This is a genomic window from Lacrimispora sp. (assembly GCF_046972725.1).
Taxonomy (GTDB): domain Bacteria; phylum Bacillota; class Clostridia; order Lachnospirales; family Lachnospiraceae; genus Lacrimispora.
Genome location: NZ_JBKVXF010000003.1, coordinates 183,630 through 234,536, shown reverse-complemented (window position 1 = coordinate 234,536; position 50,907 = coordinate 183,630). Strand labels below are relative to the sequence as shown.

The 50,907-nt window shown below is 45.1% G+C and carries 48 protein-coding genes; 13 read left to right on the top strand and 35 right to left on the bottom strand.

Translation table 11 applies throughout. The features are described 5' to 3' along the window. The 6 genes from ACLTWA_RS13565 to srtB form a co-directional block, all read right to left on the bottom strand. Positions 1–829, bottom strand: an 829-nt coding sequence (locus ACLTWA_RS13565; protein WP_412328433.1) for a MarR family winged helix-turn-helix transcriptional regulator, incomplete at its 3' end; no start/stop codon positions are given. Between the two features lie 183 nt (positions 830–1,012). Then, positions 1,013–2,680 carry a 2-isopropylmalate synthase gene (gene leuA / locus ACLTWA_RS13560; RefSeq protein WP_412328432.1) on the bottom strand — a complete coding sequence of 556 codons (1,668 nt, stop codon included), beginning with the start codon at positions 2,678–2,680 and terminating at the stop codon, positions 1,013–1,015. A gap of 315 nt (positions 2,681–2,995) precedes the next feature. Further along, positions 2,996–4,150 (bottom strand): toxic anion resistance protein, encoded by a 1,155-nt coding sequence (locus ACLTWA_RS13555; RefSeq protein WP_412328431.1) that lies wholly within the window; start codon positions 4,148–4,150, stop codon positions 2,996–2,998. Between the two features lies 1 nt (position 4,151). Further along, complete coding sequence (locus ACLTWA_RS13550; RefSeq protein WP_412328430.1) at positions 4,152–5,456, bottom strand: 5-bromo-4-chloroindolyl phosphate hydrolysis family protein; 1,305 nt, start codon at positions 5,454–5,456, stop codon at positions 4,152–4,154. A gap of 153 nt (positions 5,457–5,609) precedes the next feature. Then, positions 5,610–6,965 (bottom strand): phosphoglucosamine mutase, encoded by a 1,356-nt coding sequence (gene glmM, locus ACLTWA_RS13545; RefSeq protein WP_412328429.1) that lies wholly within the window; start codon positions 6,963–6,965, stop codon positions 5,610–5,612. 77 nt (positions 6,966–7,042) lie between these two features. Beyond that, complete coding sequence (gene srtB / locus ACLTWA_RS13540; protein WP_412328428.1) at positions 7,043–7,816, bottom strand: class B sortase; 774 nt, start codon at positions 7,814–7,816, stop codon at positions 7,043–7,045. A 146-nt stretch (positions 7,817–7,962) separates the two neighbouring features. Between srtB and ACLTWA_RS13535 the strand changes: the two genes are divergently transcribed. Together ACLTWA_RS13535 and ACLTWA_RS13530 are read left to right on the top strand one after the other, a co-directional pair. Then, entirely contained in the window at positions 7,963–9,162 is a 1,200-nt protein-coding gene (locus tag ACLTWA_RS13535; protein WP_412328427.1) for a BTAD domain-containing putative transcriptional regulator, read from the top strand. Between the two features lie 46 nt (positions 9,163–9,208). Then, positions 9,209–9,682, top strand: a complete 474-nt coding sequence (locus tag ACLTWA_RS13530; protein WP_412328426.1) for a methylglyoxal synthase — start codon at positions 9,209–9,211, stop codon at positions 9,680–9,682. Positions 9,683–9,762: 80 nt separating this feature from the next. Here ACLTWA_RS13530 and ACLTWA_RS13525 read toward each other — a convergent pair whose 3' ends face one another. Continuing rightward, the gene (locus ACLTWA_RS13525; protein ID WP_412328425.1) at positions 9,763–10,293 is read right to left on the bottom strand and encodes an HD domain-containing protein; all 531 of its coding nucleotides are present in this window, start codon (positions 10,291–10,293) and stop codon (positions 9,763–9,765) included. Positions 10,294–10,517: 224 nt separating this feature from the next. On the opposite strand from ACLTWA_RS13525, the gene ACLTWA_RS13520 reads away from it, so the two are divergent. Next, positions 10,518–10,766: a GlsB/YeaQ/YmgE family stress response membrane protein gene (locus ACLTWA_RS13520; RefSeq protein WP_412328424.1), complete on the top strand. Its 249-nt coding sequence runs from the start codon at positions 10,518–10,520 to the stop codon at positions 10,764–10,766. Between the two features lie 68 nt (positions 10,767–10,834). Here ACLTWA_RS13520 and ACLTWA_RS13515 read toward each other — a convergent pair whose 3' ends face one another. Further along, a complete protein-coding gene (locus ACLTWA_RS13515) occupies positions 10,835–11,101 on the bottom strand; it encodes a hypothetical protein (protein WP_412328423.1) in 267 nt (88 codons plus the stop codon). 127 nt (positions 11,102–11,228) lie between these two features. Further along, complete coding sequence (locus ACLTWA_RS13510) at positions 11,229–11,456, bottom strand: hypothetical protein (RefSeq protein ID WP_412328422.1); 228 nt, start codon at positions 11,454–11,456, stop codon at positions 11,229–11,231. Between the two features lie 186 nt (positions 11,457–11,642). Here ACLTWA_RS13510 and ACLTWA_RS13505 point away from each other — a divergent pair, with 186 nt between their 5' ends. Continuing rightward, positions 11,643–12,389 (top strand): hypothetical protein, encoded by a 747-nt coding sequence (locus ACLTWA_RS13505; RefSeq protein ID WP_412328421.1) that lies wholly within the window; start codon positions 11,643–11,645, stop codon positions 12,387–12,389. A gap of 56 nt (positions 12,390–12,445) precedes the next feature. Here ACLTWA_RS13505 and malQ read toward each other — a convergent pair whose 3' ends face one another. Beyond that, positions 12,446–13,933 carry a 4-alpha-glucanotransferase gene (gene malQ, locus ACLTWA_RS13500; RefSeq protein ID WP_412328420.1) on the bottom strand — a complete coding sequence of 496 codons (1,488 nt, stop codon included), beginning with the start codon at positions 13,931–13,933 and terminating at the stop codon, positions 12,446–12,448. A gap of 211 nt (positions 13,934–14,144) precedes the next feature. Here malQ and ACLTWA_RS13495 point away from each other — a divergent pair, with 211 nt between their 5' ends. Continuing rightward, the gene (locus ACLTWA_RS13495; RefSeq protein WP_412328419.1) at positions 14,145–14,894 is read left to right on the top strand and encodes an SIMPL domain-containing protein; all 750 of its coding nucleotides are present in this window, start codon (positions 14,145–14,147) and stop codon (positions 14,892–14,894) included. A 9-nt stretch (positions 14,895–14,903) separates the two neighbouring features. On the opposite strand, the gene ACLTWA_RS13490 is transcribed toward ACLTWA_RS13495, so the two are convergent. The 16 genes from ACLTWA_RS13490 to ACLTWA_RS13415 all read right to left on the bottom strand — a co-directional run bounded on the left by ACLTWA_RS13490 (position 14,904) and on the right by ACLTWA_RS13415 (position 35,045). Beyond that, positions 14,904–15,311 carry a YbaN family protein gene (locus ACLTWA_RS13490; protein ID WP_412328418.1) on the bottom strand — a complete coding sequence of 136 codons (408 nt, stop codon included), beginning with the start codon at positions 15,309–15,311 and terminating at the stop codon, positions 14,904–14,906. A gap of 1 nt (position 15,312) precedes the next feature. Next, positions 15,313–15,648, bottom strand: coding sequence for a nitrous oxide-stimulated promoter family protein (locus ACLTWA_RS13485; RefSeq protein WP_412328417.1), 336 nt, complete (start codon positions 15,646–15,648; stop codon positions 15,313–15,315). A gap of 53 nt (positions 15,649–15,701) precedes the next feature. Beyond that, positions 15,702–16,079, bottom strand: coding sequence for a metal-dependent transcriptional regulator (locus ACLTWA_RS13480; RefSeq protein WP_412328416.1), 378 nt, complete (start codon positions 16,077–16,079; stop codon positions 15,702–15,704). Positions 16,080–16,092: 13 nt separating this feature from the next. Further along, complete coding sequence (locus ACLTWA_RS13475) at positions 16,093–16,221, bottom strand: hypothetical protein (protein ID WP_412328415.1); 129 nt, start codon at positions 16,219–16,221, stop codon at positions 16,093–16,095. Beyond that, entirely contained in the window at positions 16,202–17,875 is a 1,674-nt protein-coding gene (locus ACLTWA_RS13470; RefSeq protein WP_412328414.1) for an amino acid ABC transporter ATP-binding/permease protein, read from the bottom strand. The genes ACLTWA_RS13475 and ACLTWA_RS13470 overlap by 20 nt, the downstream gene beginning before the upstream one ends. After that, the gene (locus ACLTWA_RS13465) at positions 17,868–19,652 is read right to left on the bottom strand and encodes an ABC transporter ATP-binding protein/permease (RefSeq protein ID WP_412328413.1); all 1,785 of its coding nucleotides are present in this window, start codon (positions 19,650–19,652) and stop codon (positions 17,868–17,870) included. The genes ACLTWA_RS13470 and ACLTWA_RS13465 overlap by 8 nt, the downstream gene beginning before the upstream one ends. Before the next feature lie 132 nt (positions 19,653–19,784). Beyond that, positions 19,785–26,387: a hypothetical protein gene (locus ACLTWA_RS13460; RefSeq protein ID WP_412328412.1), complete on the bottom strand. Its 6,603-nt coding sequence runs from the start codon at positions 26,385–26,387 to the stop codon at positions 19,785–19,787. Positions 26,388–26,490: 103 nt separating this feature from the next. Beyond that, complete coding sequence (locus ACLTWA_RS13455; protein WP_412328411.1) at positions 26,491–26,937, bottom strand: hypothetical protein; 447 nt, start codon at positions 26,935–26,937, stop codon at positions 26,491–26,493. Positions 26,938–27,071: 134 nt separating this feature from the next. Next, a complete protein-coding gene (locus tag ACLTWA_RS13450) occupies positions 27,072–27,860 on the bottom strand; it encodes an ABC transporter ATP-binding protein (protein WP_412328410.1) in 789 nt (262 codons plus the stop codon). Continuing rightward, the gene (locus ACLTWA_RS13445; protein ID WP_412328409.1) at positions 27,847–28,875 is read right to left on the bottom strand and encodes a FecCD family ABC transporter permease; all 1,029 of its coding nucleotides are present in this window, start codon (positions 28,873–28,875) and stop codon (positions 27,847–27,849) included. Before ACLTWA_RS13445 ends, ACLTWA_RS13450 begins: the two co-directional genes overlap by 14 nt. A gap of 2 nt (positions 28,876–28,877) precedes the next feature. After that, entirely contained in the window at positions 28,878–29,771 is an 894-nt protein-coding gene (isdE, locus tag ACLTWA_RS13440) for a heme ABC transporter substrate-binding protein IsdE (RefSeq protein WP_412328408.1), read from the bottom strand. After that, positions 29,768–30,850: a heme-binding Shp domain-containing protein gene (locus ACLTWA_RS13435; RefSeq protein ID WP_412328407.1), complete on the bottom strand. Its 1,083-nt coding sequence runs from the start codon at positions 30,848–30,850 to the stop codon at positions 29,768–29,770. The genes isdE and ACLTWA_RS13435 overlap by 4 nt, the downstream gene beginning before the upstream one ends. 1 nt (position 30,851) lies before the next feature. Continuing rightward, positions 30,852–31,643, bottom strand: coding sequence for a class B sortase (locus ACLTWA_RS13430; RefSeq protein WP_412328406.1), 792 nt, complete (start codon positions 31,641–31,643; stop codon positions 30,852–30,854). 257 nt (positions 31,644–31,900) lie between these two features. Continuing rightward, positions 31,901–32,764, bottom strand: a complete 864-nt coding sequence (locus tag ACLTWA_RS13425) for a hypothetical protein (RefSeq protein WP_412328405.1) — start codon at positions 32,762–32,764, stop codon at positions 31,901–31,903. 244 nt (positions 32,765–33,008) lie between these two features. Next, a complete protein-coding gene (locus ACLTWA_RS13420) occupies positions 33,009–33,908 on the bottom strand; it encodes a mechanosensitive ion channel family protein (protein WP_412328404.1) in 900 nt (299 codons plus the stop codon). Positions 33,909–33,974: 66 nt separating this feature from the next. Then, positions 33,975–35,045, bottom strand: coding sequence for a DUF3810 domain-containing protein (locus ACLTWA_RS13415; RefSeq protein WP_412328403.1), 1,071 nt, complete (start codon positions 35,043–35,045; stop codon positions 33,975–33,977). Between the two features lie 175 nt (positions 35,046–35,220). Here ACLTWA_RS13415 and lepB point away from each other — a divergent pair, with 175 nt between their 5' ends. Next, complete coding sequence (lepB, locus tag ACLTWA_RS13410; RefSeq protein WP_412328402.1) at positions 35,221–35,787, top strand: signal peptidase I; 567 nt, start codon at positions 35,221–35,223, stop codon at positions 35,785–35,787. Positions 35,788–35,856: 69 nt separating this feature from the next. On the opposite strand, the gene ACLTWA_RS13405 is transcribed toward lepB, so the two are convergent. After that, positions 35,857–36,720 (bottom strand): NAD(P)-dependent oxidoreductase, encoded by an 864-nt coding sequence (locus ACLTWA_RS13405; RefSeq protein ID WP_412328401.1) that lies wholly within the window; start codon positions 36,718–36,720, stop codon positions 35,857–35,859. Positions 36,721–37,079: 359 nt separating this feature from the next. Between ACLTWA_RS13405 and ACLTWA_RS13400 the strand changes: the two genes are divergently transcribed. Together ACLTWA_RS13400 and ACLTWA_RS13395 are read left to right on the top strand one after the other, a co-directional pair. Continuing rightward, positions 37,080–38,180, top strand: coding sequence for an FIST signal transduction protein (locus ACLTWA_RS13400; protein WP_412328400.1), 1,101 nt, complete (start codon positions 37,080–37,082; stop codon positions 38,178–38,180). A 12-nt stretch (positions 38,181–38,192) separates the two neighbouring features. Next, positions 38,193–39,161: a methyl-accepting chemotaxis protein gene (locus ACLTWA_RS13395; RefSeq protein WP_412328399.1), complete on the top strand. Its 969-nt coding sequence runs from the start codon at positions 38,193–38,195 to the stop codon at positions 39,159–39,161. Positions 39,162–39,237: 76 nt separating this feature from the next. Here ACLTWA_RS13395 and rpiB read toward each other — a convergent pair whose 3' ends face one another. The 3 genes from rpiB to ACLTWA_RS13380 all read right to left on the bottom strand — a co-directional run bounded on the left by rpiB (position 39,238) and on the right by ACLTWA_RS13380 (position 41,969). After that, positions 39,238–39,678 (bottom strand): ribose 5-phosphate isomerase B, encoded by a 441-nt coding sequence (rpiB, locus tag ACLTWA_RS13390; RefSeq protein ID WP_412328398.1) that lies wholly within the window; start codon positions 39,676–39,678, stop codon positions 39,238–39,240. 64 nt (positions 39,679–39,742) lie between these two features. Beyond that, complete coding sequence (gene aroC / locus ACLTWA_RS13385; protein WP_412328397.1) at positions 39,743–40,879, bottom strand: chorismate synthase; 1,137 nt, start codon at positions 40,877–40,879, stop codon at positions 39,743–39,745. 31 nt (positions 40,880–40,910) lie between these two features. Further along, entirely contained in the window at positions 40,911–41,969 is a 1,059-nt protein-coding gene (locus ACLTWA_RS13380) for a lactonase family protein (protein WP_412328539.1), read from the bottom strand. Positions 41,970–42,193: 224 nt separating this feature from the next. On the opposite strand from ACLTWA_RS13380, the gene ACLTWA_RS13375 reads away from it, so the two are divergent. Genes ACLTWA_RS13375 through ACLTWA_RS13355 form a run of 5 tightly spaced genes read left to right on the top strand, consistent with a single transcriptional unit; the run spans position 42,194 to position 46,527 of the window. Further along, positions 42,194–42,727: a helix-turn-helix domain-containing protein gene (locus ACLTWA_RS13375; protein WP_412328396.1), complete on the top strand. Its 534-nt coding sequence runs from the start codon at positions 42,194–42,196 to the stop codon at positions 42,725–42,727. A 17-nt stretch (positions 42,728–42,744) separates the two neighbouring features. After that, entirely contained in the window at positions 42,745–43,821 is a 1,077-nt protein-coding gene (locus tag ACLTWA_RS13370) for an ABC transporter ATP-binding protein (protein ID WP_412328395.1), read from the top strand. Then, entirely contained in the window at positions 43,814–44,626 is an 813-nt protein-coding gene (locus ACLTWA_RS13365) for an ABC transporter permease (RefSeq protein WP_412328394.1), read from the top strand. The genes ACLTWA_RS13370 and ACLTWA_RS13365 overlap by 8 nt, the downstream gene beginning before the upstream one ends. 17 nt (positions 44,627–44,643) lie before the next feature. Continuing rightward, complete coding sequence (locus tag ACLTWA_RS13360; RefSeq protein WP_412328538.1) at positions 44,644–45,414, top strand: ABC transporter permease; 771 nt, start codon at positions 44,644–44,646, stop codon at positions 45,412–45,414. Positions 45,415–45,429: 15 nt separating this feature from the next. Next, positions 45,430–46,527 carry an ABC transporter substrate-binding protein gene (locus ACLTWA_RS13355; RefSeq protein WP_412328393.1) on the top strand — a complete coding sequence of 366 codons (1,098 nt, stop codon included), beginning with the start codon at positions 45,430–45,432 and terminating at the stop codon, positions 46,525–46,527. A 65-nt stretch (positions 46,528–46,592) separates the two neighbouring features. Here the strand turns inward: ACLTWA_RS13355 and ACLTWA_RS13350 are convergent, their stop codons facing one another. From ACLTWA_RS13350 to ACLTWA_RS13330, 5 genes are all read right to left on the bottom strand, one after another. After that, positions 46,593–47,201 (bottom strand): hypothetical protein, encoded by a 609-nt coding sequence (locus ACLTWA_RS13350; RefSeq protein ID WP_412328392.1) that lies wholly within the window; start codon positions 47,199–47,201, stop codon positions 46,593–46,595. A 226-nt stretch (positions 47,202–47,427) separates the two neighbouring features. Next, positions 47,428–48,276, bottom strand: a complete 849-nt coding sequence (locus tag ACLTWA_RS13345) for a Dam family site-specific DNA-(adenine-N6)-methyltransferase (RefSeq protein ID WP_412328391.1) — start codon at positions 48,274–48,276, stop codon at positions 47,428–47,430. Further along, positions 48,267–49,316, bottom strand: a complete 1,050-nt coding sequence (locus ACLTWA_RS13340) for a DNA adenine methylase (RefSeq protein WP_412328390.1) — start codon at positions 49,314–49,316, stop codon at positions 48,267–48,269. The genes ACLTWA_RS13345 and ACLTWA_RS13340 overlap by 10 nt, the downstream gene beginning before the upstream one ends. Positions 49,317–49,400: 84 nt before the next feature. Further along, on the bottom strand, positions 49,401–50,468 hold the full coding sequence (locus ACLTWA_RS13335) for a GGDEF domain-containing protein (RefSeq protein ID WP_412328389.1): 1,068 nt from the start codon (positions 50,466–50,468) through the stop codon (positions 49,401–49,403). A 66-nt stretch (positions 50,469–50,534) separates the two neighbouring features. Further along, positions 50,535–50,702, bottom strand: coding sequence for a hypothetical protein (locus ACLTWA_RS13330; RefSeq protein WP_412328388.1), 168 nt, complete (start codon positions 50,700–50,702; stop codon positions 50,535–50,537). Positions 50,703–50,907: the final 205 nt, after the last annotated feature.

The following is a 50,907-nucleotide window of genomic DNA, read 5'->3' as shown; positions in this document are numbered from 1 at the left end:
TTCCATGACCTCCATATCCTCCAAAGCCTTCTTGACCGCTCTGATTTCCATGATCTCCATATCTTCCAAAGCCTTCTTGACCGCTCTGATTTCCATGATCCCCATATCTTCCAAAGCCTTCTTGACCGCTCTGATTTCCATGACCTCCATATCCTCCAAAGCCTTCTTGACCGCTCTGATTTCCATGATCCCCATATCCTCCAAAGCCTTCTTGACCGCTCTGATTTCCATATCCTCCATATCCTCCAAAGCCTTCTTGGCTGCTTTGATTTCCATATCCGCCATAAAATCCATAGCCTCCATGACCGCCGTGACCTTTTTTAAAGTGTCCAAAACCATGCCCGTAGGAAGACATAAACTTTTCCATATATTTACGGCGCTGCTCAAAATCCTCATCCGGAAACTGTTTCTCATACTGTTTTATAATTCGTTCCAGATAATCACTGAATGCAGACAGTTCCTCTTCATTGAGACAGTCAAGAACTTTTAAGGCATCCATACCGCTATCTTCCGTATCACCGACAGCCTTTTCACCCTTTTCAGTCAACTGGATTGTCATTACCCGTTTGTCATCCTCTGATTGCTTTCGTATAATATAGCCGCCTTTTTCCAGCTTTGCAAGCAGCTCTGCAACTGATTGCTTGCTCATATTGAGCAAGTGAGTAAGCTCCTTCTGGCTGATTGCAGGCTTCATCTTAAGAATTGCCAGGACCCTGCCCTGCCCTCTGTGGGGATTGTACGCTTTGCCATAATGATAAAACATCGTGCGGTGCATCAGCATTTGAAGCTGCTGCAGCTGTCCATTTACAGTATTCTTTATTTCACTCATTATTATTTCCTCCTGTGATTTTATCTGCTATTATATGTCAGGTACTTGACTATGTGCTTATAATAGCACTTAGGCATTATAATGTCAAGTACCTGACTTATTTTTTTTACTGCTGTTAGTAATACGCCCACTCTGGGCGGACTACACAAAAAAAGAACCGCCTATGAAAGGCGGTTCTCATATTTATGAGTAAAATAACCGGTTTACTGCGCTGAAGATACCCCGAATGGAGGATCTGGTAATGTTGGAGCTGATTCCCACACCATAAGTTGCTTTTCCTGACTTCACGTCAAGCAAGTGGATATAGGAAGCCGCTTTTGCACCAGAACCTGAGGTAAGTGCGTGCTCGTAATAATCAAGTACCCGGATCTCAATGCCAAGTTCTTTTTCAAGCCCTTTCTGTACGGCATCGATAGGACCGTTTCCAACACCCTCGAAGGTCTTTTCCACGCCATGGTCCGTATAACGGACTCTGGCAAAGGTGGAGAATTCCACATCCTCCTCTGCCTCTGTAATCTGTGCTTTGAGGAAGTGAATAGGTTCTTTTTTCTCCGTGTAATTGGCCTTGAATTCATCAAGAATCTGTTCCGGAGCAACCTCACCCTGTTTCTCGGAAATCGCCTGAATCACATCTGCAAACTCCTTGTGCATTCCCTTTGGAAGCTTGAAGCCATAGAAAGTATCCATAACAAATGCCACACCGCCCTTGCCGGATTGGCTGTTGATCCGCACCACAGGCTCATACTGCCTTCCGATATCGGCTGGATCAATCGGCAGGTATGGAACCTCCCAATAAGGATTCTTTTTATCCTTCATGGCCTGAAGCCCTTTATTAATGGCATCCTGATGGGACCCTGAGAAAGCGGTAAATACAAGCTTTCCGGCATACGGATGCCTTGGACCCACTTCCATCTTGGTGCAGCGCTCATAAACATCAATGATCTCCCGGATATTCTCAAGATGAAGTTCCGGATTGATCCCCTGAGAAAACATATTATAGGCAATCGTTAAAATATCCAGATTACCTGTCCGCTCACCATTGCCTAACAACGTACCCTCTACTCTTTGTGCTCCTGCAAGAAGGGCAAGCTCGGCGGCTGCAATACCGGTTCCCCGGTCATTATGAGGATGAACGCTTAAAATAATGCTGTCACGGTCTTTAAAATGAGTATTCATCCACTCGATCTGATCTGCATAAACATTGGGCGTGGTCATCTCCACCGTACTTGGAAGATTAAAAATGATCTTCTTCTCCGGTGTGGCACCCCAGGTCTCCTGAACAGCAGTACAGATATCCAGAGCAAATTCCAGTTCTGTTCCGGTAAAGCTCTCCGGAGAATATTCAAGAACCACTTCTCCGTCGAAATCCTTCATGTACTGTTTCACCCATTCCGCACCCTGGACAGCAATGGCTTTGATCTCCTCCATATCTTTATGAAAGACCACATCCCGCTGTAAGGTCGAGGTAGAATTATAGATGTGCACAATGGCCTTCTTAACTCCCTTTAAGGCTTCAAACGTTCGTTTCACCAGATGCTCTCTGCATTGTACCAATACCTGGATCACAACATCATCAGGAATCAGCTTGCGTTCCACCAGTTGTCTTAAAAAATCAAATTCAATCTGGGATGCTGCCGGAAAACCGACCTCAATCTCTTTAAAGCCCAGCTTGACTAAAAGAGAAAACATCTCAATCTTTTCTTCCACTACCATCGGCTCTGTCAAAGCCTGATTTCCATCTCTTAAGTCCACACTGCACCAGACCGGTGCTTCTTTAATCTCTTTGCCGGGCCATTGTCTCTCCGGATAGTTCAATACCGGTACTCGCTTATATCTTTGATAGTTCAACATGTCTTATCTCCTCCATAATCCTTCAATCTTCTGTCTGTTCCAGTCTCATGCCGATTCATCATGAAACAAGGCATCTGCTTTAAGTTTTCTTTAATAAAACTATTGCAGGCTTTGGAGTCGATAAATCACGCTGTACTTCTTGACAATGAACAACGTGGCTTTTATAGGTCTAACCCCATCTTCATCATTCCTTTTCATTAAAATCACAAGCCGCGCACGCATAATATGTCACGGGAAAGTGTTATGTTATTATAGCACGACTAAAGAAGGCTTACAACAGAAAATTGATTTTTCTGCTGTAAGCCTTTTATCCTGCTATTTGCTGAGCTGCAGGAGCTTATTTTTCAGTTCGCCTTCCATACGGGCAAGCTCTGCCTCCGCTTCCCTGCGCTTTTGCCTTCCTTCTGACTGGATCCGAACCACTTCATCTAAAGTAGAAATCAGAGATTCATTGGTCTTTTTAAGGGTCTCCACATCCACGATTCCCCGCTCTGACTCTTTGGCGGTCTCTATGGTTGCGGTCTTTAATACCTCTGCATTCTTACGGAGAAGCTCATTGGTCATATCCGTCACCTCCCGCTGGGCTCTGGCCGCTTCCTCGGAATGGTTGATGCCGATGGCAAGCACCATCTGGCTCTTCCACAGAGGAATAGTATTCACAAGCGTGGACTGGATCTTTTCTGTCATCAACGTATCATTGTTCTGGACAAGGCGGATCTGCGGTGCCATCTGAATGGAAATCATTCGGGTCAGCTCCAGGTCATGTAGCTTCTTTTCAAAACGGTTCAGCATGGCTGCCAGATCGTTGGCTGCCTGGGCATCCTCAGGAAGTGCGCTTTTTGCCGCCCGCTCCATTAGCATGGGAAGCTCCTGCTTCTGCACCTTTTCAAGCTTTCTTTTTCCAGCCATAATATACATCGTCAGTTCCTTAAAATACGTGGTGTTTAAATCATACATCTTGTCCAGCAAAGCGATATCCTTTAAAAGCTGGATCTGATGACTCTCTAAAACCTTGCAGATTTTGTTTACATTCGCCTCTGCTTTTGCATACTTTACCTTCATGCTTTCCAGGCGGTTAGCGCTTTTTTTAAAGAAGCCGAAAAATCCTTTTTCTTCTTCCTCAACTTCAAAACCTTTTAACTCCACCACCACGTCAGAAAGCATCTGCCCCACTTCTCCCAGGTCCTTGGATTTTACATTCTCCAGGGCAGTCTCGGAAAAATCAGCGATCTTTTTCTGCGCTCCGGCACCATACTGGAGGACCAGATTGGAATTCTTAAGGTCAATCTTTTCTGCAAATTCAGACACGATCTTTTCTTCTTCGGGAGTTAAATCTGCCTCCGGTGCCAATGGGCTTTCCGCCTTAAGCAGTTCCTCCTTTTGTTCCCGGACGGGAATCACAGCGTCTGAAAGCGGTGTCAGAGTCAATTCCGGTGTTTCTTTCAACATCTCTTCAATATCCTTACTCATTCTACTTTCCTCCTGTAAAATCGCTTTCTGCAAAGCCATCCTTTTTTAACATGGTCTGAAGCACCGATGCATCTGTGGTAACATCAAGGACCGCGTCTTCATATAAATCGTCAAGAAGCCGTTCAAACGCTTTCTGTATGGTATCCAGGGTCTTTTCAATCTCTTCTTTGGCAGATTTTACATTTCCTCCCGTTGTCCCTGCACTGTCAAAATCCCGGTATGCGTTGACAAGCTTTACTGTGGTAGGAAGGTAATACTCCATAAAACGTTCCATTTCCTTCACCTGCTCCGGATGCTTTCTCACAGATTCAAAGATCCGCCTGATGACATCTTCCAGCCCTGAGATCTTCTGCGAGATAACTTCACCCAAAATGGCATCGTTTGCTTCCTTTAATATCTGCAAATAATTCTGTCCTGCTGCCATCATCTGCTCAAGCTCTTTTGAGAACATTTTCTTTTCTTCTCCGGAAGCATCCTTTAACGCCTGCTCTGCTTCTTCCTGTTTTCTTGCCTTTAATGCTCTCTGGGTTTCCAGATACTGCCTGTACGTGTCTTCGCTTAAGATAAGACACGTCTTCTGCTCATCGAAGTACGCCCGTGGAAAAACATTCTGTTCAATCATCTTCTGAATGTCCTTTCGGACAAAATCCTTTGATTTTCCCACCAAAGGGGCCAGTTCCTCTATGGTACAGTATAACCGTTTCCCTGCCTGTTTTGCATAAAGTCCGGCTCTTTTTAAACGGCTGCCGATGGAAATTCCGGCCCGCAGCATGAAACCAAATGCAGCGCCCAGTCCTGCAAGGACCAAAGAAGCCCCTCCGATCACCCATGGCTCCGGTCTTGCAATCAAAGCGATGATCCACATGATTAGAAAAATCACGATCATAAGACCCAGGCCCAGACTGCCGAACACCGTCAATAAGACTCCTGCCACCCGTCCGCCGTTATTTATTCGGACCACCTCGTCACGAGGTTTGGCAAAACGGTCAGAGCCTGTCTCCCTTCGGCCTTTATAACTGGTCTGGAATGCCCGGTAGCCCGGTTCTTTTTCTTCCTTTGGCCCCGGATTCCTTTCCATATCTGTATTATCTTCTTTTCTTTCATTGGTACGGCTTCGGTAGGAACGTGTGTAGGAAAACCTTCCCAGATCCGCATGATTTTGTATATGGTTTCTGGCTTCATCAATGGCCTCATTGACAGTATCAGAAATGGTTCTGTTCAATTGTTTAAAATCCATGGAATTAATTGCATTTTCTACCGAATCCAGGATCTTGTCTCCTAAATTTGACGAATCTCTTTTATCCATTTTTCCTGATCTCCCAAAATCTTTCTTTTTGTAGCATTAATCATATCACGAAATATATGAATTTACAACGAAAGGGATAGGTAAAAAATATGGAAAAGCAAGACGTCTCTGCTCTGACTGAGCCGTCTTGCTTTCTTTTAGACCATCGTTATGCTACACAATCAAATGCCCCTTTTTTCCCATCACTTCAATCACCTGATCCACATATTTCTCACAGGTTTCCAAATCCGCTGCTTCCACCATCACACGCACCACCGGTTCTGTACCGGACTGGCGCAGCAGAATTCTTCCGCTGTCCCCAAGGGCTTTGGCAACCTTCTCTACTTCTGCCTTAACGGCTTCATCCCCCTGTGCAGCCGCCTTATCGTAAACGCGGACATTCTTAAGGACCTGGGGGAATATCTCCATCTCGGAAACAAGTTTTGCAAGACTCTCCTTCTTCTCCAGAATGACCTCCATGATCTTTAAGGAGGTGAGGATCCCGTCACCGGTGGTCGCATGCTTGCTGAAAATGATATGGCCGGACTGTTCCCCGCCCAAGCAGTTTCCATATGTTACCATATTTTCATAAACATACTTATCGCCTACTGCTGTCTTATCGTAATCAATGCCTTCCCGTTCCAGAGCTTTATATAGACCAAAATTGGACATGATGGTAGTAACGACTTTGTTGTTCTTTAAAGTCCCCTGCTCTTTCATGTATTTTCCGCAGATATACATAATACCGTCGCCGTCGACCACTTCACCGTTCTCATCCACTGCAAGACAGCGGTCGGCATCTCCATCATAAGCAAACCCTACGTCAGCGCCCACTTCTTTTACAAACTTCTGAAGCTGGCCGATGTGGGTGGACCCACAGCCTGTATTGATGTTTAAGCCGTTCGGCTCGTTGCTGATCACATGGGTTTCCGCTCCCAGAGCGTCAAATACATTCTTAGCAATGGCAGAAGCACTTCCGTTTGCACAGTCCAGTGCCACCTTTTTATTCTTAAAGGATCTGGTTGCGGTGGAAATGAGATAACCGATGTAGCGGTTTCTGCCTGCCGCAAAATCTACGGTGCGGCCGATCTTATCCTGTGTTGCCAGGGGAAGTTCTTCCACCTCTCCATCCAGATATTGTTCAATCTCGGAAATAACGCTTTCTTCCAGCTTCTCTCCCTTTTCATTGATGACCTTGATTCCATTGTCATAATAAGGATTGTGGCTGGCAGAAATCATGATTCCGCAGGAAAATCCTTCGGTTCTTACCACGTAGGAAACGCTTGGTGTTGTAGTGACGTGAAGCAGATAGGCGTCGGCACCGGAAGCCGTCAGACCTGCTACCAGCGAATATTCAAACATATAGCTGCTTCTTCTCGTGTCCTTGCCGATTACAATTCTGCAAACTTCCTCCGGATTTTTCTTCCCATAGTACCAGCCCAGATAGCGGCCTACCTTATAAGCATGTTCTACGGTCAGCGTAACGTTTGCTTCACCACGGAAACCGTCAGTTCCAAAATATTTTCCCATATATTATCTCCTTTTTACGAGTCTGCAGTTGCTACAGAATTATATGTAATATACCACACCGCTGCTTATTTTTCAACCTAGGGTACCTCGCAGGCATAAAGATTGGTTCTGGCATCCGGAAATTCATAGCTGCAGGTCACAAAAGACCAGATTCGCTCCATAGAGCCCTCCGGTTTCTGGTAGAACAGGCCGTTCTCTGTCATCTTTTCTGCATATGCCTTAAAATCTTCTTCCGTATCGAATCTGGTCCTTCTGCGTTCTCCGGAAGCATCCGTATAAAGAACGGTGACTGGACGCAGATCATATTCCCGTTCCGGGGTGTAAACGGTGATTTTCTGATGTTCCTTATAAAATGTCTCATCCTTATATTTTACGATGTCCTTAAACATGGTGCCGTTTTTCATATGGTGCCCGTATATAATATTATGTCTGCCGGAAAAATCAGGTTCACTTTCAAAATCAAGATATATGGCACCGGAAGCATTTTTCTCTCCTTCAAAGTCCGTTTTCAGATAAGTTTCATTATTATCAGTCTGGACAATGGGATAATCGATTTCAGTACCATCGATGCGAATCCAGCCCACAATATCCGGATTTATAGCTCTTAATTTATCGAATTGAATGGGGGAAACGTAAGATGCTTCCGTTTCACTGATTGATTCGGAAGTTCCGGCCTCAGATTCGGATTCACGTTCTTCTTCCGTACTCTGCCTTACGATTTCCGAAAGACTTTCATATTTTTGTTTTTCCCTGTTTTTATTTTGAAAATCTGAAAAAAGCATCGCTGCTCCTGCGCACAGACATACAAATGCCAGTATGAGAATTCCAAGGGCATATTTTCTTTTTTCCATGAATTTTCCTTCTTTCATTTTTTCCTGTTTCTTCCTAGATTATAGTTTATCTGCAAAAAAAACACAATCTTTTGTAAGCTGCGCTAGACTTTTTCCTTATTTTTCTATATACTTTAAGGTAAGAAAATGTCATTTTGGAGATGCTTATGAAAAATCAGGAATCTGTCATCTATGTGAATATGCTGGGAGGATTCTCCATATCCATCGGAAACAAGGCGATTGTGGACCAGAACAACCAGGCAAAAAAACCGTGGAGCCTTTTAGAATATCTTATTACGTTCCGGGGCCGGGACATTCCGGTAGAAGAACTTATTGATTTATTCTGGAAAGACGAAGCCAGCAACAATCCGGCAGGAGCATTGAAAACTCTTATGTTCCGTGTACGCAAACTTTTAGAACCTCTTGGGTATCCTACTCAGGAACTGATTTTCCAGAACCGCAAGGCCTATGGCTGGACAAAAGACTTAACCACCATTTGCGATACCGACCGTTTTGAAGATCTGTGCGTCCAATCAGAAGCGCCGGATCTTCCCCCTGAGAAACGTCTTGCCCTTTGTATGGAAGCCTTTTCTCTCTATAAGGGAAACTTTCTTCCAAAATCCGAATGGGAATCCTGGGTGGTTCCGATCCACACCTATTACCATACCCTTTATCAAAAGCTGGTCAACCGGATCCTTAAAATGCTTGAGGAAGAGAAGGACTACCCTACCATAATCGACGTCTGCCAGCAGACCATCGCCATCGATCCTTATGGGGAAGACGCCCATTATTACCTGATCTGCGCCCTTTACCAGAGCGGAAACCAGCTCATGGCAATGGAACATTACCAGCGGGTCAACGACATGTTTTACAATGAATTTGCCATCACCCCTTCGATCCGCTTTAAAGAGCTTTATAAAATGATCAGCGATAAAAAGCATGGGATCACCATGGATTTAAGCACGATCCGGGAGATACTGCTGGAAGGCGGAACGAACAAAGGCGCATTTTGCTGTGAGCCATCGGTCTTCCGTGATATCTATCAGCTTGAGACCAGAGCCATCGAACGAACCGGCGATTCCATCTTCTTATGCCTTCTGACCATCAGCAATCTAAAGGGAGAGCTTTTAAAGCCGGCAGTACAGACAAGGGCCATGGACGAGCTTGGGGAATCCATCCGCAACTCGCTGCGCCGCGGAGATATTTTCAGCCGCTACAGCGTAAGCCAGTATTTAATGCTTCTGCCCACCGCCACTTATGAAAATGGGGAAACCGTTTTAAAAAGGATCATACAGAACTTTAAAAAGGAATATTCAAGAAAAGATCTATCCATTACCTACTCTTTGCAGAGCGTTACGCCGTCTTAGGCTTAAGTCCTGAAAGGGACAATTATTTACTTATAGGAGGAACAGGATGTTACAGGACGATTTTATCACGCTTACCCTTGAAAAGGAAAAAAATATTGCGCTCATCGCTCATGACAATAAAAAACATGAACTGATCGGCTGGTGCAAGGAGCATCTGGAGATTTTGAAAAAGCACACGCTTTGCGGCACCGGCACCACTGCCCGTATGATTACCGAGCAGACAGGCCTTGTGGTAAAAGGATATAACAGCGGACCCTTAGGCGGGGACCAGCAGATCGGGGCCAAAATCGTAGAAGGCCGGATCGATCTGGTAATCTTTTTCTCAGACCCTTTGACCGCCCAGCCCCATGACCCGGATGTTAAGGCGCTTCTGCGCATTGCCCAGGTATATGATATTCCCATTGCCAACACAAAGGCTACCGCTGATTTCATCATCACCTCACCGTTGATGGAAAGCACCTATGAACACGAGGTTGTAAATTTCAATAAGAATGTTCAGGAACGTGCAAAAAGCTTATAAAATCCGAATTATTAATTTTAATTATATAATAAAGGCAGAATCCCGGATCAATGGAGATTCTGCCTTTGTTCTTTATTCTGCTATCCAAACACCAATTTGCACAATGCCTTATATTCCACGTAAGCCGGATATTCTTCCATTCCAGTCAGGCGGTCTGCAACTCCCTTATAGTACCAGGCATGCTCAGATTTATTCTTTACATTAAAGCGCTGCCAAACTTTATCTCCCATCAGATAATAATCTCTTGCAGTGGTGCGTAAATTGCTCAGCTTGTCCGCCAACGTCAGAATCTTACAATCTTTCGATGCTTTTTCCAGATGAAGGAGCGTGGCATTTTTTCGTTCTTTCCAGCTTTTTGATTTATCTTCCGTTTCTTCCATGACCAGACTGGCCACACGGGGGCCGAATTCTTTCAAAAGCTCTGCTTCGGTGACTCCGGCGTCTTCCACTACATCATGCAGGAGTGCGGCACAGACCAATTCTTCATCTGACACCATCACGGAAACAATGACTGCCGTTTCTAACGGATGGACGATATAGGGAATTTGCGTCCCTTTGCGGTAGGTTCCTTCATGGCACCTGGCTGCAAATACAGCCGCTTTCTCGACCATACTGATTCTCCTTTTGTTGTTTCTTAATATATTAACACAATTTTTTCTGATTTAACAGTCAATCTTGCGTGATCAAGGATGAAAACTTTTTTAAAACCAGTTTTTCCCTTTTAATTCCTAACTGTATATGAAAAAAAGGGGAATAATAGGAATGAGGCTTTTCTTCCCTTTCAGAAAAACCGGCACTATATGACTTAGAAAATAATCAAATCAGGAGGTGGCTTATGGGAATTATCGGTTGGCTCATCATTGGTGCTTTGGCTGGTTGGCTCGCAAGCATGGTTACTGGAAATAATGAAAAGATGGGTGCATTGGCAAATATTGTGGTGGGTATTATTGGCGGCTTTATCGGTGGATTCATTATGAATCTGCTCGGCGGGACAGGCGTTACCGGCTTCAATCTTTGGAGTCTTTTGGTTGCTTTTATAGGTTCTTTGATCTTTTTGTGGATATTTAATAAAATCAGAAAATAAAATTCACAATATATTTTTATTGGCTCTGAAAATATTAAGTGACAATGAAACCTGGCGGTAAGATTATTTTATTTGATTCTTCCGCTTATTATAGCATCTGCTTTTTCGTAATCAACTTTTTTTACAAAAATCCTGTATTGATATTCTAATGAAAGGTTTTCCCCAAAGGTTCCCGTTCTTGCCCTGGAACCAGGAAATATTGGGGAAGGGCTCTTTCGGTTGATAACATGAAGGGAATATGGAATTTTGTATTGATCCAATAAATCACGGACCTTTACCTGCATTTTTAAATCGTAAGTGGTAAGCAGCTCTTTTCGGTTGAATATTGTAATCATCGTTTTTCTTCTTTCTTTAATGGTTTCCTTTTACGGAAGTTTTAAAGCTTCCAAAAAGACTGACTGCACATGAGCGCGCCTATCCTGTTCGCGGCAGGGTAGGCTATTCTTAACTCATCTATGTAAGTCAGTGATGACCGGATAACTGTTGCAAATAAAAGAACGTCTGCAAATGAAAACATATTACCATACACTTCCAGCATAGACAATCATTATTTGCTCCCCTGCAGTTCCTTAATCCATCGTTATTATCTTCCCTCCGCTCGGCCAGTTCTTCCCTTACAATAACCGTCCTTTCCCTGGAACTGATCCAGGTCACGTTAAAACAGCCAATCCCATTTCCGGAAAGATCCATGCTGTAGATTCTCTTATCTTCCTGGAGAAATGTCAAAAGGCAATTCCGCTGCCTTCAAACACTCCTAAACAGGCTATTTCGTAAGAATAAATTAAATTATTACAATTTAGTGGTTCATCTTGTAAGATCCCCTGATTTCTGCTATGCTAGGAAACGTAAATACAATCAGGAGGAAAGTAAATCAGTATGAACCAGTATAACAATCAATCAAGGCCAAGCCGCAGACAGTCAAACTCCCAAAACCGACGAGATGGGAGAAGACATGGTTTTCTTTCGGTCCTTCTGTTTTATGTGCTGCCTTTTATCGTTATCAATGGTCTGATCTTTTTTGTGGTAACGGAAAAGCCGAAGGCTGATGTGACCATTGGTGAAAGCAGCGATTATATTTCTACTACCATGGAGCTTAAAATCAAATCTCTCCTTCCGGTGAATACCATAGCAGTGTCTTTAGATGGAACACCTGTGGAGATTACAAAAACAGGATCAAGATCCTACCGGGCTGTTTTAAAGAATAACGGCGTGCTGGAGGTAAATCTTACCTGTTTCAATAAAATGAAGACCATTATGTATGACCAGGTCAATGTGCTGGATGACACACCTCCGGCGATTAAGGACAAGGTCTTTAAGGACGGGGTTCTTTCCTTCCGTCTGGAAGACAGCCAGTCCGGAGTGGATTACGGTTCGATTACTGCTTATAACGAGGACAAGCCTGATATTCTTCCGTTATCCATCGACAGAAGTACAGGGCTTGTAATGTTTGAGATTAAGAAAGAGAATTTGACCATCTCAGCAAAGGACAAGATCGGGAATGAAATGCATATTACATATAATCCGAAAGGACAAAATGTGGAGGATGCAGAGATGGAAAGCGTAGTGGATGGAGATCTGGAGCAGACGGATACAGAAGATGAGAAAGAAACATTAAAGAATTGAGAAAACAGAGACTTTTAGGACTGCCGGCTGCCGGCGGTTTTAAAAGTCTCTTTGATTTACCTTGAACGCCCGTACAGATGAGACAGTTCACTGGATCTGCCTAGTATTTCTTCGGTCACTTCACCGGGAAGGAGGCGCCAGCGCCAATTCCTGCCCAGGGTGGAAGGCTCATTGATACGGCCTTCAGAGCCCAGGCCTAAGTAATCCTGAACGGGAATTATGGCCAGGCGGGCTACGCTTGAGAGGGCCAGACGGATGTAGCTCCAGGGAATCTGGTCTTCGCTTGTGGCTGCAGTATTTATGTTTAAGTAGTTGTTTGTATAGGCCCGGTCTTCCGGTGACAGATTTTGATACCAGCTTTTTAAGGTATCGTTGTCATGGGTCCCGGTATAAACGACACAGTTCTGAGTGTAGTTATGGGGAAGGTAATCGCTTTCTTCCCAGGAATTGAAGGCAAATTCCAGTACTTTCATGCCAGGATAGCCGGTTTCCTTCAAGAGGGTTTTAACCGAGGGGGTGAGAAATCCCAGGTCCTCGGCGATGATGTCCAGATTTCCAAAGGTTTTCTGCAGCTCCTGGAATAATTCGATTCCAGGGCCTTTTTCCCAGGTTCCGTTTATGGCAGTTTCATTACCGGCTGGTATGGAATAGTATTCGTCAAACCCCCGGAAATGGTCTACACGTACCACATCGTAGAGAAGAAAGCTGTATTCCATGCGCTTTTTCCACCATTCGTATCCGGTTTCCCTGTGATATCCCCAACGGTACAGGGGATTTCCCCACAGCTGCCCGGTAGGTGAAAAACCATCTGGCGGACAGCCGGCTACGGCTATGGGATTTTGCGTCTCATCAAACAAAAACAGTTCGGGGTGGGACCATGTATCTGCGCTGTCAAAGGCAACGTAGATAGGCATATCTCCGATGATCCGTATGCCCTGACTGGCGGCATATGCTTTGAGTTTTTCCCATTGCTCTTTGAATTTCATCTGGAGAAAGCCGTAAAAACCGACTTCTTCTTCCAGCTTCCGTTCGTAACCGGCAACTGCTTCCGGGTCCTTTACCCGGATATCCTGGTCCCAGTAGATCCAGCTTTTTCCCTCAAAATAATCTTTGATTGCCATATAGAGACAATAAAGAGACGTTTCTTCCAAAAGGGCGGCAGCCGGTTCCTTTGACGTATGACCCTGTTCTCTCCAGCGGCCGTAGGCTTTTTTCAGCAAAGGAAACCGGTTGTGATACAGCTTTTCATAATCAATCTCCCGGGGATCGTCACCAAAGTCTGTCTGCTCACATTCCTCCTCTGTCAGAAGACCTTCCTTTATCAGTTCCGTTAGATCGATAAAATACGGATTTCCTGCAAATGCGGAAAACGACTGGTAGGGAGAATCTCCATAGCCTGTAGGACCCAGAGGCAGAATCTGCCAGTACTGCTGCCCTGCTCTTTTTAACTGATCGATAAATTCATATGCTTCTTTTGAAAATGCTCCGATTCCGTACCTTGACGGCAGACTTGCAACCGGAAGCAACATACCGCATTCCCGCATAAGTAATCTCCTTTTCCTTCGCATAAAATGCTGCTGATCATCATTATGGCAATTGAGAAAGCATGCTTTTGTTAAACAGTAACACGTAAGGGAGAGAATTACAATTGGTTTCGTAATTAAAACCTATGAATTTTGATATGGAATGTTAAGAGAAAAGAAATACAATGTCTGCATTTTTCCTGTAAAATAATGGTATAAGGAGGGATTTAAAATGAGAAAAATTAACAAACCACTGGCCGCCATTTTTGTTGCTGCCTCCGCACTGAGCCTTACGGCATGTGCACAGACACTTCCAACTGCAGCATCTGCTGCCAATGTATCCGTTGATAATAAAGCCGCAAGTACCATTGAGGTACAGAGCACAGAAGAAGTAAAGATTACGCCTGACATGGCGGAAGTCAATTTTGCAGTTTCCACTCAGGAAGCAGACCCGAAAGCCGCTCAGGAGAAGAACAGCCAGGACTTAAATAAGGTCATTGATTTCTTAAAACAGTCCGGTGTGGATGAAAAGTCTATCCAGACTTCCAATTACGGGCTCGAGCCGATTTATGACTATACTTCCGGGCAGAAAATCACAGGCTATCAGATGCGCACCAGCATCCTGGTTTCCGATCTTCCTATCGATAAGGTGGGCACTCTGGTTTCCTCCAGCATCGATGCCGGAATCAATAACATTGACCGCATCTCCTATTTATCCAGCAAGTATGACGAAAGCTATCAGGAGGCCCTGAAAAAGGCTATTGCCTCTTCAAAGACAAAGGCCGAGGCCATTGCAGCCGCCAGCGGCACTTCACTTGGAGATATCTTCCACGTGGAAGAGGTCAGCACCTATAACGATACCCGTTATGTTGGCTACACTGCTGCAGAAAATGCGGATCAGAGCAGCCCGAAATCCATGGTAGTGGAACCGGGACAGCTAAAGGTCCAGGCACAGGTAACTGTAACCTACAAAATCAAATAACGTTTGTGACTAACATTCCTGTTGCGGAGCGCTCTCCTGTCGCTCCGCTTTTATTGTTTTAATCCCAAAGAGAAAGAAAACAATGTGAAACAGCCAGACAAAAGCCAGAATGATTCTTCCGGCAGGGACCTGGCCCATAAAGAAAAAGCCTATGGACATGGCAATCGTCAGGCTGGTCATCAAAGTGAGCTTTGTTTTCACCGTCATTGCACGCTGCTTCACATAGCTTTCCAGATTATTTTTATACAGTCTGCTGTTCATAAACCAGGTATGGAATTTTTCGCTGCTTCTGGCAAAGCAGAACATGGCCCCCATTAAAAATGGAAATGCAGGGAGCAGCGGGACCACTGCCCCTACGGCTCCAAGCCCTGTAAGAAGAATTCCCAGGGCACATAAAATTTTCTTTTTTATCTTCATATCAGCTTTTCCCTGCCTTTTTCGTTTCTATCATATGCCGGGAGACCATGACCGGATGCCGGAAAAATAACCTCATCCCTGAAAACCGCATGACCTCCCGGATTCTTTCCCTCATATCTGTCCGGTAGCAGTGTACCTTGCATTGAGAACAGAAGGTCTTTGTCTCTGTAAAAGGACAACATGCCGTGCGGCTGCGCGCATAGGCTTCCAGTTCTCTGCATTCGCCGCACAAATCCTTTTTCGTTCCATGCTTTTTCCTGCAGTATAAGGCAATCATCTGATATGTAATCTGCATTTCACTTTCTTTCTTTTCCTGAATATTCATAAGTCCGTTCACGTTCCTTTCCAACAGTCAATACCACTCCGCACCGGGCCGTTACTTCTCAATATTTACTCCGTAAACAAGCCTTTCGTCACCAGTTTATTTCTCATTTTATTTAAGCTGTCATTGCTGATTACATGCTCCATTTTGCATGCTTCCTTTGCTGCCAGTTTCTCCTCTACTCCGCATTTTATGAGCAAATGAGTAAAAAAACTGTGTTTTTCCAATACCTGCCTTGACAGTTTTTCTCCCTGAGCAGTAAGTTTTAAATAGGTTCCCTCCTTTTCAAGCAATCCGTTCTTCTTAAGTATTGCCACGGCATGGCTGACACTGGCTTTTGAATAGCCCATATATCTTGCCAGATCAATACACCTGATATCTTCCCGGACCTGCCTGAGAATCAGAATCGCCTTTAGATAATTTTCACTTGATTCCCTGGAATTCAATTCTATCACTCCTTTAACGTTCCGGCCATTTTAATATTCCTGTGGCTTCTGCCAGCCTGCCTGCTGCCTTCATTATCTTTTTACAAATCACCGGAATCCTTCCCTTTCTGTGTTTCCCTGTTTTATGAAATCCTGGCTCCATCCATCTCCCAGATTTCGTCAGCAACGTTCATGGTGGAGGCTCTGTGGGATACGATAACCACGGTCCTCTCCTCCCTCTCTTCCTTCAGGGCCTTTAAGATAATGCCCTCATTTAAGCTGTCCAGATTGCTGGTAGGCTCATCAAGAAGCAGCAAAGGGGCATTATGAAGAAAGGCTCTGGCAATACCGATTCTCTGGCGTTCTCCGCCAGAAAGCCGGTCTCCCAGTTCTCCTACACTGGTATCATACCCGTCTGGAAGGGAACTTATGAAATCATGGAGGGAGGCTTTTCTTGCTGCCTCCATGATTTCTTCTCTTGATGCGCCGGCTCTGCCCACGGAGATATTATTTGCGATAGTATCGCAAAACAGCACCGTATCCTGAGTCACGTAGCCTTCCATATTCCGCAGATCATTGGTATTGATATCTTTTACATTTCGCCCTGAAACAAGAATCTGTCCCTCCTTTACATCCCAGAACCGCATGAAAAGCTTTAAAAGGGTGGATTTTCCAGAACCGCTTTTCCCATGGATTCCAATGATCTTTTTTTTCGGAATATCCATGGAGATATCATTTAATACGGTCTCTTCTTCATAGGAAAAGGTTACATGATCGGCCGCTGCACCGAAAAAGCCTGTTTCCGGTTTTCCGGATACCTGCCAAACCTCCGGTGCTTCCTCCAGAACAGACAATACCCGTTCTCCACAGGCCAGGGTCTGGTTTAAATTATTGGACAGACCGGACAAAGCAATCACCGGACCAAAGGAACTCATCGTGGCAACGGTTGCCAGAACAGCCCCATCAAAGCCGATGGCTTCCTTTTGATTCAGCCACAGGGTCAAGAACAGCATGATAAAGGAAAAGCCTGTCATGCAGGCTCCGGTAACTGCCGCAGAACTGCCCTCCAGCTTTTTTAAGGTGCTCTGGCAGCGGGATAACTGTTCAGAGCCTTCCTCCAGCTCCATCAGCCGTGTCCGTTCCTGGCCGTACTGAATGGTTTCCCTAAGTCCACGCAAGCTATCCAGAATAAAGCTGTTAAGCATTCCAAACTGACTGCGGTATTCTACCCCTGCCAAAGACCCCCGCTTTGAATTCCAGACAGGAAGCAGGACTCCAACGGTTACGTAACCTGCAAAAGCCAGCAGGCCGCAGAAAGGGTGGATGCTGCCCATAAAAAGGACCATGAATAGGCTGGATAAAAAGGCAATGCAGACAGGGGAAATTGTATGTGCATAAAATACTTCTAATAATTCGATATCACTGGTGATCACGGAGATCAAGTTCCCTTTATCTCTTCCCTCCAGTTTGGCAGGACAAAGAGCCCTTAAGGCCTGAAAAACCTTTCCCCTGATATCTGCCAGAAGTTTGAATGCGATGTAATGGTTGCAGTCCTGTTCTCCATAATGAAGAATTCCCCTTAATAAAGAAAGAACTGCCATGACAATAAATATTCCTTTGATTGATGCCGGAAAGAAAAACGGCAGAGGAAAATCCAGAACCAGTAAGATTCCGGCGGCGGCATAAACCGTCAGAAGGATGGCGCATAAATACCCCGTAACTCCCAGGGTTACGGCAAAAAGCATAATAAGAATAAGGGGCTTTATGAGCCCAATTAACCGTCCCATGATTTTGATTCCTGATCTTCTGCTATGCATACCTTACTCCTTCTTCTTTCATTTGCCTGATCACTGCCTTTGAATCGGATTCTCCCAGCGCGTAAGCCTCCAGCTTTTTCTGCTCCAGATAAATCCCTGCATACACTCCGTTCTTTCCGATCAGCTCCTTATGACTTCCGGCTTCCGCGATTTTCCCTTCTTTTAAGGTATAGATCTGAACAGAATCCACAACATTTGCCAGACGGTGGGAAATCAAAAGAACCAAGCGCTTTTCTGCAAGCTTTTTAATGACTGACATAATCCGGCTCTCGCTTTCCGCATCAATATTAGAGGTTGCTTCATCAAAAATATATACGGGTGTGTCATGAAGCAGCGCTCTGGCAAGGGCAAGTCTCTGGCGCTGTCCGCCGGATAAATTAAGTCCCTGCCCGGTAAGTTCTGTGTTTAAGCCGTTTTGTTCCATAAGAAAGCCATACAGATCCACTTCCCTAAGCACCTCCAAAAGCAGCTCCTTTGAGGCATCCGGTGCAGCCATTCGTAAATTATCCTCTACCGTGCCTTTAAAAATATAGCTGTTATGGCTGACCAGAGTCACCTTAGATACAAGACTTGCCTCTGAAATCCCGGAAAGTTCCAGGCCGTTTAGCCGGATCTCTCCCCCGTACCCGCTCTGACCGCCGGAAAGAAGGCGGGCAATGGTGCTTTTCCCGCATCCGGAGATACCTACGAAAGACACCAGCCCCTTTTTATCAAGTTCTATGGAGACCTTATCCAGTATTTTCCTTCCAGGATCATAGGAAAACTCCAGGTCACGGACCGTAATCTCCACAGGTCCTTCTTTAAGCACTCCTTCTCCCTTTTTCCCTTCCGGAATATCCAGAATCTCAAACAGCTTGTCAGAAGCGGCCATTCCATTCATGGCAATGTGAAAAAAGGAGCCCAACAGACGCATGGGAATAAAAAACTCCGCAGACAACAGGATAATGGTCAGGGCTCCTCCTAAGCCGGAGGCTCCGGATAAATACCCTTTTACCGCAGCAATCATGCCGATGGCAGCTCCACCGTAAGCCACGACATCCATGACGATCATGGAGTTAAGCTGCATCATCAGCACTTTCATGGTAATCTTTCTGAAATGCTCTGCTTCCGCATTCATCTTCACCGCTTTATCTCCGTCTGCCTGATAAATCTTAAGGGTGGTAAGCCCCTGAAGGTTTTCCAGAAAACTGTCACCCAGCTCGGTGTAAATCCCCCAATATTTTTTCAGCAGCCTTTTTGCTGCTTTTTGTACGGCCATAATGGTAATGGGAATCATGGGAACACAGATTAAAAGAATGAGACTTGCCCTCCAATTAATAAAGGATAAAACGGCAAACAGGGTGAGCGGAGCCAGGAGACTGTAAAACAGCTGCGGAAGATACTTGCCGAAATAGATTTCCAACTGCTCCACACCTTCTACTGCCACCTGCACCGCCTGAGCAGTCGGTACCTTTTCGTGATACGAGGCTCCCAGACTGGTCAGTTTTTTATAAAGCAGCCTTCTTAATTCCTTTTTCACATCGCTTCCTGCAAGATCTGAGGCCAAAGCAGCTTTTCTGGTACAGGTCATCCGAAGAGCCGCACACAGCATAATTGTCACTGCAGACAGAATGACGGCTTTGAAAGTCAGCCTTTCCCGGTATCCCATTTCTAAAAGCTGTCCGGCTGTTATCATGATTCCTATGGACGCACAAAGAGCCGCCCATTGCCACAAAACATTATGGACAATATACTTTCTGGAATCCGCCATCAGACGGATAAGACGTTTTTTTATCATCATTTTCTCCTTTAATATGGTAACACTCTTTCTGAGGGCCTGGCAAATGTCATGGAAGACCAGGGCACTTGCCAGGGCCCCAGACCCTGGAGACGGCAGTTTTAGCCTGCCGCCTGGGTATTAACGGAAATCTTAACGTTCAGACTGGTACTCCTCTTTTTTTCTCCCCACTCCACTTAAAAGGGCTATAAGGACTGCAAAAACGCCTGCTCCCATCAGCTCTTTTACGGGAGTCCGGTCCCCGGTGTAGGGGATTACCCGTCCGGCTGCTGTCTGCAAAGAAGCGGAACCATTCCGGTCTTCTCCTGCTTTTTCATTTCTCGTGGTGCCTTTCTTTAATGAGGATTTAAGACCTTTACTGCTGCCAGAACCGGTCTTCGTTCCGTCTCCGGCTTTTTTATCCTCTGACATGGCACTTACCTTTGAGGAAGATGCTGCAAGTACATAATCGCTTTCTGCCAGGGCATAGAGGCTGAAATGGTCTACACTGGCTTCATAATAACTTCCGTTCATCTTGCCGCTTATCTCTTCTTTTTCGCCCTCGTCATTGATCCGGTAAAGGATCAGCTTTTCCGTATCATAACCTGTTGGAACGGGAATGCGAAGTGTGACTGACTCCTTTGGCTGTATGTAGCTTGAGCCGGACTTCAGTTTGATGTCATAGAGTACAAAATGATTGACCGTTTCGCTTAAGGCTGCCTGAGCTTTTTCATACTCGGTTCCGCTGGTCTTTTTGCTCACTTCCACAGTTACTGCAGGACCGCCTGTATTTCCCCTGATCCGGATTCCTGTCTCAGAGCTGATCAATTCAGACACACTGGCTGCTGTTCCGGTTTTGGAGGTATCATCCTTATCTTCATCTACATCACCGGATAAATCATCCCAAGCATCCTCTGTGGATTTGCTTATAGAACTCCAGTCAACCTTAAGCCGTGCCTTCACCGGATCACTGCCCATTACCTCTACCTGGGGGTCCACCTGACACTTATAATATTTACTGTCATCATCGGGCAGTTCAAATTCAAAGATCCACTTATTGCCTTCGGTTGATATCAGATCTGTGGTCTCATAATCCCCGTCATTATAAATATAAAAGTCATGGAGATGGGCTGTAATTCCCTGAAGGGACATTTTCTTTGTCTGAAGACGCATGGTAACATCGCCATCCTCAATCATCACGTATGCCGTCGGCAAAATGGCGGATTCTCCCAGGGAGGCTTTATCCATGGACGCATGCCACAAACGTACCTTTACCTTGTAATAGCCATCCTTACGTCCGCTTTTACTGCTACTTTTACTGCTACTTTTACTTCCCTTGTCGTCTCCGCTGCCTGTTGAAGATGAAGGATCAGAGGCGACTTCCAGCCCATTGATCGCAGTGCGAAGATTTTCCTTCTGCTCATCTACATCCTCTTGTACAACAGAATCATCCTCAAGCATAAGCACTGCTGTGTCGTACTCCAAAAGGAGCCTGCGAATGGATTCATCGGTGTATTTTGAGGAAAGTGCCAGGAATTCCTTGGATCTTGTTATCAAGGCTTTTAAGTACTTGTAATTGACAGTTCCAGTCTCTGTATCCGGTTTCTGCTCCTTTTTTAAGCTGTTGTAGGCCTCTTTGAGCAGTAAGGTCTGTTCATCAATGTCTCCCTGGGTGCACTGATTCCTGGCCGCTTTGATAAGAACTGATTTTGCCTCCTTAAGAGCAGACTCAAGGTCCTTCCAGCTTTCCCTGGTATAGTTTCCTTCTGTTTCTTTTTCTGCCAGACGGATCAACCGCTCAAGAACCGATGTGCTTAATCCATCTTCATCCTTGCCGCTGCCGCCTCCGGTCCGGTCGATGGCTGCGGTCAGGCTTAAAACTGCCTGCTTTACCATTCCCTCTGTCACATGATCCGCTTCCTGAATGCCCTCCGCAAACGTCCTGGCACGCTCCAGCTCTTTCCAGGCATTGATGCTGTAATCCGACTCTTCTGCCAGATAGGCTTCCATCAGTACGCTGCTTAAGTTCGACAGAGTGCTGTCGTCCGCCACCTTCACCAAAGCATCAATGCTTGCTTCCATGGCCTTCACCTGACTGTCTGCCATCTCCTGAGTCGCCAGACTGGAGGCTTTGATTTCCTTAGCTGTCTTTATGCTTTCGGTTAATACCTTCCAGCTGAATGGGGTATAGGCAGATTTCTTTGATTCCAGCTTTTCTGCCTTTTCTATGGCTTTTTGCAGTTCTTCCAAATCCAGGGAGGAATCTATATCCGTGGAACCATTGATATAGTCCAGACTGTCCCAATCCACCCGAAGCCTTGCATTCTGCGCTCCAAGTGCCATACCGGGTACATCTACTTCCACTTCTACCGGCAGGTATGTAAACTGCTTTCCGCTTTCCGGGGTAACGACAAAGCCTAAGAGATCAGGAAAATCTGACACGGTCTTTGGGTAATCCGCCTTCTGTGTCTTATAAGAAATCCCGTCCTCATTCTCCTTTAGGTCTATCATCTTTTTCATGGTTCTTAAGCTGCCTTCAAATCTATCATATTTCATTTTGTTAAAATGAATATAGAGCGTCCATTTACCATTGTCCCGGATAATCTTCCCAGGCTCCGTTCCGTAATCCATGGCAGGATTGCCCATGGAAGCCTTATTCTCATTCCATTTCCATAGATCATAATCAACGGAATAGGTTCCATCCTTTTTTGTGTCGGTGGAGTCTGGTGCTGTGAGAATGTATGTATTATTTCGGGAAATGCTGGCGGTCTTTACAGATTCTTTGGCTTGGGCAAATGATTGGGCAGCTGACTTAGTTTCTGTTTTAAACTTAGCTTCCGTCTCTGCCTTCGTTTCCGCTTTTGCTTTGTTTTCTGCATTTGCATTGGTCTCTGCTTTTGTCTTTGTTTCTGCATCTGCCTTTGTTTCAGAGTTTGTCTCAGTTTCTACCTTTGCTTTAGTTTCCGCCTCTGTCTTAGTTTCAGCTTTGGCCCTGCTTTCCGCCTCTGTCTTTGTTTCAGCTTTGGCCTTGCTTTCCGCATCTGTCTTTGTTTCGGCTTTGGCTTTGCCTTCCGCATCTGCCTTTGTTTCAGAGTTTGCCTTGGCTTCCGCTTCCTCCTCCGTCTCATCTGCACCGGTCTCTGTTCCCGGTTCAGACTCTGTCAATGGTTCTGTTTCAGACACAGTTTTTTCCGGCAGTTTGACTGTTTTCTTTTCCTCCAGTCCTTTTAAATCTTCCAGCTGAAGTTCAGGAATCTCCATTTGCAGACTCTGTGTCTCATTTGGTCCGTTTGCTTCGGCTTCACAGACTTTATCGTGAGCTTTTAGAGATTTTTCAAGCAGGGTTATTTCCTGATTTGTCAAATAACAGTTACCTTCTATGGCCAGTTCAGCCGCTTCCATAGAGGCTTCCAGCTGTCCGTAAGTCAAAAGACCTGCGTATTCACTGGAACGGTCTTTAATCTCTTTAAGAGTTTCAGCCAGGGAAGCCAGACGGTTCTCTGTGCCAGTATCTGCAATCAGCTTGTTTCTGGCTTCCAAAAGCTTCTGAATTGCTTCTTCTTCCTCTGTTTTTGTTAAGTCTCCTTTTAAAAGAAGGTCTTCTGCCTCACTCATTGACACCGCAAATTCATCCCAGGATTCTTTTGTAAAGTTTTCTTCCTTTACCCAGGATTCATAATCCTTTAAGAAGGATTTTAAGCTTCCATCGGTTTCAGTGTCATTTCCGTTATCATCGTCCCCTTCTTCCAGGGCAGCCATTTTTTCCTCAAGCCGGTTTCTGTAATTATCTGCATCTTTCTTGCTGACATCGTCTTCCTTCTGAATCTGCTTTTGAATCTCATCAATGAGAGACGTCAGGTTTTTTCTGCTTTTTTCCGTATAGTCCGTATTCCTGGAAGCCTTTACCGCCTGAACCAGATCTTTTTTTAACTGTGTCAAATTGGCTCTTTCCAAAAGACCGTCAATAGCCAGCAAAAGTGACTGGTTCTGATCATTGATTTTTGCCTGACCGGCATCAAATGTTTCTAAAAGAGCTTCTGTATTTTTGATTTCGTCTGTCAGAACCTTTTCGGTGCTGGTCGTATATCTAGTTTCACCGGACTTTATTTCTTTTGCCTTTTCAAGAAGAAGCTTCAGAGACGAAAGATCGGCACTCATACGCTTTGCATTGGCAAAATCCAATGACAGAACCAGTTCTTCTAACCCCGTCTTTACGGCAAGAGGCGCTTCTGTGTAGGGAACGGTAAAACTCACACGTTTTCCGTCCTCGGATACGCTTGCATCGGTTTGATAATTTCCATAATCTCCGTGGTATTCAACCAATGGCATGAGCGACTGGTCTGCTTTTTCAATCTGCAAGGTCATGTTTCCGTCTTTGATCATCACGTTTACCGGTGTTTTATAATCACTCCAATCTTCCTTATTAATTACCGGAATCTCATAGATTCCCTTTTCCAGAGTCAGAGAGTTGGCGGCAGCGTTTAAAATGGCCAGCGCATGAGCAACCCCTTCCGGCTTCTCCGTAACAACAGATCCATTTGCTATCTGTTCTTTTGTCTCCTGGCTGATCCTTTTTGCATAGGAAGCCTTATCATCGCTCCAGCCCCCGTTTTCTCCTAAAAAGCCAAGATAGGAAGCCCCTGCTAAAACAACACTCTGGTCATATACATGAATGGGATTTTCACCGTTTTCCACCTTTTCGATCTGGGTTAGCCGCACCTGCGCCGACTGCTCTGATTTTCCGCTGCCGGGCAATCCTCCTGCGATGGCATCCATTGCCGGAATGTAAAAGCTGACCCAGTAGGTATTGCTTTTTGTAGGATTCTTAAGGGGGAAGGCTACGCGCTCAACCTCAAAGGCCATATACTGCTTCTGGTCCGTATTGACACGTACATTTCCGGCATCATCTGTCCCATATTTTAAATAAGCAACCTCATTTTTTGCCTCGTTATTTTCACCATCCAGATAAAACATGTTACTTAAGTAGCCGGACTGGGTACCAAAGGAGGCGCTTCCCACATCCGTATACAAAGTAGCCAGGCCATCCTTCACTTCGATATAAGCATCTTTTTCTGCAAATGCAACATTCGATAAGGATACCCGCAGGGAATTATCTTTATGGCCGATTCCCACCTTGGTTTTGTATAGCCCGTCTTCCAGACCTTCGGCACTTTCTGCTTTTCCTGCATCATAGATAAACAAAGTACAGTTGTTATTACCAATGGTATTATCAGAAAAAACAAGTGCATTTTTTTCCTTATTTAAGTAATTGCCAGGTGACAATTCGGCCGATACATTATCTTCGCCGCGCCGTAAAATCTGTAAGGTTTCAATGTCCCATCCTTCCGGAATCGGAATGACCTTTTTTACCGGATTAACGGTATTTACCTTCTTTCCGCTGCTATCTGAAACTTTGATCGTATAGACTCTGTAATCCTTCGAGAAATTTACATAACTGTTGAACGTAGATTCTGTCAGATAATCTGCTTCTGCCGTTACACCAATCTCCGGAGTTCCATCTGGAAAATCACTTTTATAGTACACAACGGAAATCCCGGTATCTGCATGGGAATACGTTACCTTCTCCTCTGCCTCTCCTGCCCAGATATGTAAAAATACATAGTTATACTGATACTTTTCAGGCAGCTTAGTCTGATTGGCCTCTTGCATTTTCTTTGTGGAAACCCGCAATCCCTGGCCATATATTAAATCACGCACAGGTACCACTACCTGCCCATCCTTGATTTCAAGTTCCTCATATTCTGCATGATACTCTGACAGTAGCTTTTTCACATTGCTAGCAGTATATCCTTCATTATCAGAAGTATTTCTTCGTACTGCACGTTCTATCTTTACTATCTGGTTATCATTACCTTCTTCCAGCTGTTTTATTTGAAGCGTTGCAAAAACAGCTCCGTTTGCGTCAACCTTTACCGATACGGCATCTGTAATTCCTGTTGAGAAAAAATTATCCGCCCCTGCCTGACTCACACGGGTATGACTGATAGACGTTATAGTTTCATTCAGCTTATAACCCATCCATTTAAGTCTTTTGGAATAAGTTCCCTCTTTCAGAGTCTTATATTCCATTGCACTTTCCGGCATTAATGAAACAATCTGATTTACAGGCAATTCCTTGCTTGGATTTGCTGCTTTTCCGTAAAGACTGGAATATGTCTTTACTAAAATTGGCTTACTTAAATCACTTACATGGATTGTTACTGTTCCAGCATCCATATCAGAATCTGCCGAACGGTCTATTACCATCTCATCTTCTGTATAATAGTAATCATTGTAGCTTGCATCCACCTTTTTTCCATCAACCCAAGCTTGATATGCCTCTTCTCCTCCTTTCCAAGGAGTAAAAGTGCCAGCTGGAAGCTTGGAGAGCTTTCCTCCAGTCACAGCATTGTTCACATCAAGCACCTCATCTACCTTTTCTTCCTTTACAATCTGAAGCATGTCAAGAAGCTGGTATGAACCGATGCGAAGTGTAACCTTGTAGCCACTTCCCTCTTCTTCAACCAAAGCAGTTTCACTGATTTGGTTTCTTATCGTTGTCAGTGATTTCCCCTCTGAATACAAATTAGTTCCATTGTAGATTCGCAGCGGCACAATCTGCTTTTCTTGCGTTTCTGACTCATTATTCTGTTCAAAAACACTCGCTGAAACGTTTGTACTTATCTGAGCCCAGACAGTAGCAGGCAGAAGAAACAAGGCTGATACCAGAACGATTTTTAAAAGTTTGCTTTTCATTTTTCACCTCTACAATTGTGCTCTCTGCACGTCTGCACCTCCTTTTGACACCAGCCCCCTGCAAGAAACTTCTACCGGGGGCCGAGTTCAAAAACAGATAATATTAATTCAGATCCGGAATATAGACACTGAATGTCTTAGTCATAGCGGAATCCACATCAATTGTTATGGTGAAGTTTGTATAGCCAGCAGCGTCTGGATCCTTATTGTATACAATCTGATTTCCATTTTCGCCTTCTCTAAACAGATCTAACTCAGAATCCTCGTCAAACACACCATTTCCATTATCATCGATAAAAGCCTTGACAATGTTACCAGTATAAGTCTGCCCGTTGCTGACATACTTTGCTTCCTGTAGATTGAGGGTCACTTCGTCACCGGAAACGTCGTAACTGCCAACACAATCCTGTCCCATTGGGGCAGCTACATAGTTTCCGCCTTTAAGTAAATAGAAATAAGCATCTGCGGTGTTTGCCATTGCGGTCATAGCGCCGCCTGCCATCATGACTGCTGCGGTTAAACCTACTGCAATTCTTTTTAAGTTTCTCATAAACTGATACCTCCTGTATGTTGTCCCTTTCCGGGAAGTTTATAGTTTTTCCTGTCCATTCCAGGACAGCCTTGTGTTCTTTTATCTGATCCGGTATTTCTACGGGCGCCCGGCATCCACATTTCCAGGCTTTGTCAGACCGTAAGAACAAACTTTTGGTGTTCCACTTCAACCACAGGGAGGCGGATTCCGTAAAGCCTTAAAAGAATTTCACTGTCGATCACTTCTTTTGGAGCTCCTTCTGCCACGATCCTTCCATGCTTCATGCCAACAAAAATGTCTCCGTATTCCATGGCCTGGTTAATATCATGAAGCACCATAATCACCGTAATTCCATAGTCTTTATTCAGCTTTTGCACCAGCTTCATGATCTCGATCTGATACCGGATGTCAAGATAAGTGGTGGGTTCATCAAGAAAAAGTATCTTTGTTTTCTGTGCAAGTGCCATGGCGATCCAGACTCTCTGTCTCTGTCCGCCGGAAAGCCGGGAAACACACTGGTCTTTTATGGACCATAAATCCGTTACCTCCAAGGCCCATTTGATGATGTCCTCATCCTCTCTGGTGCCTGCTGTCTGAAACGCATTCAGATAGGGTGTCCGGCCATAGCTTACCAGCTTACTGACCGTTAAATCCGCAGGTGCCCTGTTGTTTTGATGGACAATGGCAACGTGTTTTGCAAATTCTTTCCGCTTCATGTCTTCAATGTCCCTTTCTCCAAGTAAGATCCTGCCCTGATCGGGAATCAGATTCTTTGTCATCAACTGAAACAGCGTGCTTTTTCCGCAGCCGTTGGCTCCCATTAATACTGTGATTTTCCCCTGCTTTACAGAAAGCTTTAGTTCCTGTATGATATTATTTTGCCCGTCATAGGAAAAGGTTAAGTCATCCGCCTTCATCAGTAATTCTTCACTGCACGCCATAGATTTTCTCACTCCTTCGGATCAGGATTATCAGCATGGGGCCTCCCACAATGGAAAGCAGAATGGAAGCTGATATTTCATAGGGGGCTGCAATGGTCCGCCCCAGGGTATCTGCCAGCAGCATGAGAAATGCGCCGCCCAGCATGGAAAACGGGATAAGTACCTTATGGCTGGAGCCCACCAGCAGTCTTGCAATATGCGGAATAATCAGCCCGATAAAGGATACCACCCCCATCTCAGCGGTGGAAATGCTGGCCAGCACCACAGCAAGGAAAGAAACTGAAATTCTGGCGGTGGTCACATTGACCCCCAGCCCTCTGGCTGTCTGGTCACTCAATGACAGCAGATCACATTTATAAAATGCTCCAAAGGCTAACACCAGCCCAAGCACCACATATCCGGAGATCATGTATACATCTTCCCAGGTTTTCTGTGAAATATTGGCGGTTGCAATGGAGGCCACCCCTGTCATACTGCCTCCTGTCATGGAATGAAAGGCCTGGGTAAGCCCTGTAAACACTGCATTGACCGCCACTCCCACAAGAATCACCCGCAGAGGATTCAGACCATTTTTAAATGCCAGCAGGTATACCAGTCCGCAGGAGAGGATTCCTCCGGCAAAGGCAAACAGGGGCGTTAAGAAATACAGGGACGGAAACATTCCTGCAATCAGCACCGCCACAAAACCTGCCCCTGCGCTGACTCCGATAATCCCCGGATCAGCGATGGGATTTTTCATACACGCCTGAAAAAGAACGCCGGATACGGAAAGAGCCGCACCTCCTAAAGAAGCAATGAAAATTCTCGGAAATCGAAGATCCCATATGACAGCTACATCGGGATCGTATTTCACAAAAAGGCCGGAGAGCAGCTGCTCCATGGAAATGTTCAGACTTCCCGTGTTTACCGATATGTAAACAGTGATAAGAAACAAAATCAGCAGTCCAAGAAAATATACTCCTTTATAGCTGCCTGTTTCAGCCTTTTTATGGCTTTGCACACTGATGTCTGTCATACTTATTCCTCCCCATAAATCATTGGCTGCAAAGTGTCCAGGGCCTCAGGAAAATTGAATTTGGCACTCATGCCAAACTGGTCATAGGGCAGGTCATAAACCTTTTTCTCCTGTACCGCCCGAAAATGCTTCCATATGTCGTTTGTTTCAAATTCATCCTTAAACATCTGCACTACATCTTCCGGCATGGCATGTGCGGCTCTTAGAATGATATCCGGATCCTTGGACTGCATATCCTCCGTATTGGCCGTAATGAAATTCTTTTCCTCCTCTTCATACACATTAATTCCTCCCGCAAGCCTTACCAGACTTCCCACATAGCTTTTGCCTGTGGCCACCACATAGGAACCGGGCAGGCCCATCAAGACCAACACTCTGGGGCTTTCCTTATGTTCATTCCCCCGGCGGTACTGGTAATAAAAGGCAGAAAATTCGTCTGTCATCTTCTGTGCCTCCTCCTGTCTTCCAAACAGTTCTCCAAGTTCTTCCACACTCTTATACAGTCCCTCCACACTTTCCAGATTAATGAACACTCCTTTTACGCCTGCCGCCTCTAGCTTTGGCTCCAGATCTGACTGGAGAGCCCCAGGGCCCACCACATAATCCGGATCCAGTGTTTTTATGACCTCCATGTCCGGGCTCATGGCTAAACCAATCCTGGTAACACCGTCATAACGGGCAGGAATCTGGGAAAGGCTGGATTCCGGCACCCCAACAAGTTCTATGTCAAGCCTTGCCATAATATCCGTAACCGCAGGAGAGGTGGCTACAATCTTAAGATTATCTGCACTGGAATTTCTGACCTCCCCTCCGGTCTGATCCACACAGCCGGTAAGAACAACGGACGCCGATCCAAGGATTCCAATAACCGTATTTATGATTCTCTTTATTTTCATTGTCTGTCTCCCTGCCGCTGTCTTAAAAGTCCCAGTCCCATATAAGCCGCCAGAACCGCCGATACTCCAAACAGCCCCATCATGACCTTCCGGCTGCTTCCGGCTTCTTTTGGTACCCGAAAGCCTTCCTTACCCTCTTTCTCCCCCGTTCCCGTCACCTTTACAATTCCAACTGCCTCCTCTAACATCTGCCTGGTCTGCATTCTGGCTTCCTCCACGGGCACCTGGGACAGGTCATAAGAGGTATTCAGATGATCTGACACTGCTTCTCCTTTATGGTTTTGTACCTCTTTTGCGGCTGTTTTCTTTGAAGATGGCTTTTTAGGAATTCCAGTCACAGGATCATCGGCTTCTCCGCTGCCGTTTCCGTTCTCTTCTTTCCCATCGGGGGAGTGTGCTTCCTCACGGAGTCCGTCATCAGACAGCAAGCTGTCATTTTCTTCTGCCTGAAATTGCCCGGTTGTCTGCACTTCCCCGCCTTTTGATTCCGTTTCCTTTGATTCCTTTGCATGTTCCGTAACAAAATCCCCCCTTCCTGCGACTGGATTCTTTGCTGTGAAAAAGAAAATGACATTTCTTCCTGCCGGTTTTATAAAGGCTTTGCCCCGGTATACGGAATCCAGACTGGTTATCTTCATGCGGTAATCCGTATATCCGTACTTATCCCCAATATCTGAAGCACCTTCCACAGCCTCCTTTGACTGAACCTCCTTATAGGACAATTCTGTAAAAGAACCTCCGTCTCTTTCTTCAAATGTCACATCACTGATAAACTGGGAAAGATAATACCGTACGGTAAGGTACATGGTTCCAGTGCTGTCTACCTCTAACAGCCCGGTGGACCCGCACATGCGCTCAGTCATTCCCTGTCCAATGGCCTCATTGTTTCCCGGATCTTCAATATTGCCTGTCTCAGGGTCCTTATAGCTGGGAGTAACCGTTACCAGATAGGTTCCTTCCTCTGCCGCCAAAACCGTCCCCGGACATACAGCCGTCATTCCTATTGCCAGCGCCATGGCTCCCGCCAGAAAGAGCTGTCCAGGATATTTTTTCTCCACTATTTTTTCTGTAATCTTCATTCTAAGAAATCCTCCTGGCCATTACCACCAGTCTTCCGTTTTCTATGCTGTAATCACAGGTGGAAAGGGTTAAAAAATCATCTCCATAACCGATCTCAACCCCGGTATCATAGATAGAATTTTCTTTCATCGCTTGAATGACCTCCTCCGCTTTTGAATCAGCGGCATTTGTAAATCCATAGGGAAGCTTTTCCAAATCATTGCCCGTCACCACACTGGCAATCTCATACATCCTTGTTTCATAAAGAGTATCAAGCTGAATTATGGAGTGTTCTTTATAGTAATCCTCAGCCTTATACTTTAAAAGGTCCGCGAACATGGAACCATTTTTCATGTTGTGGCCGTATATGATGATATTTCCCCCAAACTCTGATACGTCACTGGCTTCGTCCATAAACAGAAGCCCGTTTTTGCTCTTCTCCTTATCAAATCCTCTGTGGCTGTAATATTCCGGGTCCTCCGGAGTCCACATGACCGGGTAATCCACCCTGGTTCCTTCAATGGTAAGCCAGCCCTCAAGGTCGGGATTTTCAGAAAACAGGGCCTGATACTCTGCCATCACGTTGCCCTCACCGACCGTCAGGGTCTCCCCTCCTCCGGCTTCCTTTGCGGCTTCCTTTGTCTGCCGAAGCTGATTCACCGCTTCTTCTGCCCTGCTTGTCTCCATATAATATCTTCCAAGGACCACAGCACACACGACCGCAGTTCCAATGCCTGCCCTTTGAATTACGGTTTTATATTTTCCCTGCTTCCAGTTCTTCCGAAACCGTCCAAACTCTTTTTCAAGATTCATATGAAACGATCCTTTCCCGCACAGTTAGTTTAAGCTAACTTATTGATAAAAAAAGAAAACCACTAAATTTCCCTTGCACACCAGCATTATATACATACGAAAAAAACACTGTCAATATTCATTCAATTCTTAATTCCGAACCTATTGTCATACGAAATAAAGAGAAAAAACCAATAATTATTGGTTTATTTTTCCTTTTTTATCAAATACAGCACCTTTTTATCAAGAAATGTGTGTACCTATTGTCATACGGTTTTTTACGAAAATGGCATGATTGAACCAATTTGTACCTTTGGATCGTGGCTGAAACTGATTTTCATAATAGCCGGACTCTTTGGCATGTGTATGATTCCGGCTGTGCATGTGGCATAAATCCGAAGCTCCCCTTTCAGTTCTAATTCATTTCTGGAACAGGACCACTGAATATGGGAGGCCTTTATTCTCACATAGTCCCCCTCCACCTCTGCCTTTTTTTTCTTTCCTTCTACCACATACTCCATGGTTTTGAGCATTCCGCTGATCAGATTATTTTTCCGGTAAGAGAACTGAACCACCCGCAGGCGCTTAAGCTCAATGACGCTGTTTCCTTTTGCAATGATCAGTCGGGCCGGCTTTTCAAACGCGCCATCTGCCATAGACGGTTCCGGAGTATTTGCTCCATCTTTAACAAATTCCACGTCAACATGATAAATTCCTTCCGGCAGGTACTGGGATAAATCCATATCAGGACCTTCCTCAGAAGTCTTTTCTGCAGACAGGACCTTACAGATGCTGCAGATCAGACAGTTCTTAAGAAGCATATCCACTACAGGATCTTCCGTAACGGCCAGCCAGGTATGGGCGGTGGATTCCGCCAGCTTTTGGTCAATGTCATGAAGCAAAAGCCAGCCAACCAAAGACCGGTGCCTTGGCAGATACCAGTTTACATACCCCTCTCCCTCCGGGGTCAAATCATACTGCTGATTTAAAAATCCCCGGTTTACCAAAACATTAAGGGTTCTCTGAACCGTTGATTTAGATACATTATTTTTAATTGCAAGATGATAAAAGGAGCGTTTCTCCTTTTTTTCTCCGATCCAGGAGAGAAGATACTGCATCTGTGCCTTTGTCAGTTTTTCCATATAAATCTCCGCCTTTCCCATGTTCCCCCCAGCACAGGCATTTACATGAAACTGCCGGATGCCTGTGAGGTTAGTCATGACTAATCATATATTAAAAATAAATGGCATGAAAGCTCTCGCTCTAATGTCCATTTTTCTCCGTCTATTCAGAAACGGCCAGCTTATTATAACAAAAAATGGTCAAAAAGTCTTGAAAAACAAACTTTTTGACCAAATATCTCAAAATGAAACTTAACTTAACCTTTTATTTCATGTAAGCGGAAAAGGGATTACAGGGAATCTCGATCCCCTCCTCTTCCAGACGCAGCTTGATCTGTTCTAACACTTCTGCACGGACACTCCAGTAATCCTCCATACGTGTCCAGCCCCTGACTCCCAGAATCACCCCCTGGTCGGTCAAATCGCTGACAAACACTTCCATGAGCTCTTCTTTTAAGATACCCGGATGGCTTTTGAGGATTTTCTCAAGAACGTCTTTGGCTTTTTTTAGATCCGAGCCATAGCTGATCCGTATCAGCACATCAAGCCTCCGGCTTTCCATGGCCGTTACATTGGTGAGAGCCGAATTGGACAGGGTTCCGTTGGGAATGACCACCTGCTTATTATCGGCAGTGGTTAAAACCGTATAAACAAGACCGATGGTGCGAACCGTTCCCTCTCCGTCTTTGGAAACGATATAGTCTCCCACCCGGAAGGGCTTCATCATCAGAATCAGCACCCCTCCTGCAAAATTCGCAAGGCTTCCCTGGACCGCAAGACCGATGGCAATACTGGCAGAACCAAGAAGGGCCACGATGGAAGCAGAGTTGACTCCGATCTGACCTGCGATAATAAAACCCAGAAGACAATACATGCCTGCATTCAATACGGACAGAAGAAACTTACTTAAGCTGACCTCCATGTCCATCTTCTGAAAGGAACGTTCCAGCATATGATAAAAAAGCCTTATGATCCTGGAACCGATAAAAAAGATCAGCAGGGCGATCAAAAGCTTGATCCCAAAGGCGATCAGATCCGGTCCCCATCCTTTGATTGTATCAAGGAGGACATTCGGCTTAAGCTGTTCTAAATTTTCCTGAACCTCCTGTTTGATATCTACAAACGCCTCATCCGCTACCGAACTGGTAAGGGTAAAAAATATCATTTATAGTCTCCTAACTCCACATATTTTACCAACTGGAAATCATTTTACCATTCCTTCATGGATTTTTCAATATCCACCCCTGGCCTCCATAACTTTCGACCGCTCATAGGCAAGCATCAAATCCACCATTCTGCCATAGCTGTCAACACCGTCCGTCTGGCTGTTCAGCTTTAAATAGCTGTCGTTGAGCAGATTGGAGACTTCCGCAGTCTTTCCTTCATATTGGCCCCAAAATTCCGTATTATCCCTTAGATCTGCCCAAATCTGACCGGAAAGCTGTCCAGAAAGCTCCGAATAAGCCATGGGATCAGACTTAGCCAGGGCATTGGTGGCATAGACCCAGCCGGTCAAGTAGCCGCTGTAGCGGAACGCCTCATGTTCAGAACCGATGCAGGCCAGATACCCGATAAAATTAGCCTCATCCTCTCTCATGAAGCCTCTGAAATGAGACAGCTCGTGACAGACCGTATGGGGAATATTATATTGGGGCATAGAACGGTTATAAATGGCTTCTGCCGTAAATGGAGAATATTGGCCGCAAAGCTGCTGAACGGAAAAAAGATAAGAGAAGGCCAAAGGCTTGGGCCTGGGGTAAAACCCGGACAGCTCCGGATAGACCTCTCCCAGCTTTTCCATGGAGGTTACACTTTCTGCCTCCAAAACTGCCTTGTCAAACTTCCCCGGTACTCCCTGTTCCGACATCTGATTTAAAGTGTCCGTCAGCTTCTCACATAAGTCCCTTAGTTCCTTTTTGGAGGACTTTCTGATATCCAGGCCCGAATAAACAGAAAAAGGGTACCGGTAATAGTTGATGCCGCAGTTTATGGTAAATAAAAAAAAGAAAAGTGTAAGAAGGAACAGGCTGCCGATGAGGATCTTTTTCGTTTTCCGAAAATATCGGATCAAACAGGCGGTACAAAAGAAAATGAGAATGCAGGCGGTAATTTCCATTAAAGCAAAAGGAAACAGGCCGGACAGTCTTCCCAGGCTTCCGACAAAAACGGGATAAACAACTCTTGCATACCACTCGCCAAATCCAGGTACGTTCCTTGCCATGATCTGCAGGAACAGAGAAACAAAAAACAGGATTGCAGATATAATAAACAAACCATTTTCCCTTTTGCCTGTCTCTCTCAAAAGTATTCCCCCTTTGTGCCGTATTTTATGAATTTATACTACCAGTCTAATATGGCGATTCCGTGGAGCGTTTGTGAATATTTTCTTACCATTTTGTGAACTCCCTTGCGTTATGCTCCAAACTCATATACACTCAGTAATGGAACCACTCAGTAAAGCCAAAAAGAAAAATGATATGAAAAGAGACGAAAACATGCCCAATGAACAAAAGCCGTTCAACTGGAAAGAAGAACTTATCAGCTGGATCAAAATTATTATTACTGCAGCTGCCATTGCATTTGTGCTGAATAATTTCATCATTGCCAACAGCAGAGTGCCAAGCGGCTCTATGGAACAGACCATTATGACAGGTGACCGAGTGATCGGGTCCCGGCTGTCCTATTATTTTTCTGAACCGCAGCGGGGAGATGTTGTTATCTTTCATTTCCCGGATGATCCCACGGGAAAAACCTATTACGTGAAGCGGATCATTGGAACTCCCGGAGATATCATTGATATCCGCAACGGGAAAGTTTATTTAAATAATTCCGAAACTCCTCTTGAGGAACCATATCTGCCGGAGCCTATGGAACCGGAACCGGATGCCCACTTTGAAGTTCCGGAGGATTCCTATTTTATGCTGGGCGACAACCGTAACTTTTCCGCAGACGCCAGAAGATGGAATCATAAATATGTGAAGAAGGACAAAATTATTGCAAAGGTCTTATTCCGTTATTTCCCATCCATCAAGAAAATACAATAATCTTGCCATTGGTAAGAATAAAAATTATAAAAATGCAGATCAGGATTTCGTTCCTGACCTGCATTTTTTTCACCACTGGTAATATTTCACCAGTGCCTGAGTCCCCTCATCTCCGTGACCTTCCGCTGCCATAGTCTCATACATGGACAGCACGTATTCCAGGACTCCAAGATGGAGGTTTGCATCCTTTGCTTCCTCTGCAGCGATTTTCATATCCTTGATGAAATGCTTGATAAAAAATCCCGGAGCAAAATCTCCTAAAAGGATGCGGGGGGCCAGAGCCTTTAACTGGGCACTGCCCGCGGCTCCTGTTCCAATGGATTCCACCATGGTCCTTTCATCCAGTCCATTGGCTCTTGCATAAGCCAGGGCCTCACAGACACCGGATAAAGCGCCGGCAATGGCGATCTGGTTGCACATCTTGGTATGCTGGCCGTTCCCCGCTTTTCCCTGGTATTTGATTGCCTTTCCCATGGCTTCAAATACAGGCAGACAGCGGTTGAAATCTTCCTCATCTCCTCCGGCCAGTATGGTAAGGGTTCCTTCCCTTGCCCCGGTATCCCCTCCGGTAACAGGCGCATCGATGGCTTTTAATCCTTTCTTCTTCCCTTCCTCATAGATGCGTACGGCAAGCCTGGGGCTGGTGGTGGTCATATCAATGAGACAGGTTCCCGGGTCAGCACTTGACAATATGCCCTTTTCTCCAAAATAAACTTCTTCTACATCCGCCGGATATCCTACGATGGTGATCACAGCATCTCTGCCCTTGGCACAGGAGCTGACATCTTCACACCATTTGGCCCCCTCCTTTATGACCTCCTCAGCCTTTTCTCTGGTTCTGGTATAAACCGCCACTTCAAAGCCTGCTTTCATCAGATTGCGTACCATTGACTTTCCCATGATTCCAACACCAATAAATCCGATCTTCTTCATCTGCTGTTCCTCCTCTTCCTGAATGCTGCAGGTATCTTGTAAATCTTCCCCTGCTCTTTTCTCTGATTGTAGCATCTCAAAAACAGGTTGTACAGAGAAAACCAAATTTCTTGTGGCTGCTGTCAATAATTTTCACAAACAAACACTACTTTTTGGAAAATATTAACAAAAGAAAATCTTTTCTTATGGGAATAGTTCACTCAAACTGTATTTTTTTGTTCTGTTTTCTAATAGAAAATATAGAACGGGTGTGATACAATCACAGACAAATCACACAATTATTCCATTTCAGACATTTTGTAACCGGATCTTGTCAATGAAATAGAAGCCGCATTCCAATTGCACGAAAGGATAATAAGATGAATTACAAAATAGGAAAAAGCAAAAACAGCAATCCAAAGACAGCCGTAGAGGAGGCCGCTTCCCAGCTGCACAACCCTAAATTAATCCTCTTTTTTTCCGGAGTCGATCAATTTAAAGAATATGCAAGGGAAATCAGGGAACGTTTTCCCCAGGCCATTTCCATGGGATCGACTACCTTTGCTGCTTTTTGCAAGGAGGGAGCATTTAAGGAAACCCTGATGTTAATAGGGTTTGAGGATGGCATCCGGTGTGAAGCCGGGCTTTTACAGGAGGCAGATAAATACTCCCTTAAGTACGTAGACCAGGTAACCCGCTGTGCTTCCCAGTTCAATAATCCGGAAAATACCATTTGTCTGGAATTTTCCAGTGCTTTGATCCGGTGCGAGGAACTGGTGCTTTCCACGATAAACGCGGTTACGGCAAAGAAGAGAATCCCTGTGTTCGGAGGCTCTGCCGGAGATAGGGGCAAGGCGGAAAAAACCATGATCGCCTTGAACGGTCAGGTCTATCAAAATGCCTGTGTCTTCGTGATGATAGAAAATCTGGGCGGAAAGATCCATTTGTACCGGGAAAATATTTACAAGCCCACGACCCACTATTTCAAAGCCACTAAGGTTGATGTGAGAAAACGAATCGTGTACGAATATGACAACAAGCCGGCAGCAAAAGTAATGGCAGATGCTTTGGGAGTATCCATATCCCAGCTGCCCAAGTATCTGGACCAGTCACCTATGGGAAGAATCATCGGAAATGAAATGTATATTGTGGCAAATAACACCGTCGTCAACGGTTCCGCCATGGAATACCATGCCAGAATCTATAACAATTCTCAGGTAGTCCTTCTGGAGGCAGATAAGTACCAGTCTGTCATTGGAGAGACTTTAAAACAGGTAAAACGGGAATGCAGCAGGCCAAGCCTTACTTTAATGGTAAATTGTCTTGCCAGGTCTCTTCTTTTTGAAGCGGATGGCTACCTCAGTCAGTTCGCTACCACCGTAGGAAGCTCTGTAGGAGATTATATCGGCTTTGCAGGTTACGGAGAACAATTAAACGAACAGCATTTTAACCAGACAATGGTATTGGCTGTATTTGAGTAGGAGGAACGTACCATGGGTTTGTTTCGTAAAAGGGAAAAAAATCAGCAGAATTGGGAGAGCCCCCAGGAAAACAGTGAGGCTTCTGTAAAACAGGACAGGCGGATGGAAAAAAGTCTCCAGTTCGGAGTCCTGCACATCGAAGAAAAAATCGAGCAGCTGATGGAGGAAGAAGCAGAGGTATCAAAATATATGGAGGATATTACAAGGACCTACGAACAGATTGCCTCCATCAATAAAAAAATCAATGAGATCAACGACGACTTCAAGAAATTCGGTTCTTATGCCAATGAAATCAATGAGGTCATCGACCGTTCCAACGGAGTGATCGCAAACACCACACAAAATGCCAACGGACTGACCGATAATATCCGGGGAACCAATCAGCAGCTGGATGCCATTGCAGATGTCTTCCAGCGTCTGGAACATGATTTCTTTAATATTCAGAACCTGTCCAATTCCATTACCGGCATCGCTTCCCAGACCAATCTGCTGGCTTTGAATGCTTCCATTGAGGCAGCAAGGGCTGGAGAAGCCGGCAAAGGGTTTGCCGTTATTGCAGAGCAGATCCGTCTTCTTTCCAAGTCCACCAAGGATCTGGTCGACGGTATTGACGAGAGCATCCACACCCTGTTTCAGGGAATCAGCGATGTACATAACGAAATCGAAGCATCAAAGGCTTCCAGTTTGTCAAATCTGCAAAAGGTTGACGAGGTACAGGAAAACATCCGCCAGGTCAGCGCCTGTACGGAGGAAATCAAAAATTTCAGCAAACAGATCATTACAGATATTGATGCTACAAGCGTCCGCATGCACGGTGCCGCCCAGGGTACGGGTGCTATCTCCGATGTGGTAGATTCCTTTGGAGAAAAAATAGAAAATCTCAATCTGAAAATGAGCCGGAAATCCAGAATCATCTGCAGCATTATTGATTTTCTTCAGCAGATGGAGAATATGCTGGCGGATATGGTAAAAGACAAATAATCCCTTAAAAATAAAAACCGGAGCCGTCATGGTCTTTCCTCACGGCCCCGGTAAATCCTGAAATCAATTCAACCTGCTATCTGTTCTCAATATCCATCACCATATCTACACGGCGCTGATGTCTTCCGCCTTCGTAAGCGGCATCTAGCCATTCTTCCGTGATCATCTTTGCCATCTCCACGCCGATGACACGTGCGCCGAAGCAAAGCACATTGGAATCGTTGTGCATTCTGGAAAGCTTTGCCGTGTAAGGCTCGCTGCAAACACAGGCCCGGATTCCCTTTACCTTATTGCAGGCAAGAGAGATTCCCACTCCGGTCCCGCAGATGGCAATTCCAAGATCAGCCTCTCCGTTTGCCACCGCACGGCCTACCTTTTCGCCATACTCCGGATAGTCACAGCTTTCCGTTGCATTGGTTCCAAAATCAATGACTTCGTATCCCTTGCTTTCTACAAACTTTTTGATCTCATTCTTCATTTCTATGGCCGTATGGTCATTTCCCATTGCAATCTTCATGTTTTTTCTCCTGTCTCTATAAAAGTATATGCGGCATTTACCATATCATAAATACCGGATTTTATCAACATTCTATGTCTTCACTGAGTGTTCTGCTTTCACACCCATAGAAAGAGACAATATGATCCATTCTTGATGCCATGTTGGCAAGAAGCAAGTCTGCGGTTGTAATGGCTGCCATGGCTTCCACCACGACAACAGCTCTCGGAACAATAATAGGGTCATGGCGTCCCTTGATCTCAATCTCGGTCTCTTCTCCCTGCCTTGTCACCGTCTTCTGGGACTTGGCAATGGATGGGGTGGGCTTAAATGCCGCACGGAATATGACTCTGGAACCATCACTGATGCCGCCAAGAATACCGCCGGAATGATTGGTTGCCTTTTCCACTGCATTTTTGGTGCCTCTTATAAAACTGTCATTGTTCTGGGAACCAAGGGCACGGGAAGCAGCAAAACCATCTCCGATCTCAAATCCCTTTACCGCTCCGATGGACATGACCGCTTTTGCAAGCGCCGCATCGTATTTTTCAAATACAGGATCTCCAATTCCGGCAGGTACGCCGTCAATGGTACATTCCACCACACCTCCGACGGAGTCCGTTTCTGCCATCATCTTTTCCAGATAGGCTTCGGCCTGGGCAGCTGTCTCCTTGTCCGGCATGTAGAGGCGGTTCTTGTCTCTTTCTTCTATACAAAAATGTTCCGGAACCGCTTCATAAGGCCCTACGGACCTGGTATAAGCCGTTACCGTTATGCCCAGCTTCTTTAAAAAAGCGGCCGCAATGGCTCCGGCAGCCACCCTTGCAATGGTCTCTCTTCCGGAAGAACGGCCGCCTCCCCGGTAATCCCGAACCCCGTACTTTGCATCATAAGTATAATCTGCATGTCCGGGACGGTAGACCTCTGCAAGGTTGCCGTAATCCCTGGAACGCTGGTCTGTATTCCATACGATCATGGAAATGGGCGTCCCCGTCGTCTTTCCCTCAAAAACACCGGAAAGAATCTCCACCTGATCCGACTCCTGACGCTTTGTGGTAAATTTGCTCTGTCCCGGTTTTCTGCGGTTTAAATAGTTCTGGATATCTGCTTCTTCAAGAGCAAGTCCTGCCGGGCAGCCATCCACGACCACCCCGATTCCCTTTCCATGGGATTCCCCCCATGTGGTTATCTTCCATATTGTCCCCAGTGTTGATCCTGCCATGTATGTCTTTCCTTTCCGCTTTCTAAATCGTTTAACCGCTGACCTTTACGATCACACAGCTGTTGGGTTCATTGACCTTTAATTCCTTGCCGTTCATGATGAGCAGTCCTTTTTCATAATCCACGGTAAAGAACGTGATACTGCCTGTCTCATGGTTGATGGAAGCGATATGCCTGTCATCCGGGAACACACAGATATCTTTGGGATAGCTTCCGCTGATGGGAAGGCAGCAGGAAAATGTCAGAAGTCCTGTCTTTGGATCGCGGTGATAGACCGTAACCGTATTATCTCCTGCATTGCCGCAGAACATGTGCGTTTCATCATTTGCCAAACGCATGGAGCAGGCGGCAGTCAACTGCGTCAAAGGGGTCTTTCCCGTTGTCTTGATCGTCTGGATCTTCTCGATCTTTGGCAGACGGTCTCCGGTTTCATAAGTAAATACATCGATCACGTTCTTTAATTCATAAAGCAGGTAGAAAAACTTCCCGTCGGAACTGAAGCGGAAGCATCTTGGCGCGGATTCCAGATCGCAGCGGATGGCATCCATTAAGATCATCTTCCCCTCTTTTTCATCAAAGCGGTAAATCTTCACCTGGTCGATTCCAAGGTCAGCCACCATAATAAACTTTCCGTCCGGTGTTCTTCTGGAACAGCTGATATGGGGGCGGAAGTTCCTTTCTGCCACGCTTCCCAGCCCTTTGTGGAACACGCCTGTAACGATATCTCCGACAGAGCCGTCCTCATTTAAATGAAGCACCGTGCATTTTCCGTCATGATATCCGGAAACAAAGAGGTATTTATCCTCTGCATCTGTTGACAGGTGACAGCCTCTCATTCCCTTAATGCCGGCACAATTCAGCCTTGTGATGGATCCGTTCTCATGAATACGGAAGGATACGACGCCTTCATCTGCAATGGAATAGAGGGTCTTTCCGCTGCTGGAGGCGACCAGATAAGAAGAATTATCTACTTCTACCTCGCATCTGGGAATAAAGCTGCCCTTTTCCACATCGACATCGTATACCGTAATGCCCTTTGCTTTTCCGTTGTAGGAATAGGAGCCTACATAAGCCATATATCTGCCTTTCATCATAATATTTCCTCCTGGATTTTTCCTTGTGTAAACTAACAAATATCATATCATAAGATTCCTTATTTGTTAAGGAAAAAGTTGCGTAAAAAGTATTGACATAACAGGAAAAATAAGTATAATGTATCTTGCTGCCTGTTTATTATTACTAAACTTTTCGCTTATATTTATCGTCAGTTAGTATAAGTAAACTTTCAGCTTAACATAATAATAAGGAGGAGCATATGGACATCGGTACAAAATTAAAGGAACTGCGTGTGTTAAAAGGACTGACTCAGGAAGAACTGGCTGACCGTGCGGAGCTGTCAAAGGGTTTTATATCCCAGCTGGAAAGGGACCTGACATCTCCCTCCATTGCAACTCTTATGGATATTTTACAATGCCTCGGCACCTCCATCGGGGAATTCTTCAATGAGACCCCGGAGGAACAGATCGTGTTCGGCAAGGGCGACTATTTTGAAAAACACGACGGGGACCTTAAAAATGAGATCCGGTGGATCATTCCCAACGCCCAGAAGAATATGATGGAGCCTATCCTGCTGACCCTGGAAGCAGGAGGAGAAACTTACCCCGACAATCCCCATGAGGGAGAGGAATTCGGCTATATCTTACAGGGGAACATTTCCATTCATTTAGGAAATAAGACATATAAAGCCAAAAAAGGGGAATCCTTTTACTTTATATCAGATAAAAAACATTATTTAAGCAGCAAGGCCGGTGCCACACTCATCTGGGTGAGTTCCCCGCCTAGCTTTTGACAGGAGGATAAAAGGTCATGGGTCAGCCATTAATTGATTTACGGAATATTACAAAAAGCTTTGACGGTACCATGGTACTGGATGATTTGAATCTCTCTGTAAAGGAGAACACTTTTGTTACTTTATTAGGACCAAGCGGCTGCGGCAAGACCACGACACTCCGTATCATCGGCGGCTTTGAACGCCCGGGCAGGGGCCAGGTGATTTTTGAAGGCCAGGATATTACGAACCTGCCTCCCAACAAGCGTCAGTTGAACACGGTTTTTCAAAAGTATGCTTTATTTACACACATGTCCATAGCAGAGAACATCGCCTTTGGTTTAAAGATTAAGAATAAGCCAAAGAAGTACATCCAGGATAAGATCAAATATGCCTTAAAGCTGGTCAATCTTGACGGCTACGAAAACCGTACCGTAAGCTCTTTAAGCGGCGGCCAGCAGCAGAGAATCGCCATCGCAAGAGCCATCGTCAATGAACCGAGAGTTCTTTTGTTAGACGAGCCTCTGGGCGCTTTGGATTTAAAGCTGCGCCAGGATATGCAGTATGAACTGATCCGTCTGAAAAACGAACTCGGTATTACCTTCATCTATGTGACCCATGACCAGGAAGAAGCACTGACCATGTCAGACACCATTGTGGTCATGAACCAGGGCTATATCCAGCAGATGGGTTCTCCGGAAAGCATCTACAATGAACCGGAAAATGCGTTTGTCGCTGACTTTATCGGGGAAAGCAACATTATGCCGGGCATTATGCTTAAGGATGAACTGGTGGAGATCTTCGGTGCCAAATTCGCCTGCGTGGACAAGGGCTTTGGCGTCAACAAACCGGTCGACGTTGTCATCCGCCCCGAAGACATTGACCTTGTAAAGCCGGAGGAAGGCAGTCTTTTGGGAACGGTCACTCACTTGATCTTTAAAGGTGTTCATTATGAAATGGAAGTGACTTCCCCTGACGGCTTTGAGTGGCTGGTGCACAGTACGGATATGTTCCCCGTAGGCCAGAGCGTAGGCATTCATGTGGACCCGTTTGATATCCAGATCATGAACAAGCCCGCTTCTGAAGATGAGGAGGCAGTTGGAATCAATGAGTAAGAAATTATTATCCGGCCCATATATCATGTGGATGATCGGCTTTATTATCATTCCGCTGGCTTTGATCGTGGTCTATGGATTGACGGACCGGTCGGGTGCATTTACCCTGGCCAACGTCATATCCATCGTTACCCCAGAACATGCAAAGGCTTTATGGCTTTCCTTAGAACTTTCCTTGGTCAGCACCGTGTTATGCCTGATTCTTGCATATCCTCTTGCCATGATTCTCCGCTCCCGGGGAATCGGACAGGGAAGTTTTATTGTTTTTATATTCATCCTGCCGATGTGGATGAACTTTCTTTTACGGACACTGGCATGGCAGACGCTGCTGGAAAAGAACGGCGTCATTAACGGAATCTTATCCACACTTCACCTGCCCGCCCAGAACTTAATCAACACCCCGGGAGCCATTATCCTGGGTATGGTGTATAACTTCCTGCCTTTTATGGTTCTGCCTATTTATAATGTGCTGATGAAGATCGACGATAACGTGATCAGCGCTGCCAGAGACTTAGGCGCCAATACCTTTCAGGTCCTGTTCCGGATTCTGCTGCCCCTTAGCATTCCCGGCATCGTAAGCGGAATTACCATGGTTTTTGTTCCGGCTCTTACCACCTTTGTTATCTCAAACCTGTTGGGCGGAAGCAAGATCCTTTTGATCGGCAATGTCATTGAACAGGAGTTTACAAAGGGAAGCAACTGGAACTTAGGTTCCGGCCTTTCTCTGGTCTTAATGATTTTTATTCTGATCAGCATGGCGCTTATCGCCAAGTATGACAAGAACGGGGAGGGAACGGCATTTTGAAGAACAGAAAGATCGATATGATCAAACGCATCTTACAGGATTTTTATCTGGTGATCATTCTGGTGTTTCTGTATGCACCGATTGTCACCATGGGAGTTCTTTCCTTTAACAGTTCCAAATCCCGGACCCAGTGGGGAGGCTTTACCGTCAGCTGGTACACGGAGCTGTTTGCCAGCAATACCATTATGACGGCGCTTTACAATACCCTGCTGATCGCTTTTTTGTCTTCCCTGATTGCGGTCATCATCGGTACGGCAGCTGCCATCGCCATCAACAGCATGGAACGTGTCCCCCGCTCCCTTCTCATGGGCATCACCAACGTTCCCATGCTCAATGCGGATATTGTAACAGGAATCTCTCTCATGCTGGCGTTTATCGCCTTTGGAATCTCTCTTGGATTCCAGACCATACTGATCGCACATATTACCTTTAACATTCCGTATGTTATTTTAAGCGTCATGCCGAAGTTAAAGCAGACAGATAAAAGTACCTATGAAGCCGCCATGGACTTGGGAGCCACATCGGTTTCTGCATTCTTTAAGGTGGTGTTCCCGGACATCCTTCCGGGTGTGCTTTCCGGTTTCCTGCTGGCATTTACCATGTCCCTTGACGATTTTATTATTACGCATTTTACAAGGGGCGCCGGCATCAATACGTTATCGACTTTAATTTACAGTGAAGTGCGCCGGGGCATCAAGCCTTCCATGTACGCACTTTCAACCATCATCTTTTTAACGGTGCTGGTGCTTCTTTTGATCACCAACTTTGCACCCCGGAGAAAAAAATAACAGGAGAATAGGCACATGAAAAAAAGTTTAATTAAAATTGCGGCATTGGGTACATTGTCAGCGCTCTTCCTTTCCTTGCTGAGTGGCTGCGGAAAACAGGGCTCCCAGGCAGGAAGCGCCGGAGAAGTATACGTATATAACTGGGGCGAATACATTGACGAATCCGTCATCGAAGAGTTTGAAAAAGAGACGGGCATCAAGGTTGTTTATGATTTATTCGAGACCAATGAAGAGATGTACCCGGTCATTGAAGCCGGCGGCGTAAAGTATGACGCGGTCTGTCCTTCCGACTATATGATCCAGAAGATGGCGGAAAATAACCTTCTGGCAGAAATTAATTTCGACAACATTCCAAACATCAAGGAGATCGATCCCAAGTATCTGGAGATGTCTAAAAGCTTTGACCCGGAAAACAAATATTCCGTTCCTTACTGCTGGGGAACCGTAGGAATCCTCTATAACACCAGCATGATCGATCCAAAGGATGCTCCTACCAAATGGTCTGATTTGTGGGATGAGAAATTTAAAGACAATATCCTGATGCAGGACAGCGTCCGGGATGCCTTTATGGTGGCTTTAAAGTCTCTGGGATATTCCATGAATACTACAAATGAAGCGGAGATCCAGGAAGCAAAAGAGCTGCTGATCAGGCAGAAACCGCTGGTACAGGCCTATGTTATTGATCAGGTGCGTGACAAGATGATCGGCGGCGAGGCTGCCTTAGGCGTCATCTACTCCGGGGAAATGCTTTATATCCAGAATGAAGTCAAGGATTTAAACCTTGATTACTCCTTAGAGTATGTGATCCCGGAAGAGGGAACCAACCTGTGGCTGGACTCCTGGGTCATTCCGGCCAATGCCCCCAACAAGGAGAACGCGGAAAAATGGATCAACTTCTTATGCCGTCCGGAGATCGCAAAGAAGAACTTTGATTATATTACCTATCCCACTCCAAACAAAGGTGCCTTTGATCTTCTTGATCCGGAATTAAAGAACAATAAAACTTTGTTTCCTGATGAGGAAATGTTAAAGACCAGCGAAGTTTATAAGTATCTTGGGGATGAAGTGGATTCCCTTTATAACGAAGCTTGGAAAGAAGTAAAATCCAATTAAATAAATGAAGATAAAAGGGAAAGTTATGGTTTTATAAACCGGAACTTTCCCTTTTATCATGAACTTTACTCTATACCCAGGTTCTCAAACAATTCTAAATATGTATGATAATTTCTCTTATAAAGTGCTACTAAATCATGCCTTCCAACTGTTTGATAATCCTTAATGCCTTTATCAAAGGCTTCAAAGAGATTGACACGGTCTGTAAGCCCTGAGTTTCTTATTTCTGCGGGCAGAGAGCTAAGACCCAGTATCCGTTCTCCGATTCCGTAATGTGAAGCAAGAGATTGTAATTCCACGATGGTGGCATTTTCTGGATCTATGTCATTGACAGAAATCGTTTTCTCAAACTCATCTCCGTTCTCATCCACCCCTTTTGCAGTCACCAGGGGGTTCTCTTTCGTTGATCCTTCCGCATATTCTAGGTAATAAGATAATCCGGTTCCATTACCACCAGAATATAACGCCCCCTTCTTTAAGTACAGCTTATGACCAGAAGAATGATCCGGCACTTTGGCTGCTTTTCCATTATTAGGGCTATTAGAAGCAGTGACTGAAAAATCATTATTACCGAATCTATTATTTTTGTGACAGGGCCTATATATTAATGTAAACCAATCAGGTGATATCATTATAGCAAACCTCCAGATAAAGAATATTAATAGCTTGATCATAAGAAGCACTCATTTTTAAGTACGGTTGCTCCTGTGAAATAAGGTTTTTTAGGTAATTTCCAGATATTTTAAGTATAACCTAATTATTGCTATTTTCAACCGAAATACCAAAATTCTACGCTTTTAGTGCCAAAATTTGCAGTACCTTCTATGAAAATTATAATCTTTACTAAATTCAATAAAAAAACAGACTCCCGGAATCCAAATCCGTGAATCTGCATTTATTTTAATAATTGGTTATCAGCACTTCCACCGTGACCGCATTCCGCTCCTTGAACTGATAGTTGCAGTTAGAATAGGTCTTATCAATGTAATGGATCTGATATTTTTTGCTCCACTCGATCAAAAGTTCATTGGAAAGTCCCTTATGGTACAGCACATTGGACAAAGCAAAGCGTGTCCCTTTGGCCTCCAGTGAGTCAAGCAGCTCCAAAAGCTCCCGTTCTTCCTTTTCCTTCCAGTCCTTAAATCCCCGGTTGCCGTCGTTATAATTCCCTGTGGAAATCAAATACGGGGGGTCACAGTAAACCAGATCATCTTTTGAAAGACCGGAATAATCCAGTTCTGTAAAATCCAGATTGGAAAACTCAATGTTCTTTTTATGCAGTGCCTCACAAAACAGGGTAAGATTCTTTTCAATATTGCCATTAAAGGAACTCCGGTTTCTGCCAAAAGGAGAATTGAACTCATGGCTGTTATTAAACCGAATCTGATGATTAAAGGCATAGCAGGTCAGTACAAAAAGCCGGGTCAGATCCTTTGTCTTATTATAGTCTGACCGCAGGGCATAGTAGCCTTCTGTATTCTGCTGAGTCAGTCCGTAATGGTGAATCAGTCCCTTGATTTCATTTAAAAGTTCATTGATTTCCGTTTTTTTAAAAAACTTAAATAATTCAATCAGATATGAGATCTGGTCATTGCAGATGATCCGTTCGGCATCTGCGTTAATCCCCACATTAAAGCCTCCTGCAAATACATCCACAAAGGTTCCAATATTCTTTGGAAATGCCTGGAATACAGGCTCTAAGATCTTATACTTCCCTCCGGTATAGTTTAGAGGACTTTTTATATACATGGCGGCACCTGCTTTTCAATGTAGAACAAAAGCTCCTTTAACCGCTCTGTCTCCTTCACCTTCCGGCTCTTATATCTTCTGTAGGGAATCTCATAAACTTTAAAGGTCTCCGGCTTTCCACAGGCTTTCATGACTTCTTCGATCTCCGCAACTGTCATAAGCCCGTCCGTGCTGTAGCTCAGTATGATATGGGAAAACCTGGCATTGGCGAGAAGCTCTTCAAAGGCCGGAAGTACTTTGCCTTTCATGCAGAACTCTGACTTCTGCCCGCCATCGGGCCGCTGGCCGGTCACGCCCCGCACCTGAGGATAGTCATACCGGGCCGCTGTCTCAAGGACGTGGTAATTGGATAAATACTGGCGGGCATTATACGGGGGATCAATGTACAGGATGTCCCCTTCGATCTGTTTCAAAAGCTCCGCTCCGTTTAGGTTGTAGCACTTATTCTCTTTTCCGTTATGGGTGACGGGAAGACGGTAAAGCTCGTACCGTTTGTAGCTGCGCCTCTCCCAGGTCTTATGGAATGCACCGTAAGTTCCTGAAGTATTGGACACAAAAGGAATTCCCTCCACAATGCAGGCAACCAGATAATAGTATTCATGGTCGTTTAATAAACCGGCCTCTCTCCAGTCCTCCACGCTGCATCTGGCAAAGTCGATGCGCAGGGCATTCTCATCGTTTAGATACATGCGGCCGCCCTCAGGGGCATAGGTATTCTGAAAAAAGCGGCGCTCCTTTGGAAGCTCCTCCAAATGTTTTTTTTCTCTTCCGTTAAGATACTCCACCGGGTCTTCAATACCCAGGATATCCTTTAACTGAACAAACGCAGGCATGGTGTCATTCTCAACGGTGGCCCGCTGCAGCACGTAGGAAAAGTACAGCAGGTCATTGGAACAGACCTGATACCACTGTTTAAAATATCTGGCAACCGCAGCGGTTCCGGAAAATATATCACAAAAGCTTTTCGCCTCTGGGGCCTTGTCATCAATCACCTGTTTGATCTGGTCCAGCAGCAGTGTCTTGCTTCCAATAAATCTCATTCTTTTCTTGCTCCCATTTCTTTTAACCTGCATATCATTATATAGGAAAACCGGAAAAAACACAAGAAAAGATAAGGGTCTAAATCACACGGTACTCTTTCTGTTTATTTGCTTCCGTGCCCTTTTGAAGCAGTACATTTTTTCATCTGCCCTTTTTATAACGTCTTCAGAAAGAACATCCGTTCCCGCTTCAACGTATACCACTCCGTAGCTGATGGACATAGGATATTCTGTTTTCCCATCTGCTAAATTCCGGTCAATGGCCGCAAGTTTCTCGACCGCATCCTGCTCGCAGCAATCCTTGTAAAGCACCACAAATTCATCCCCGCCATACCGGCAGGTAAAATCCTCTTCACCGGCTGACTGTTTTATTTCCTCTGATACCAGTTTGATATAGTCGTCTCCGTGTAAATGTCCGAACTGGTCATTGATTTGTTTTAAATCGTCAAGATCGATCATACAAATGGAAAAAGGAACGCCTTTTTCCATGTAACGGTCAATAGTCTCCAGACAATTCCTGCGGTTGTTAAGTCCCGTCAGCTCGTCTTGATAGGCCATGACCTCCAAAAATGCTTCATTTTCTTTCTGACAGGTAATATCTGTAATGATATGAACCACTGCTTTTTTATCCTCCCAAAGCAAAGTATATGCTTTAACCTGAAAAATCTTATTATGGAAACACTGAAATTCGTACCGCTGTTCTGTCTCCTGTCCCTGGCAGGACTGGAGCCTTGCCATAAACGGGCAGTCTTTTTCACATACGATACTCCTGGTTTCCGGGTCATAAAACTGTTTTTTAGCCAGTTCATTGGCATAAAGGATTTCTCCGGTTTCTTTTTCCGTTACAATCACCCATTCCTTTAAACTGTCCATAATGGATACCAGAAGACGATTAAATCTTCTTTCTTTCTCCACCTGTTCCTTTAACCTTAAAAATGCACTTTTTACGTCTCTCTGTTGTTTGTAAACTCCGTTTATCACCTGCATGATCTGCCCGATGATACGTTTTATGGAAGTATGAAGCTGTTTTAACTCTTCTGTAACACAAAATTTCCGGTCCTGAGGCGGGAAGGAGAGATTTCCGTCTGCGGGACTGTTCCATATAATTTTGCGGATCTGCTCCAAAAGAGTGTTTGCATCTTTTTCCGTCATTTATTACACCTTCGCTCAATGATTGCTCTCTGCCTCAGACTGGTTCCCATGGAAAATAACTCTTGCTCATGTCTCACCATACCGGTGTGACATTTCCGTTTTTATGGTATACTCTAACAGCCGGTGCATCATTACAGGCATTTTCCCTCCAGGATGTTCCCGTCCGACTGCTCTATTTCCTATCGAATCCCAGGAGGATTCCCTCTCCTCCCCTGTTTGAAAGATATGAAACATAGGCTTTCTACCCCCCTTCTGAAACACGTTACTCCGTTTTCAGACCTTTTTTGCGTGGAACATTAAGAGAACTTTATGGATACAGATATGAGAAGTATGGGATATATGATTAATATATTCACAACCCCTCTTTGTTTTGTATGAATATTGGTATTTCCTTCCTGAACTCACTGTATTTCTTTCTGACAAAAAGGTGTACCTTTTT

Coding starts and splice junctions, on each gene's coding strand:
- ACLTWA_RS13370 (WP_412328395.1), top strand. CDS start 42,745: ATGGGTCAGCCATTAATTGATTTACGGAATATTACAAAAAGCTTTGAC.
- ACLTWA_RS13360 (WP_412328538.1), top strand. CDS start 44,644: ATGATCAAACGCATCTTACAGGATTTTTATCTGGTGATCATTCTGGTG.
- srtB (WP_412328428.1), bottom strand. CDS start 7,816: ATGGAAAAAAGAAAATATGCCCTTGGAATTCTCATACTGGCATTTGTA.
- ACLTWA_RS13405 (WP_412328401.1), bottom strand. CDS start 36,720: ATGAAGAAGATCGGATTTATTGGTGTTGGAATCATGGGAAAGTCAATG.
- ACLTWA_RS13435 (WP_412328407.1), bottom strand. CDS start 30,850: ATGAAGATTACAGAAAAAATAGTGGAGAAAAAATATCCTGGACAGCTC.
- malQ (WP_412328420.1), bottom strand. CDS start 13,933: ATGCGGGAATGCGGTATGTTGCTTCCGGTTGCAAGTCTGCCGTCAAGG.
- ACLTWA_RS13400 (WP_412328400.1), top strand. CDS start 37,080: ATGAATTACAAAATAGGAAAAAGCAAAAACAGCAATCCAAAGACAGCC.
- ACLTWA_RS13515 (WP_412328423.1), bottom strand. CDS start 11,101: ATGATTACAATATTCAACCGAAAAGAGCTGCTTACCACTTACGATTTA.
- ACLTWA_RS13335 (WP_412328389.1), bottom strand. CDS start 50,468: ATGACGGAAAAAGATGCAAACACTCTTTTGGAGCAGATCCGCAAAATT.
- ACLTWA_RS13445 (WP_412328409.1), bottom strand. CDS start 28,875: ATGACAGACATCAGTGTGCAAAGCCATAAAAAGGCTGAAACAGGCAGC.
- ACLTWA_RS13525 (WP_412328425.1), bottom strand. CDS start 10,293: ATGGTCGAGAAAGCGGCTGTATTTGCAGCCAGGTGCCATGAAGGAACC.
- ACLTWA_RS13495 (WP_412328419.1), top strand. CDS start 14,145: ATGAGAAAAATTAACAAACCACTGGCCGCCATTTTTGTTGCTGCCTCC.
- isdE (WP_412328408.1), bottom strand. CDS start 29,771: ATGAAAATAAAGAGAATCATAAATACGGTTATTGGAATCCTTGGATCG.
- ACLTWA_RS13520 (WP_412328424.1), top strand. CDS start 10,518: ATGGGAATTATCGGTTGGCTCATCATTGGTGCTTTGGCTGGTTGGCTC.
- ACLTWA_RS13490 (WP_412328418.1), bottom strand. CDS start 15,311: ATGAAGATAAAAAAGAAAATTTTATGTGCCCTGGGAATTCTTCTTACA.
- lepB (WP_412328402.1), top strand. CDS start 35,221: ATGAAAAGAGACGAAAACATGCCCAATGAACAAAAGCCGTTCAACTGG.
- rpiB (WP_412328398.1), bottom strand. CDS start 39,678: ATGAAGATTGCAATGGGAAATGACCATACGGCCATAGAAATGAAGAAT.
- ACLTWA_RS13350 (WP_412328392.1), bottom strand. CDS start 47,201: ATGATCAAGCTATTAATATTCTTTATCTGGAGGTTTGCTATAATGATA.
- ACLTWA_RS13430 (WP_412328406.1), bottom strand. CDS start 31,643: ATGAATCTTGAAAAAGAGTTTGGACGGTTTCGGAAGAACTGGAAGCAG.
- ACLTWA_RS13375 (WP_412328396.1), top strand. CDS start 42,194: ATGGACATCGGTACAAAATTAAAGGAACTGCGTGTGTTAAAAGGACTG.
- ACLTWA_RS13355 (WP_412328393.1), top strand. CDS start 45,430: ATGAAAAAAAGTTTAATTAAAATTGCGGCATTGGGTACATTGTCAGCG.
- ACLTWA_RS13470 (WP_412328414.1), bottom strand. CDS start 17,875: ATGCATAGCAGAAGATCAGGAATCAAAATCATGGGACGGTTAATTGGG.
- ACLTWA_RS13535 (WP_412328427.1), top strand. CDS start 7,963: ATGAAAAATCAGGAATCTGTCATCTATGTGAATATGCTGGGAGGATTC.
- ACLTWA_RS13460 (WP_412328412.1), bottom strand. CDS start 26,387: ATGAAAAGCAAACTTTTAAAAATCGTTCTGGTATCAGCCTTGTTTCTT.
- ACLTWA_RS13365 (WP_412328394.1), top strand. CDS start 43,814: ATGAGTAAGAAATTATTATCCGGCCCATATATCATGTGGATGATCGGC.
- ACLTWA_RS13395 (WP_412328399.1), top strand. CDS start 38,193: ATGGGTTTGTTTCGTAAAAGGGAAAAAAATCAGCAGAATTGGGAGAGC.
- ACLTWA_RS13510 (WP_412328422.1), bottom strand. CDS start 11,456: ATGGATCTTTCCGGAAATGGGATTGGCTGTTTTAACGTGACCTGGATC.
- ACLTWA_RS13450 (WP_412328410.1), bottom strand. CDS start 27,860: ATGGCGTGCAGTGAAGAATTACTGATGAAGGCGGATGACTTAACCTTT.
- ACLTWA_RS13505 (WP_412328421.1), top strand. CDS start 11,643: ATGAACCAGTATAACAATCAATCAAGGCCAAGCCGCAGACAGTCAAAC.
- ACLTWA_RS13475 (WP_412328415.1), bottom strand. CDS start 16,221: ATGGAGCCAGGATTTCATAAAACAGGGAAACACAGAAAGGGAAGGATT.
- leuA (WP_412328432.1), bottom strand. CDS start 2,680: ATGTTGAACTATCAAAGATATAAGCGAGTACCGGTATTGAACTATCCG.
- aroC (WP_412328397.1), bottom strand. CDS start 40,879: ATGGCAGGATCAACACTGGGGACAATATGGAAGATAACCACATGGGGG.
- ACLTWA_RS13555 (WP_412328431.1), bottom strand. CDS start 4,150: ATGAGTAAGGATATTGAAGAGATGTTGAAAGAAACACCGGAATTGACT.
- ACLTWA_RS13340 (WP_412328390.1), bottom strand. CDS start 49,316: ATGAGATTTATTGGAAGCAAGACACTGCTGCTGGACCAGATCAAACAG.
- ACLTWA_RS13330 (WP_412328388.1), bottom strand. CDS start 50,702: ATGTTTCATATCTTTCAAACAGGGGAGGAGAGGGAATCCTCCTGGGAT.
- ACLTWA_RS13465 (WP_412328413.1), bottom strand. CDS start 19,652: ATGATAAAAAAACGTCTTATCCGTCTGATGGCGGATTCCAGAAAGTAT.
- ACLTWA_RS13425 (WP_412328405.1), bottom strand. CDS start 32,764: ATGGAAAAACTGACAAAGGCACAGATGCAGTATCTTCTCTCCTGGATC.
- ACLTWA_RS13380 (WP_412328539.1), bottom strand. CDS start 41,969: ATGAAAGGCAGATATATGGCTTATGTAGGCTCCTATTCCTACAACGGA.
- ACLTWA_RS13455 (WP_412328411.1), bottom strand. CDS start 26,937: ATGAGAAACTTAAAAAGAATTGCAGTAGGTTTAACCGCAGCAGTCATG.
- glmM (WP_412328429.1), bottom strand. CDS start 6,965: ATGGGAAAATATTTTGGAACTGACGGTTTCCGTGGTGAAGCAAACGTT.
- ACLTWA_RS13345 (WP_412328391.1), bottom strand. CDS start 48,276: ATGTATATAAAAAGTCCTCTAAACTATACCGGAGGGAAGTATAAGATC.
- ACLTWA_RS13530 (WP_412328426.1), top strand. CDS start 9,209: ATGTTACAGGACGATTTTATCACGCTTACCCTTGAAAAGGAAAAAAAT.
- ACLTWA_RS13550 (WP_412328430.1), bottom strand. CDS start 5,456: ATGGATAAAAGAGATTCGTCAAATTTAGGAGACAAGATCCTGGATTCG.
- ACLTWA_RS13420 (WP_412328404.1), bottom strand. CDS start 33,908: ATGATATTTTTTACCCTTACCAGTTCGGTAGCGGATGAGGCGTTTGTA.